Origin of the sequence: Mitsuokella multacida DSM 20544, from assembly GCF_000155955.1 — a bacterium.
GTDB lineage: Bacteria > Bacillota > Negativicutes > Selenomonadales > Selenomonadaceae > Mitsuokella > Mitsuokella multacida.
Genome location: NZ_GG697144.2, coordinates 570 through 58,240, shown reverse-complemented (window position 1 = coordinate 58,240; position 57,671 = coordinate 570). Strand labels below are relative to the sequence as shown.

Genomic DNA, 57,671 nt, shown 5'->3' with positions numbered 1-57,671 from the left:
GCGCCGCAGTTGGCGCCGTCGAGGATGACGAGCTTATGATGGAGTGCTGCGCCGAGGATGATGCCGGCGATACAGCCGAACTCAAAGCCTCCGACCTTGGCGAGGATGTCGATGGCGTCTTCGGTATCGGGCTGGTTGACCTGCAGCGCGCGGCGCACGACGCCTACTTTCTTCTTGAGGCGTTCGTCGGAGATGTTCGTGCCGCGGCCCGTGACTTCCTCGGGCGATTTGTGGCAGGCGACCGCGGCAATCGCGGCGCTTGCCGTCGTGTTGGCGATGCCCATCTCGCCGGGCAGGAACCAGTCGAAGCCTTGTGCGACGAGGGAATCGGCGATGAGCAGGCCGACTTTGATGGAGTTCTCAGCCTGTTCGCGCGTCATGGCAGGGCCCTCGGCCATGTTCTTCGTGCCATTGGCGATGCGCGTCTGGAAGAGGTCCGGCACATCGCTCGTGTCGGCGGCGATGCCCATATCGTCGACGAGCAGGCGCGCTCCGGCGCAGGCCGCGAACGCATTGGCGGCAGCCCCCTGGCGTATCGTGTAGTTGCGCACCATCTCGAGCGTCGTCTCCTGCGGATAGGCGCTGACGCCCTCGGCGGCGACGCCGTGGTCGGCGCAGCAGATGACGACGGCCTTGCGCGGCGCTCTGGGGTCCAGCTCATTGCAGATGTCGAGCCAGTGGAAGAGCATCGGGGCGAGCCCCCCTAGGCTCTTCTCCATGCCGCTCAGGTACGATGCCATGCGCAGGCGCGCCTGCATGGATACGGCGGTGCCGGGCGCTGTTATCCGCGGCAGGATCTCCTCGAGGGAGAGGGCTGCGAGCCGGTCTTGAAATACATTCATACGCTCGCCTCCTCTGGTACCCGCTTGAGAGAGAGGCCGATGCGGCCACGCTTCTCGTCGACGCTGATGACCATGACGCGCAGGACCTGGCCGATGGAGACGACTTCGAGCGGGTGCTTGACGCGCCGCTTCGCGAGCTCGGAGATGTGGATGAGGCCGTCCTCGTGCAGGCCGATGTCGACGAAGGCGCCGAAGTCCGTGATGTTGCGGACCGTGCCGCGCAGGATGGTGCCGGGCTTGAGCTCTGAGAGCTTGACGATGGCCTGGCGCGTCAGCGGTGCCGGCAGGTCGGCGCGCGGGTCGCGTCCCGGGCTCACGAGGGCGTCGAGGATGTCGTGGACCGTCGGCGTGCCGGCCTGCAGCGCTGCGGCGAGTTCGCGCTCTTTGCGCTCGTCTAAGAGGCGGCGCTTGAGCTTCATGCGCTCGAGCTGCTCGGGGGCGCGGAGGTCCTGCAGCGTGAAGCCGAGCTTCTGCAGGATCTTCTCGGCGAGCGCGTACGACTCAGGGTGGACGGGCGTATTGTCGAGCGGCGACTTGGCGCCGTGGATGCGCAGGAAGCCCGCGCACTGCGTGAAGGCCGCCGGGCCGAGGCGCGGGACCTTCAGGAGCTCGCGCCGGCTCGTGAAGACGCCGTGTTCGTTGCGGTAGGCGATGATGTTCTTGGCCGTCGTCGCGTTGATGCCGGCGATGTGGCGCAGCAGGGCGGCAGAGGCTGTGTTGAGGTCGACGCCGACGTGGTTGACGGCGGACTCGATTGTCGCATCGAGGGTGCTCGCGAGCTCTTTCTGGTTGACATCGTGCTGGTACTGGCCGACGCCGATGGCCTGCGGGTCAATCTTGACGAGCTCGGCCAGCGGGTCCTGCACGCGGCGCGCGATCGAGACGGCGCCGCGGATGACGACGTCGTACTCCGGCAGTTCTTCCTTGGCGAGCTTGGAGGCCGAGTAGACGGAGGCGCCGGCCTCGTTCGTGATGAGATAGTGGACATCCTTGAGATGATTGTCCTGGATCAGCGCTGCGGCGAACTGCTCCGTCTCGTAGGAGGCCGTGCCGTTGCCGATGGAGAGCAAGGTCACGCCGTTCTTGCGGATGGAGGTGAGCACGCGCGCAGCGGCCGCCTCTCGCGCGCGGTCGCTCTGCGTGATCTGCAGCACGCCGTAGTCGAGCACGCGGCCCGTCGGGTCGACGACGGCCATCTTGCAGCCGTTGCGGTAGCCGGGGTCGAGCCCCATGACCGTGTGGCCCGCGAGCGGCGCCTGCAGCAGGAGCTGGCGCAGGTTGACGCCGAAGAGGTGGATGGCGTGCTTCTCGGCTTTTTCCGTCAGCGCGGTGCGGATCTCGCGCGTCAGGGACGGCAGCAGCAGGCGCTTGTAGCCGTCCTCGATGGCGAGCTGCAGGTACTTCGTCCAGATGGACGGCGCGCGGTGCAGCTGGCGCTCGATGCGCCGGCAGTTGTCCTCGTGGTCCGTCGCGAGCGTGACCTTGAGGCAGCCGAGCTTCTCGCCGCGGTTGATGGCGAGGATGCGGTGCGGCGGCAGGCGGTGGACGGGTTCCTCGTAGGCCTCGTACATGCGGAAGACCTGCTGGCTTTCCTCGGGTGCGTCCTTGGCGAGCTCCGTCTGCAGGCTGCCCGTCTTCGCGATGTGCTCGCGCATGGACTGGCGGATCTTGGCCTCCTCCATGACGGTCTCGGCTACGATGTCCATCGCGCCCTGCAGCGCGTCCTCGGTAGCCTCGACGCCTTTGTCTTCCTGGCAGAAGGCCGCCGCAATCGCTTCCGGGCTGCCCTTCTGGTCGCTCGCGAGCAGCATGCGGTTTGCGAGCGGCTCGAGGCCGCGCTCGCGGGCAATCTGCGCGCGCGTGCGCTTCTTCTGCTTGTAGGGCAGGTAGAGGTCTTCGAGTTCCTGCAGCTTGCGCGTCTTCTCGATGGCCCGGCGCAGGTCATCCGTCAGCTTGCCCTGCTCCTCGATCTTGGCGAGGATTTCCTCCTGCCGCTTGACGAGACCACGCAGGTACGCGAGGCGCTCTTCGAGCTCGCGCAGCTGCTCGTCCTCGAGTGACCCCGTCGCCTCCTTGCGGTAGCGCGCGATGAACGGCACGGTATTGCCTTCGTCGAGCAGCTTGGCAGCTGCCTCGACCTGATGCGGTTGCACCTTGAGCTCCACCGCAATCTGCGGATATATGTCTTTTCCCAGCATAGAAATACCTCTTTCTCAAAAATCCAGTACTAAGTATCCCTTAGTATATCATACCTTGGCCGTATCTGTGCGCCGGGTCCGCGTCTCGACTGCCTTTTCTCCGCTGTGGCGCTGAAATCGTGCAGGAAATAGTGTATAATGAAAGATGGCCTGCTGGTGAGTGATTGCAGGCCGTTTACAGGATTTTGAGCTAAGATAGGGGAAGAGACATGCAGGTATCGGTACTCGCTAGCGGCAGCAAGGGCAATGCGGTCTATGTGGAAATGGACGGCGTGCGGCTCCTGCTCGACGCGGGCATCAGCGCGACGCGCATCAAGAAGGGGCTGGCCGCCGAGGGCATTGACGCAGCCTCACTTGACGGCGTGCTCATCACGCACGAGCACCGCGATCACATCGCGGGCCTCGTGACGCTCTCGAAGTGGTATGAGCTGCCGATTTTCACGCGGCGCGCGACGATCGAGCACATGAGCTGCCGCAGTTCCATCCCCGCCGAGCGCTTCCACGCAATCGAGGGGGCATTTTGCATCGGTGACCTGACGATCGATCCGTTCAGCATCCCGCACGATGCGGCGGACCCCGTGGGCTACCGCATCACGGGCTCCTCGCGTTGCACGCTCGCGACCGATCTCGGCTTCGTGACGGCGAGCGTCCAGGAGGCCATCGACGGAGCTGACGTGCTCGTCCTCGAGGCCAATCACGACCCTGAGGTGCTCAAGCACGGCGACTACCCGTGGGCACTCAAGCGGCGCATTCTGTCGAACCGCGGCCATCTGGCCAATGCCGATGCCGCCTGGGCGCTCGTGCGCATGAAGAAGCGGCCCGCGCATGTCTTTCTCGCACACCTCTCAGAGAAGAACAATACGCCGGAACTCGCCGAGAACACGGTGGAGGAGATCCTGCACCGCCAGGGGCTCGATATCCCCATCTGCATGACGGCACAGGACCGGGCGGTCCACCTTCACTGAGCAGTCAATTGTTGTCTTTGCTTGTCTTTGATGGTACGGAGGAATCTCAAAATGAAGAACATTGTTTCGAATTTCAGCCATAAGAACCATAAACGCCTCGCCGTGCTCGTCGCGGCTGCCTTTGTCGTCTCGGCCGTCTCGTACGCCGGCTGCTCGGCCGCTTCGTCGAGCGCTGCGGCAGAGGCCGCGACGGATAGCATCTCGAGTGCGCGCAACACGCCGGCCGTGTACGCGGCTAAGACTGTCGGCCCGGCTGTCGTCGGCATCACCAATAAGGCCATCGCGCGCGACTGGTTCGACAACCCCGTTGAGACGGAGGGCGTCGGCTCGGGCGTCATCTTCAAGAGCGACGGCTACATCGTCACGAACAATCACGTCATCAACGGCGCTAAGGAGCTCATCGTCTCGCTGTCCGACGGCCGCAGCCTCAAGGGCAAGGTCATCGGCGCGGATGAGGTCACGGACCTCGCCGTCGTCAAGATTGACGCCAAAGACCTGCCGACGGCAACGTTTGCGGACTCTGACCAGATTGTCGTCGGCGAGCCGGCCATCGCCATCGGCAACCCGATGGGCCTCGAGTTCCGAGGCAGCGTGACGAGCGGCGTGGTCAGCGCGCTCAACCGCACGCTCGACAACAGCGACAGCCGCGTCAAGCTCTTGCAGACGGATGCCGCCATCAACCCGGGCAACTCGGGCGGTGCGCTCGTCAATGCCGACGGTGAAGTCATCGGCATCAACAGCGTCAAGCTCGCGGCCAATGGCGTCGAGGGCATGGGTTTCGCCATCCCGAGCAATACCGTCCAGTCGGTCATCAAGGAGCTCATGGACAAGGGCTACGTCGCGCGCCCATACCTCGGCGTCTCGGTCTTTGACCCGGAGACGGCAGCCCGCTACGGCTACTCGCTCGCCATCGACAAGGGCGTCTACGTCTTCAAGCTCGTGCTCGGTGGCCCGAGCGACAAGGCCGGCCTGCAGCGCGGCGACATCATCCTCAAGGCCGACGGCGATGAGGTCAACAGCATCGGAGACCTGCGCGCGAAGGTCAGCGCCCACAAGGTCGGCGACACGATCACGCTGACGATCGACCGCAACAACCATGAGCGCACGGTCGATGTCACGCTCGAAGAGATGCCGCAGGATAAGAAATAAGAAGAGACCAACATGAAGATAACGATTGTTTGCGCCGGCAAGATCAAGGAGAAGTATTTGAGTGCCGGCATCGCAGAATTCCTCAAGCGGCTCAAGCCCTATGCACAGGTCGAGATCCGCGAGATTCACGAGGAGAAGATGCCAGAGGACCCGTCGCCTGCTGAGAAGGAGCAGACGCTTGCAAGAGAGGGCGAGAAGCTCCTGAAGCTCGTGCCGGATGGCAGTTATCTCTATGTGCTCGACGTCTACGGGAAACTCAAGTCCTCCGAACAGCTCGCCAAGGAGATTGCAGACCTCGGGCTGCGGGGCAGGAGCAGCATCACCTTCCTGATCGGCGGGGCCTTCGGTCTCTCGGAGGAGGTGCGCGCCCGTGCGGATGAGCGCATCAGCTTCTCGCCGATGACCTTCACGCACCAGATGGTGCGCCTGCTGCTCGTCGAGCAGATTTACCGCGCGTTCAAGATCAACCGCGGCGAGAAATACCACTGGTGAAAGGCGGTGACAGTATGAAAGGCTTTTTGTGGACCCTCAGCGCGTTCTTTTTCCTGATGGGCTGTGGCAGCATCGACTACTTGCTCAAGAATCCCGACTACATCGCCTTGCCGGCCGGTATGACAGCAATCTGTGCAGTCCTCTGCATCTACTTCGGCTATCAGGCGAAGACCTATGACGGCCGGCCCATCGACCGCCACCACAAGCTCGAGCTCAAGGATTATTCGGCGGATGAGGCAGAGCTCATCGAGACGAGCTGGCAGAAGGCCATCGTCGACTACACGCGCGTCGAAACGGCGCGCAAGACGATACGCGACGGCGAGCTGCGTGAACAGCTCGCCGTGATGCAGCAGGTCGCCTCGAATCTCCTCGACTACCTCGAGAAGCACCCGAAGGCCATCCCTGCGGCGCGCCGCTTCATCGACACGTATCAGGACCGCGCGGCGAACCTCGCGGAGGAATACCGCGAGCTCGAGAAGACGGGCCTCGACACGGAGCAGGTCGCCGACACGCGTGCGAACATCAAGGAGACGCTGTACTCGTTCGACGAGGCGTACGAGAAGGAATTCGAGCGCGTCCTCGGCGACAAGCTGCTCGACATGGACGCGGAGCTCGCCGTCCTGCAGAAGACGATGGCCGCCGACGGCATCGAGAATCTGCCCGAGCACGAGGCGAAGAAGCCATCTGCAATGGTGCAGCAGAATGACGAAGAGAAGACGACGGTCCTCAAGGATGTGCGGCGGCTCTTTGACAAGAAGGAGCCAGTCGTGCATGGCACGGGCCTGCAGAACCGCGGCGGCCGCAAGCACCCGCGCCGCCGCGCCTTCCGCGCGGCCGAGACCTTCCGCATCGCGATGCCGGAGGAGCTGCGCGGCAGCGTGCTCAAGGAGAAACTCATCATGAGTGCACTGGCCATCTTCGGCGGCTGCATCGGCGCCCACAAATTCTATCAGGGCAAGACAAAGTGGGGCATCCTCTACCTGCTCTTCTGGTGGACGGCCATCCCCGGCATCGTCGGCTTCTTCGAGGGTATGCGCTACCTCTTCATGTCGATGGACGATTTCTATGATATGTACTACCAAGGCAACAGGCGGTGATTTTTATGGCAAAGGATATCGATCTTTCAGACCTCCTGACGCATCATCAGGAACAGCAAGGCACCGAGGCGAAGGCCATCGTGCCGGAGAAGGTCGAGCGCGAGGTCGAAACGGCTGTCGACACACTGACGCCGGAGGAACTGACGAAAGTCGAACAGATCAAGGACAGCATCGACATGACGGACTCCGAGGCGCTCCTGACGTACGGCGCACCCGCGCAGAAGAAGATTGCGGCGTTCTCCGACAGTGTCCTCGCGCAGGTGCGCGCGAAGGACAGCGGCGAGGTCGGCCAACTCCTAAACAGCCTCGTGACGGAGGTCAAGGAGTACGACGAGAAGAGCCAGGGCGGCTTCCTGCGCAAAGTGCCGCTTATCGGCAGTCTCGTCAACAAGGCGGACAATGTCAAGCAGGGCTACGAGAAGCTCTCGGTGCAGGTCGAGCGCATCGCCGGTGCGCTCGAGCAGTCGCGGCTCAAGATGATGAAGGACGTCGTGCTCTTCGACCGGCTCTACGACGAGAATCTCACCTACTTCAAGGAGCTGCAGCTCTACATCCGGGCCGGCGAGGAAAAGCTCGAGGAGATGCGCACAAAGACGTTGCCGAAGCTCCACGCGCAGGCTGCGGCGGCTAACGACCCGATGGCCGTACAGGTCGTCGCGGACTTCGAGGCGGGCGTCAACCGCTTTGAGAAGAAGCTCCACGACCTCAAGATCAGCAAGACGATCGCCATCCAGACGGCGCCGCAGATCCGCCTGATCCAGAACAACGACAAGGCGCTCATCGACCGCGTGCAGACGGCCATCTACTCGACGATACCGCTCTGGAAGAACCAGCTTGTCATCGCGCTCGGCCTCTCGGCTCAGCAGAAGGTCCTGCGCATGCAGCAGGCCGTCAATAACACGACGAACGAGCTCCTCAAGCGCAATGCAGAGCTCCTGCAGCAGAACTCGGTCGAGACGGCGCGCGAGAACGAGCGCAGTATCGTCGATGTCGAGACGGTGCGCGAGGTCAACGAGAAGCTCATCCAGACGATCGAGGATACGGTGCGCATCCAGCAGGAGGGCCGCGCGAAGCGCCAGGCCGCCGAGAAGGAGCTCGCCACGATCGAGGACCGCCTGCGCGAGACCCTGCTGCGCCACAGCGGCAGGAGCGAGGCGGGGACGAAGCAGTGAGACATGGGATGAACATGGGGATTTGGGATTTACTTGGAGTGAATGAATGAGATGAAGACGGATAGACGGGTTTGGCTGCAGAAACACATCCTGGCGATGGTGTACGTGATTGGGGCGCTCTTCGGCGTCATGGTGATTCGCTACGCCTGGCTGCAGCTCGTAGAGGGTGATGCGCTGTCGGAGCGCATGCGCAATCAGGTCGGGTACGACTTCGCCATCCAGTCCCCGCGCGGCACGATCACGGACCGCAACGGCCGCGAGATGGCCGTGAGCCTCATGACAAAGTCGCTGTACATCGACCCAAACCATGTCAAGGACCCGGAGACATTAGCTTCTGACCTCGCGCCGCTCATCAACATGTCGGAGCAGGAGCTCCTCGACGACATCTCAGCGGGCGGCGGCTTCGTCTGGGTCAAGCGCCGCATGGAGCACGATGAGTACGAGACCGTGCGCAAGATGATCCGCGAGAAGTCGTATACGGACTGCGTCGGTTTCCGCGATGAGGCCAAGCGCTACTATCCGAACGACATCCTCGGCGCCAACGTCCTCGGCTTCGTCGGCACGGACGACAAGGGCCTCGATGGCATCGAACAGGGCCTCGACGGCCTCTTGAAGGGTGAGGTCAAGGAGAAGTACCTGACGACGGACCGCCAGAACCGGCCGATACTCGACTCAATCTTCTCGAGCCAGCGCCAGTACAAGGGTGAGTACTGCAAGAACGTCGAGCTCACGCTCGACGGCGGCATCCAGTTCATCGTCGAGCAGGAGCTCGACCGCGCGATGGCAGAGAACAACCCGCAGGCCATCACCTGCGTCGTCATGAACCCGAAGACGGGCGAGGTCCTCGCGATGGCCTCGCGGCCCTCCTACAACCCGAACAGCTTCGCCGACTACTCGCCGGAGGTCTGGAAGAACCGCGCCGTCTCCTTCATCTACGAGCCGGGCTCGACGTTCAAGTCGGTTGTCGCGGCCGCTGCCCTGCAGGAGAAGGTCGTCTCGCCGAACCAGGTATTCGTCGACCCGGGCTACGTCATGGTCTCGGGCCGCCGCATCCAGAACTGGAGCGGCACGAGCTTCGGCACGGTGACGTTCACCGACGTCGTCAAGCAGTCGCTCAACACGGGGTTTGCGCAGGTCGGCCTGCGGCTCGGCGCGCAGAAGCTCACGGACTACGCGAAGCTCTTCGGCTTCGGCACGCCGACGGGCATCGAGCTGCCGGGCGAGGAGGGCGGCCTGCTCTTCAACCCGGACGACATGCGCGACTCGGACGTCGCGACGATGGCCATCGGCCAGAGCATCGCGGTGACGCCGCTGCAGCTCGTCACGGCCATGTCGGCCATCGCCAATGACGGCGTGCTGCTGAAGCCCCACATCGTCAAGAGTATCACGAATGCAGACGGCTCCGTCTACGAGGAGAAGGGCACGACAGAGGTGCGCCGCACGATCGAGTCGGCGACCGACAAGACGCTCGTCGGCCTGCTCGAGCAGGTCGTCGCGAGCGGCGGCGGCAAGAAGGCCGCTGTCAAGGGCTACCGCATCGCCGGCAAGACCGGCACGGCCCAGAAGATCCGCCCCGATGGCTCGGGCTACATGGAGGGCCATTACATCGCCTCGTTCTGCGGCTTCGCACCGGTCGAGGACCCGCAGATCACCGTGCTCGTCATGATTGACGACCCCGGCACGGGCAACTACTACGGCGGCCAGATCGCCGCACCGGTGGCCAGCCGCATCTTCACGCAGCTCTTCCGCTACCTGCACATCGAGCCGTCGAGCGATCCGTTCGCCGGCATGGAGTCGAAGGCAAAGCCCTCGGCCAAGACGCAGAAGTCGTACTCCGGCAACGTGCCCGACGGCAAGGTCGTCGTGCCCGACTTCGCCGGCAAGAGCATGCGCGAGGCCGCCCAGCTTGCCTCCGACCGCGGCCTGAACTGCGACCCCGACGGCTCCGGCTACGCCGTGAGCCAGAGCATCCCCGCGAACACGCTAGTCGACAAGGGTACAACAGTCACCGTGCAGTTCCAGTCACAGTGATGTCATCAAAAAAACAGGCTATCAAGAGCGAATCTTGATAGCCTGTTTTGTTGCATAGAGGTAGTCAGTGGTAGAGCAGCCCGAGCAGGGCTTTGGTCACGGTGCCGGGCTTGATGGCGTTCATGCAGGCATTGGTCTTGTGACGGCACTTCGTCTTGCAGCAGGCGGTGCACTTGTTGGGCGAGAGGATGAAGTGGTGGCCTTTCGTCAGCGGGCCGTAGATACCGGGGTGGGTCGGGCCCCAGAGGGAGAGGGTCGGCAAGCCGACGGCCTCGGCGATGTAGAGGGGCCCTGTGTCGCCGGTCAGCAGCAGGTCGGACTCGCGGAAGATGGCGGCAAGCTCCAGGAGGCTCGTCTGCCCCGCAATCGAGAGCGAGGCGCGGCCCTCCATCTCCTGCTGGGCGCGTTCGATGTATACCTGGTCGGACGGCGCGCCGGTGAAGACGATCTGGATGTTTTCGGGCAGGTTGGCGAGCGCGCGGCCGAAAAACTCAGGCGGCCAGTTCTTGTCGGGCCAGGTCGTGCGCGTGTTGACGAGCAGCAGCGGGCGCTGTGGGTCGTGCAGCGTGACTGCCTTGTCTGCGAAGAACTTCTCGGCGAATCCCTCATAGGCGTCGGGCAGCTTGAGCACGAGGCCGGGCTCGAAGTCCTCCGGCCCGATGCCGAGCGGCGCAAGTGCCGTCATGTAGCGGCGTATCTTGTGGCGCTCGGGGATGTCGGGCGCCATCTCGGTCATGAAGAGGAAGTTGCCCTCGTGGCGCTCGTGGATGCCGATGCGGCGCGGTGCGCGGCTCATGCGCGTCAGGATGCCCGAGAAGAAGAGCCCCTGGATGTCGAGCGCGATGTCGAATTCGTACTGGTGCAGCAGCGCTGCGGCCTCCTTGAGCGTCTGGCGGACGGTGCGCAGGTCGAGATGCTGAGCTGCCTTATCGAAGGTCCGGCGGTCCCAGACAAGCAGGCAGTCGATGTCGGGATTGTTCTCGAGCAGGATGCTCGCGGGCGGGCTCACGAGCCAGGTCACATGGCAGTCCGGCACGAGACGCTTGAGGTTGTGGACGACGGCTGTCGAGTGCAGCACGTCGCCGATGGCACTGAGGCGCACGACGAGGATGCGCGCGCCGTGCGGAAGTTTCTGTTCGTTCATGATGCTCTCTTTTCTGTTCGCAGTGAGTGAAATATGCTAAGATAAAAGAAATGAATTCTACTTTATCTTAGCATAGTTATCAGGCAGAGGAAAGGCGGGAATACCGTGATTGATGAGGAGCAGATCCGGGCCGTGGCGACGGATGCCGCGTACAAGCGCGGTGTCCGGTACTTCCGGCGCGGTGCGGTGGCGCAGTTGGAGCGTCAGGCAGATGGCAGGAGCTACGCGGCTGTCGTCGCGGGGACGGAGGCGTATCACGTCCGCATCGGCCTGACCGAGGCGGGCGATGAGGTCGAGTCCTTCCACTGCGACTGCCCGGCCGCGGCGCAGTACCTCGGCGCCTGCAAGCACGTCGTCGCCGTGCTCAAGGCCGTCCAGCAGCAGGTGGCAGACGACAGCGGGGCAGCCGGCACGGATGCGGGCGGACGCCGCCTGCTGAAGAGCTTCCGAAACGCAGAGCAGCTGACGCCTGCTCCCTTGCAGGAGCCTGTCTACCTCGTCCCGCGCCTCTTCGTTGAGAGCGCGCCCGGCAGGGTCGAGAGCTGGCTCGAGTTCCGCATCGGCATGAGCCGTCTCTACGTCGTGCGCAATGTCATGGAACTCTTGCAGAGCCTGATGGCGGGGGAGGATTACCCTCTCGGCCGCAGCAGCGTGATCCACATGGCCTCGCTGCGCTGGGCCGACCGCGTCTCGAAAGAGCTCTGGGCCTTTATGAAGCAGGCGTACCTCGACGAGAAGAGCCTGCTGCGCCATCAGCCGGCGCTCTCCTACATGCATGCATTGCAGAAGAGCACGGTCTTCGAGCACAAGGTGATGCACCTGACGCCGAGCCTGCTCGCAGCGTTTCTCGCCATCATGGGCGAGCAGTCCATCGAGCTGCACATCGACGGCAGTGAGGCCATCGATGTGCACCTGCGCGAGGGGAAGCCACAGCTTCATCTCGACGTCAGCCGCGTCGGCGGCCAGAACGGCTGCATCCGCCTCGATGACGGGGACCTCACGCCCCTGTCGGAGGACTGCTGCCTGCTCTACCAGTCGGAGGGCATCTACCGGGTGGATGAAGCGTTCGGGCGCGCCTTGCAGCCGCTCTGGCAGACGTTTGCCCGCACGACGAGCGTGCAGCTTTCGCACGCCGACATGACGCCGTTCTTCAGCAATATCCTGCCGGCCGTCGAGAAGATTGCGGACGTCGATGTCGATGCGGCCTTCGAGGAGGAGTTCCTGCTCGTGCCGCTCGCCGCCGAGCTCTACCTCGACTACGAGGGCGCGGGCATCGCGGTGAAGCCTGTCTTCGTCTACGGGCACATCCGCTTCAACCCCGTCGTGCAGGCGGCGCCGGAGGCAGACGCCCATCATCTGCTCGTGCGCGACAGCGAGGCGGAGCAGGAGCTCCTCGCCGTCTTTGCGCGCTACGGCTTCACGAAAAAGCGCGACCAGTTCGTCCAGATCGACGAGGAGAAGAGCTACGACTTCCTCACGCAGGGCCTCGAGGAGCTGCCGGAATCCGTCGAGATCTTCTACGAGGAGAGCTTCGAGCGGCGGCCCGTGCGGCCCATGCCGAAGGTCACGGCAGGCGTCAGCGTCAACGACATGGACCTCCTCGAAGTCACCTTCAACATGAAGGACGTCGACTTCGCGGAGCTCCTCGACATCCTCGACTCCTACCGCCAGAAGAAGCGCTACCACCGCATGAAGGACAGAAGCTTCGTGACGCTCGGCGACCAGCAGCTGCGCGCGATTGCTGAGCTCGTGGAGAATGCGGGGCGCAAGAAGAAAGACCTCGCGAGCGGCAAGCTCGAGCTGCCGCTCTCTGAGGCCATGTACCTCGACGCGCTGGCCCGTGAGGACCAGGGCCTGCAGCTCTCGCGCAGCCGCCGCTTCCGCGAGGTCGTGCGCGGCATCCGCCAGCCGCAGGAGGCCGACTACGAGGTGCCCGTCTCGCTGCAGCCTGTGCTGCGCGACTATCAGGTCACGGGCTTCAACTGGCTCTCGAGCCTCGCTGACCATCACCTCGGCGGCATCCTCGCCGACGACATGGGCCTCGGCAAGACATTGCAGGTCATCGCTTTCCTGCTCGCGCGCAAACAGGCGGGGGCGAAGCCGTCCCTCGTCATCACGCCGACCTCGCTGCTCTACAACTGGCTCGAGGAGATCGGCCGCTTTGCGCCATCTCTTAAGGCCTTGGCCGTCGCTGGCACGAAGGCGGAGCGGGCGGCACAGCTGCAGGCGCTCGCGGGCATCGACGTCGTCGTGACGACATACGACACGCTCAAGCGCGACATGGACCTCTACCAGCAGCAGGAGTTCCGCTACGTCTTCCTCGACGAGGCCCAGCACATCAAGAACCCCGCGACGCAGAGCGCGCGCGCCGTCAAGCGCCTTCCGTCTGAGAGCTGCTTTGCGCTGACGGGCACGCCAATCGAGAACACGCTGACGGAGCTCTGGTCCATCTTCGACTTCCTGATGCCTGGGTACCTCGGCAGCCAGGCGAAGTTCAAGCAGCGCTTCGAGATCCCCATCGTGCGCGCCGAGGACAAGAAGGCTGCCGCGCAGCTGCGGCAGCGCGTCATGCCCTTCATCCTGCGCCGCATGAAGAAGGACGTCTTAAAGGAACTTCCCGACAAGGTCGAGCGCAAGCTCATCGGCGAGATGACACCGCAGCAGACGAAGGTCTACCGGGCTTACTTCATGAAGAGCCAGCGCGACTTCATGCGCGAGGTCAGCCTCGCGAGCCCCGGCGAGCGGCGCATCAAGATTCTCGCCATCCTCACGCGCCTGCGCCAGATCGCCTGCGATCCCGCCTTGTTCCTCGAGAGCTATCACGGTGGCTCAGGCAAGCTCGACATGCTCGAAGAGCTCATCGAGGAGGCCATCGAGGGCGGCCACCGCCTCTTGATCTTCTCGCAGTTCACGACGATGCTCGCGCACATCGCTGAGCGGCTGCGCCGCAAGGGACTCGCGTACTTCAGCCTCGACGGCGCGACGCCTGCGCTGACGCGCATGAAGCTCGTGCGCGAGTTCAACCGCGGCGCCGTACCGATTTTCCTGATTTCCCTGAAGGCGGGCGGCACGGGGCTCAACCTCACGGGCGCCGACATGGTCGTCCACTTCGACCCGTGGTGGAACCCCGCCGTCGAGGACCAGGCGACCGACCGCGCCTACAGGCTCGGCCAGCGAAACAATGTCCAGGTCTTCAAGCTTATCATGAAGGGGACCGTCGAGGAAAAGATCTATGAGCTGCAGGAAAAGAAGAAATCCCTGATCGACCAGATGATACAGCCCGGCGAGAATTTCCTCGCCAAGCTCACCGACGAAGAAATCCGCGCGCTTTTTCAGGGCTGATAGCGCCTTGCATGTGTTTTTTTTGCCGCGCAGGTGTGATAGAATAAGAAAGAGTATGGAAGAAAGGTGGAGAAACCATGAACATTACGATTGGCAGTGACCACGGCGCGGTAGCGCTCAAGGACGAGGTCAAGATGGTCCTGAAGGAATACGAGGATATCAAGGTAACGGATGTCGGCACGTTCGGCACGCAGTCCGTCGATTACCCTGACATCGCCGAAAAAGTCTGCGCAGACGTGACGAGCGGCAAGGCCGACTTCGGCATCGTGCTCTGCGGTACGGGCATCGGCATCTCGATCGCGGCCAACAAGGTCAAGGGCATCCGCTGCGCACTCTGCAACGATGTCTACTCGGCCAAGAAAGCGCGCGAGCACAACAACGCCAACGTCCTCGCGATGGGCGGCCGCGTGCTCGGCTTCGGCCCAGCTGGCGAGATCGTCCGCGCTTTCGTCGAGAGCTCGTTCGAGGGCGGCCGCCACGAGCGCCGCGTCAACAAGATCATGGCAATCGAGCAGAAGTAAGCTCCTGCCATCCGTTAGCCAAGCAATATGCATAGGGAAGCTGCCGAGACCCAGCGGCAGAGAAGGAGGAACCCAATGAGCCTGATGGACACACTGAAACAGTCGGATCCGGAAATCGCGAAAGAACTCGACCTCGAGCTCAATCGCCAGCGCACGAAACTCGAGCTCATCGCCTCGGAGAACATCGTCTCCAAGGCCGTGATGGAAGCGCAGGGCAGCGTGCTGACGAATAAGTACGCAGAAGGCTACCCGGGCAAGCGCTACTACGGCGGCTGCGAGTACGTCGATGTCGTCGAGCAGCTCGCCATCGACCGCGCCAAGAAGCTCTTCGGCGCGGAATACGCCAACGTCCAGCCGCATTCCGGCGCACAGGCCAACATGGCCGTCTTCTTCGCGCTCTTGACGCCGGGTGACACGGTCATGGGCATGAACCTCACGGACGGCGGTCACCTGACGCACGGCAGCCCGGTCAACATGAGCGGCAAGTACTTCAAGATCGTGCCATACGGTGTTGACAAGGAGACGGAGCGCATCGACTACGACGCGCTCGAGAAGCAGGCTGAGGAATGCAAGCCGAAGATGATCGTCGCCGGCGCATCCGCCTACGCGCGCATCATCGACTTCCCGCGCCTCGCAGAGATCGCCCACAAGGTCGGTGCCTACCTCATGGTCGACATCGCGCACATCGCCGGCCTCGTCGCCGCTGGCCTCCATCCGAGCCCGGTCCCGTACGCCGACGTCGTCACGACGACGACGCACAAGACGCTGCGCGGCCCGCGCGGCGGCATGATCCTCTGCAAGGACGCAGAGTTCGGCAAGCAGTTCAACAAGGCTGTCTTCCCTGGCATCCAGGGCGGCCCGCTCATGCACGTCATCGCAGCGAAGGCCGTCGCGCTCGGCGAGGCACTGCGCCCTGAGTTCAAGGAGTACGCAGCGCAGACCATCAAGAACGCCAAGGCGCTCGCTGAGACGCTGCAGCAGGATGGCTTCCGCATCGTCTCGGGCGGCACGGACAACCACCTGATGCTCGTCGACCTCACGAGCAAGGACATCACGGGCAAAGAGGCTCAGAACGTCCTCGACGAGGTCAACATCACCTCGAACCGCAACACCATCCCGTTCGAACCGCGTTCCCCGTTCGTCACGAGCGGCATCCGTCTCGGCAGCCCTGCCCTGACGACGCGCGGCTTCAAGGAAGACGACATGCGCGAAGTCGGCAACATCATCGCGCTCGTCTTGAATGACCCGACGAACGAAGAGAAGAAAGAGGAGGCACGCCGCCGCGTCGCCGCCCTCTGCAAGAAATATCCGCTTTATGAATGACAGGTAGACACCTGCGGAATAAATGACACGGCCCCGCTCTGCGGGGCTCTGTATTGTGTAGAAAGGGGTATCTTACATGGCTGAACCAATGAACGTCCACGTCATCGACCATCCGCTGATCCAGCACAAGCTCACGATCATGCGCATGAAAGAGACGGGCACGAAGGACTTCCGCGAACTGCTCGAGGAGATCTCGATGCTCATGGCTTATGAGATCACGCGCGACTTCCCGCTCAAGGAAGTCGAGATCGAGACGCCGATCTGCAGGTGCAAGGAGAAGATGCTCGCCGGCAAGAAAGTCGGCGTCGTGCCGATCCTGCGCGCCGGCCTCGGCATGCTCAATGGCGTCGTCAACATGATCCCGGCGGCCCGCGTCGGCCACGTCGGCATGTATCGCGACCCGAAGACGCTGAAGCCGGTCGAGTACTACTGCAAGCTGCCGGGCGACGTCGCCGAGCGCACGCTGATCGTCGTCGACCCGATGCTCGCCACGGGCGGCAGCTCGTCGGCCGCGCTCTCGCTGCTCAAGGAGAAGGGCGCCAAGCACATCATCCTCATGTGCCTCGTCGCCGCGCCTGAGGGCGTCCGCGTCATCAACCACGACCATCCAGATGTGCCGCTCTACGTCGCAGCCATCGACGAGAAGCTCAACGACAAGGGCTACATCGTCCCGGGCCTCGGCGATGCCGGCGACCGCATCTTTGGCACACTGTAATCAAATGTAAGGGAGAAATCAGATTTGAGTAACTTAGAAGTTGGTATTGTCGGCCTGCCGAACGTCGGCAAGAGCACGCTTTTCAATGCCATCACGAAAGCCGGCGCAGAGGCCGCGAACTTCCCGTTCTGCACGATCGAGCCGAATGTCGGCGTCGTCGCCGTACCAGACCCGCGCCTCAAGGTCCTGCATGAACTCTACAACTCGAAGAAGACGACGCCGGCCTCCGTGCGCTTCGTCGACATCGCCGGCCTCGTCAAGGGCGCGTCCAAGGGCGAGGGCCTCGGCAATAAATTCCTCGAGCACATCCGCCAGGTCGATGCCGTCGCACATGTCGTGCGCTGCTTTGTCGACCCGAACATCACGCATGTCGAGGGCGGCATCGACCCGCTGCGCGACATCGACATCATCCAGACGGAGCTCTGCCTCGCTGACCTCGAGATCGTCGAGAAGCGCATCATGAAGCTCGCGAAGATCGCGAAGTCCGGCAACAAAGAGGCGAAGGTCGAGGATGAGATTCTGCGCCGCATCAAGGCTGCGCTCGATGAGGGCACGCCGGCACGCCAGGTCGACCTCTCTGAGGATGACCTCGAGCTCATCAAGGAGATGAACCTCCTGACGCTCAAGCCGACGCTTTACGTCACGAACGTCGCCGAGGACGAAGTCGCTACGGCTTACGACGAGAACCCGTACGTCCAGCAGGTCAAGGAATACGCGGCCAAAGAGGGCGCGGAAGTCGTCGCTATCTCGGCAAAAGTCGAGTCGGAGATCGCCGAGCTTGACGAAGAAGAGGCCAAGGCCTTCCTCGAAGACCTCGGTGAGACGGAGAGCGGCCTCGACCGCCTGATTAAGGCAGCGTTTGACCTCCTGGGCCTGCAGACCTTCCTGACGGCCGGCCCGGATGAGTGCCGCGCCTGGACCATCGTCAAGGGCACGACGGCACCGAAAGCTGCCGGTAAGATCCACACGGACTTCGAGCGCGGCTTCATCCGCGCCGAGATCGTCAACTACAACGACCTCATCGCCGCTGGCAGCGTCGCCGCCGCACGCGAAAAAGGCCAGGTCCGCGTCGAGGGCAAGGACTACGTCATGCAGGATGGCGACGTCGTCAACTTCCGCTTCAACGTGTAATAGTGTGATAATGAGAAAAAGACTGCCGCGCTTTGCGACAGTCTTTTTGATAACAGTGTTTCAGTAGAGCTCGGGGCGGCGGTCGGCGAAGACGTTGATGGTCTCGCGGATGTGGCGGCGCAGGCCGGGGCGCAGGCGGGCGGTCAGGATGGCCTCGCTTTCACCTGCTTCGACGATGGCCTCGCCCCAGGGGTCGAGGATGGCGGAGTGGCCGGCGAGGTGGTTGCCCTGCTCGTCGGTGCCGGCCTCGTTGGCCGCGATGACGTAGAACTGATTCTCGATGGCGCGGGCGCGCGTGAGGATCTGCCAGTGGCTCAGGCGGCTGGCGGGCCAGGCGGCGGGCAGGAAGAGCACGGCGATGTCCTCGAGCGCGAGTTTGCGGATGAACTCGGGGAAGCGCACGTCATAGCAGACGGCGACGCCGCAGCGCACGCCGTCGAGGCGGAAGGTCACCATCTCTCTGCCTGCCGCGAAGTCCTTGCTCTCGCCGCTCGGGGAGAACAGGTGCGTCTTGTCGTACGAGGCGACTTCTGTGCCCGTGCGATCGAAGACGTAGCAGGTGTTGTAGACCTTGCCCTCGCGCCGGTTGGCGACCGTGCCGCCGACGATGTTCACGCCGTTCGTGCGCGCGAGCTCGGCGAGCACCGTGCGCGACTGCTGGCCGTCGAGATCCGCGTGCACGGCAATCGGCTGCGGGTAGAAGCCGAGCCGCCAGAGCTCGGGCAGCACGAGCACATCGGGCTCTGCGCGCATGGCCTCTGCGACCATGCGGCGCAGCGTCTTGATATTATCATCGGGCCGGGCGAAAGCGACCGGCATCTGCAGAATCGAGATTTTCATTAGGAGGCCTCCAAGATATGATGGAAAAACAACAATATGCCGTCGGCGACATCGTGCGCATGAAAAAAGCACATCCGTGCGGCTCGAGTGAATGGGAGATCCTGCGCACCGGCATGGACTTCCGGCTCAAGTGTCTGGGATGCGGGCATCTCGTCATGATGCCGCGCACGAAATTCGAGAAGATGGTTCGCGCCGTCCGTCACCAAGAGGGGTGACGCTGCCTTCATTTTACCACATCATCTGCCGTCGTGCAGTCACATGTGGCAATCGATGGGTTGACAATGTGACACATGCACCCTGCATTACATGAGTGGAACGTTAGAATTTGCCCTGCAGGTTTACAAATGCGTTTTGACGTGTTACAATGACAACGTTCAATGAGGAACCAAAGAGCGTCAGGAATCCTGAGGAAACGTGGACACTCATGCGGTTCTTTTTCTTTGGTCCCGTTTGAACGAGAATTGTAATCGTTTTATACCAAAGGAGGAGTTCTTCATGAAAAAGACTCTCGTATCCGCACTGACGACGGCTCTCGTTGTCGGCGCTGTCAGCACGACGTTTGCTGCTGCTAACCCGTTCTCCGATGTACCGGCTGACCACTGGGCTTACGACGCTGTATCCCAGCTCGCAGCTGATGGCGTCATCGAAGGTTATGGCGACACGACGTTCCGTGGCAACCAGAACATCACGCGTTATGAGATGGCACAGATGATCGCCAAGGCTATGGCTAAGAGCGATGTCTCCGCTGCTGATAAGGCCTTGATCGACAAACTCGCTGCTGAGTTCTCCGATGAGCTCAACAATCTCGGCGTCCGCGTAAGCAACCTCGAGCGCAATGCTGACAAAGTAAAGTGGACGGGCGAGGCTCGTTACACCTACACGAGCGCACGTCATGAGGACGAGAAGAACGACAACACGGACAAGCTGCAGTTCCGTCTCTACCCGACGGCTGAGGTCAACAACAACTGGCATGTCAATGCTCGTCTGACGGCTAATACGGATCTTTCCAGCGACAAGGGCGACGATGGCAATGTCAAGCTGACGTATGTTTATGCAGACGGCCAGTATGGCAACTTCAACGTCAAGCTCGGCAAGATGCCGCTGTACTCCGTTGCTGATGATGGTCTCGTACTGGATGACTTCTTCTCCGGTGCTCAGGTCAACTTCGGTAAAGACCTGAAGGCTACGCTCGAAGCTGGTCGTTGGAATCTGGCAAACGATGCTAATGGCCACATTGCTGATGCTGCAACGAATGACGATGCTGCAAACTATCAGGGTGCAGAACTGAACTACGGCCCGAATAAGCTCCGCCTCGGTGCTGCTTACCGTCACTTCAATAGCGCTGCCTTCACGAACATTGCTAACTACAGCAACGATTCCAAGACGGACGATGCCAACATCTGGTCCGTCGGCGCTGGCTACAAGTTCGACCATAACTGGAATCTCTTCGGTGCTTTCGCTCAGAACACGGAAGCCGACAACTACGATACGGCTCACAACATCCAGCTGTCCTACAAGGGCTCGGATACGGCCAACAAGGGTACGTGGGGCGCTTATGCCGCTTACCGTTACCTCGGCCAGAACGTTTCGCTTATGCCGACGTATGATACGGCCCATTATAATCACCTCAACGAGAAGGGCTGGGAAGTCGGTGCAAGCTACGTTCCGTTCACGAACGTCTACACGGCTGTTGAGTACTTCGATGGCAAAGACCTCGCTACGGACCGCGATGCCAAGACGCTGTTTGGCCGCGTAAGCTTCTTCTTCTGATTCCATCAGCAGAAGTCATATTCCGCAATCAAAAGACCGTTCCTTCGGGAGCGGTCTTTTTTGCGCGCATAAGATGCAGAAAATTAATAGGATAGATTTGATTGCTAAGATAGAAACATATCCGGGATAATTTGTAATTTGAACAGGATTGTGTTACACTAATAACTAATTGGATGAGGTCATAAAGAAAAGAACTGAGGAAACATGGACACTCATGAACACCTTCTTCGTGAAATCAGCCAAGAATGACCAAATGTTTTATGAAGGAGGAGTTCTTTATGAAGAAGACTCTTGTATCTGCATTGACGACGGCTCTCGTTGTCGGCGCTGCCAGCACGACGTTTGCTGCTGCTAACCCGTTCTCCGATGTACCGGCTGACCACTGGGCTTACGACGCTGTATCCCAGCTCGCAGCTGATGGCGTCATCGAAGGCTATGGCGACACGACCTTCCGCGGCAACCAGAACATCACGCGTTATGAGATGGCTCAGATGATCGCCAAGGCTATGGCCAAGAGCGATGTCTCCGCTGCCGACAAGGCCCTGATCGACAAGCTCGCTGCTGAGTTCTCCGATGAACTCAACAACCTCGGCGTCCGCGTCAGCAACCTCGAGCGCAATGCTGACAACGTCAAGTGGAACGGCCAGGCTCGTTACCGTTACTGGAGCCAGCGTTATGAGAACGAGAAGGGCTCGAAAGACAAGAAAAACACGGATCAGCTCAACTTCCGCCTCGAGCCGAGCGCTGAGGTCAACAAGAACTGGCATGTCAAGGCTCGTATCGATGCATTCATGAATCCGAGCAAAGACGAGACGTCGGATCTGACGGTAAAGCGCGTTTGGGCACAGGGCGACTACAAGAACTTCCAGGTCAAGCTCGGCAAGATGCCGTTCTTCTCTACGGAGACGGCTGGCATGCTCTTCGATGATCAGTTCTCCGGTGCACAGGTCACGTTCGGCAACCAGCTCAAGCTCACGGCTGAGGCTGGCCGTTGGAACCTCAACAGCGCCAACAAGCAGTCGAACCTCAACGATGCAGCTGGAAAGACGGATGACGATGCTGCCAACTATCAGGGTATCGCTCTGAACGGCACGGCTGGCAAGCTCTATGGCGGTGCTGCTTACCGTCATTTCAACAGCAACGTCTTCACGCAGACGAAGGGGTTCGAGAAGAACACGGATGAGGCCAACATCTGGTCTGTTGGTGCTGGCTACAAGTTCGACAAGAACTGGAACCTCTACGGCGCTTATGCCAAGAACGAAAAGGCTGAAGCAGATGCTACGGCACATAACATCCAGCTCAACTACAAGGGCGCTCAGAAAGCCAACAAGGGATCTTGGGGGGCTTACACGGCTTACCGCTACATGGGCCAGAATGTCGCCTTTGCTCCGACGTACGAGACGTTCCTCAACGCTGGCGTCAACAATGTCAAGGGGTGGGAAGTCAGCACGGAGTACGTTCCGTTCACGAACGTCACGGCTGCCGCTTACTACTTCAACGGCAAGAAGCTTGATACGGACAGAGATGCAGAGCTGCTCTTCGGCCGCGTGAACTTCTGGTTCTGATAACATAGCCTCGGTTGTTTCCAGGTCTATAGCAAAAAGCCTTCCGCTGGCATCAGCGGAAGGCTTTTTTTGCCTGCAGATTCTCAATGATAGCGATAGTTGATTAAGCAAACTATTCTAAGCAAAGTGTAATGGACTTCTAACGGCTGTGTAATTGTAATTGACTGAGTCAAGTAATATAATGATGGTGTCAAAAGGAAAGGGGCAGGGAACTCAGAGGAAACATGGATACTCGCGATTCTCCCGCTCTCATTCCTGACAGTGGCCGCGAAGGCGGCGCGGGGCACTTGCCTCGACTGACTTGATGCCTTCTATATCGGCGAAGAGCCATAGAAGGAAGATGGGAGGAATTCATCATGAAAAAGACTCTTGTATCTGCATTGACGACGGCGCTCGTAGTTGGCGCTGCATCCACGACGTTTGCCGCTGCAAATCCGTTCTCCGATGTGCCGGCCGATCACTGGGCTTACGACGCTGTATCCCAGCTCGCAGCTGACGGCGTCATCGAAGGCTACGGCGACACGACGTTCCGCGGCAACCAGAACATCACGCGCTATGAGATGGCGCAGATGATCGCCAAGGCCATGGCCAAGACGGATGTATCCGCTGCCGACAAGGCCCTCATTGACAAGCTCGCCGCTGAGTTCTCCGATGAGCTCAATACGCTCGGCGTCCGCGTCAGCAACCTCGAGCGCAACGCTGACAAGGTAAAATGGAACGGCGAGGCCCGCTACACCTACACGAGCACGCGCGACAAGTCGAAAGAGGACAGCAAGAGCAACGATGATGAGTTGCTGCTGCGCCTCGAGCCGTCGGCTGAGGTCAACCGCAACTGGCACGTCAACGCCCGCCTCGATGTCTCCACGGACCTTGCCAAGGACAGCACCGACCCGAATGGCAGTCATGGCGATGAGCAGGACACGGATGTGACGCTGCAGCGCCTCTGGGCAGATGGCCAGTACGGCACGACCAACATCAAGGTCGGCAAGCTGCCGATGCAGCTCGACAGCAACCTGCTCTTCGATGATGAAATCTCCGGCGCCGCCATCACGACGGGCAAGGACCTCAAGGTCACGCTGCAGGCAGGCCGCTTCGATCTCAATGGCGATACGAACAACAGCGCTGTCAACAAAGCTGCTTCGGAGAAAGACGACACGGCCAATATGCAGAGCGTCGGCCTGCAGTACGGCAAGGGCAAGCTCAGCCTCGGCGCCGGCTACCATCATCTGAACAGTGATGCTTTCACGGCGATGGGCACGAGCTACAAGTCCACGCAGGATGAGGACAATGCCGACATCTGGAGCGCCAACTTCCACTATGCGTTCGACAAGAACGTCGCCCTCGGCGGCGCTTATGCCGAGAACACGAAGGCCGACGACTACAAGAAGGCCGGCACGGTCGAGCTCGACTACAAGGGCGCGGAGCCTGCCAACAAGGGCACCTGGGGCGCTTATGCCGCTTACCGCTACCTTGGCCAGAACGTAGCCTTTGACCCGTCCTACGATGGCGCTTGGGCCGGCACGAAGGGCTGGGAAGTCGGCACGAACTACACGCTCTTCAAGAACACGGTAGCAAGCGTCAAGTACTTCAACGGCGAGAACATCGACAACGGCAAAGATGCCGAGAAACTCTTCGGCCGCGTCGAATTCCACTTCTGATAAAACGAATCCCACTTCTCTCAAACATCATCATAGAACCAGAACCGAGAACAGCGGTCCCTTTTGGGGCTGCTGTTCTTTTGTTTATGGGGCTGATACAAGGTAGACACCCACGATTGTTATTTTTTCCTTGCTTTTCTATACGATATTGTTAATTTTTTGAACATTCACCCGTAATTCTGCTGCAGAAGGACGTGGGATATAGTCAGAAAGTTTCCTTTAATACAAATAAACGCAAGAATACATAGATTTTCGTGAGGTTTCCGCAAAATACAAGAGGAATTGATATGGAACAATCTGCTACAATAAGAACCAGATAAGTCATAACAGCGCGCTTGACCTTCTGTCATAGGAAAGAATCACAAGAATCATATTAGGGGGATTTGCAGATGAAGAATCAAAAGAAAGCAATCGTCTTGGGCATTACGGCTACAATGCTGATGCCAGTATGCTTTAATGGCGGCACAGCAGAAGCAGCTGCTGCAGATACCGACGTAGCAGCTATGCAGGCAGAGATCAATGATTTGACGGCACGCTTGACCGATTTGGAGAACAGCTTGGCTGCTGCGAAGGAAAAGCAGGAGGCAGCTAAGAGCGAGAAGAAGGCCAAGAAAGAGGCACCGACGATCAAGTGGTCGGGTTCTACAAAGTCTGGTTACATGTATGACGAGAAAAAGACCGGTAAGATCAAGGCGGAAGCGAAGATTTTAGCAACGACAGTAGTAGATAAGACGTACGATGTCGGTCTTGGCCTCAAATTCAAGTCGACATCATCTGAGCCGAATGGTAAAAAGTACTCTTCGGAAAAGAACAAGATCAAATTAGAGCAGGCATATGTCGGTCGCTCCTTCGGCCCTGTCTATGTGAAGGCTGGTGTTCAGACGGTATCCCTTGGTGAAGGTCTTTGGCTCTCTAAATCGAGCGTGAATCAGTTCACGGCCAACTATAAAATGACGCCACATGATGCGCTGTATCTCGGCTATGGTCGCGATTCACAGGATTACCTGGTCAATGATACGAGTGATGACAATCCACCCGCTCGCACGCGCCTGCTGAAATTTGCACAGTATCAGCATGATTTCTCGAAGGATGCATATGCTGGCCTGTATTTCGGTACACAGCAGCCTGAGCGCTACTTCGGTGTTTATGGCTCAACGCCGGTTGTGGGCAAGTTTGGCGTCTCCGCTGAATATGTACGGAATACCAATAAAACCAAACCTGGCTTTGGTAAGGTAGATAACGGTTATGGTTATGAGTACTTTGGCGCCAATAAGAATACGCAAGGTTATGTCATCAGCCTGAATTACGGTAAGGCTAAGAAGAAGGGAACCTGGGATATCATTGGACAGTATCTCAATGTCGACCAGAACCTCTTTATGAATGATAACTACACGGATTGGGATGATTACATCACAGCCGATGGTTTCAAAGGATTTGGCTTGATCATGGATTATGCGACGAGCGATCATTCCAAACTCTCGTTGCTCCGTTATTGGGCACATACGAACCCGGATGGTGCCAATGTGGATAAAGATGGCAACTCGTTGGAGAAATCCCCGCATTATTCCACGTATCTGAAGTTTACGACGAAATTCTAAGCAACGACCCCGCTAAAATCCATGAAGGAGGAAAATGTCAGCATGAATTATTCAGGAATCAGCAAAAGAATTGCAGCTCTTACTGTTGCGGCGATGTTGTCGACGGCTGCGGCATTTGCCGCAGAGCCAGTACCGGGCGTGCAGATTCTCAAATACGATCGCCCCGCGGCTGTCTCAGAGATGCCCGCCAATTTTCGCACGGCTCAGAGCCAATATAAGACGGCAAAGGATGGAATCTATCCCTCGCGTGAAGGCCTGGATAAACTGCGTCAGTCCGGTAGCAGCTTCTTCTCCAAGAATGAATTCAAGGAACTCCTGAAGCATGTACCAGCCAAGGATCTTGTCGTCATCGATTTGCGCAATGAATCGCATGGCTACATCAATGATGATGGCATCAGCTGGTATTCGCGCTACAAAACCTTCAACAAAGGTCAATCGGCCAAGGAAATCGATCGCCGCGAGAAGAGCATGCTCGAAACGGCCAAGATGAACCAGGATGTTGATATCGCTACGCTGGACAAGCACAAGGATATTGCTTCGCAGAAGGTCGAACATGTCAATTCGGTACAGACCGAAGAACAGTTCGTCAAATCGATGGGCGTCAAGTACTATCGTGTGCCGGTCATGGACTACTCTGCACCGACCCCGGCAAATGTCGATGAATTCTTGGCCATCTACAAGAAATTGCCGAAAAATGCTTGGATTCATGTTCACTGCGAGGCCGGTGTAGGCCGCACGACGATTTTCCTCTCGCTCATGGATATGATTAAGAACGCCGACAAGCTTTCCTACGACGATATCATGACGCGCGAAGTGTTGCTTGGTGGTCAAGATGTCCGCAAGTCGGCAGAGACAACGAAGGATGCCTATAAGAAAGGGAACTATCCGAAGCGCGCTTTGTTCACGCGTCATTTCTACGAATACGTCAAGGCTAATCCACAGCTCAAGAAAACGTACACGCAGTGGACAAAAGAAAATGGATTTGAATTCTGATCAAAGGTACGGTAAAATTTGATTCGCTACGTATATAAAGCATATGTTTGCTTTAGAAGAGGAGTGAAAATCTTATGATAAGTTTCAAGAAAAAGACATTGCTCTCTGTTGCCGTTGCTGTTATGCTCGGCAGTGCACAGCTGCCGGGGACCTCGTGGGCTGCACAGGCACCAGCTGCAGTCGTACAGGAAGTCTCGGCTGAAGCTCAGGCTCCTGCGGTCGTCAAGAATCCGCCGAAACTTGCTTTGAAGATTGACCGCGCTGACGTCAATCAGCTGCCACGCAACTTCCGCACGGGTAATGACAAGTATGTTGGTGTGACGAAAACCGGTATTATGCCGACTCGTAAAGGCATGGATACGATGAATGTCTCGGCTTCCAGCTGCTTCTCTGAGAAGGAATTGGAAGCAATCCTCAAAAAGGTGCCGGTAAAACCGTCGCAGTTCTATGATGTGGATCTGCGCGGCGAATCGCATGGCTATCTCAATGGTACGGCAGTTAGCTGGTTTGCCAACCATGACTGGGGCAATGATGGTCGCACCGAAGACATCATCATCCCGCTGGAGAAAGAGCAGCTCGCTTCACTCAAGGATAGCACCGTTAAATCGATTTATCGTTTTGATGATAAAAAGAATGTGCTCCTTTCCCCGGTCTATGTCAACTATAACAAAGTTCGCACCGAGGAAGAGATGGTCAAACAGCACGGCGCTAACTACTTCCGCCTGACGCTGCAGGATCACTTCCGCCCGGATGATCCCGATGTCGACAAGTTCCTGGAGTTCTATAAATCCCTACCGAAGGATGCATGGCTGCATTACCACTGCTATGCCGGCATGGGCCGCACGACCATCTTCATGGTCATGCACGATATTCTCAAGAATGCGAAGGATGTCAGCTTCGACGACATCATCCAGCGTCAGAAGCTCATCGGCATTGTCGACCTCAGCGAGATTCCAGATAAGAAGAAGAACTACGGCCGCAAGGCGTATATCGAACGCTATCAGTTTGTCCAGCATTTCTATGATTATGTAAAAGAGAATCCTGACCTCAAGACGCCGTACAGTGTCTGGGCCAAGAAGAACAAGGTCAATTCGTGGGAGCCGGATTACAGCGGTTACATCTGGCGCATGGACACGAAAGACCGCAATCAGCTGCCACGCAACTTCCGCACGATGAATTCGGCCTTCAAGACGGATGTCAATCTCAAGAAGACAGGCAAGGGCTTCAACCCGACGCCGACGCGCAAGGGACTTGATACGCTCTACATGTCGGGCAGTGCGGAATTCTCCAATGGTGAGCTCCAGGCAATGTTGCCAGTCCTCAAACAGCAGGCGAAAGGTCCTATCTACATCATGGACCTCCGTCAGGAGACGCACGGTGTCTTCAACGGCAATGCAGTCAGCTGGTACGGTCTGCGCGATTGGGGTAATCTCGGCAAGAACAAGGCAGAGGTACTCAAGGACGAGAACAGCCGCCTGAACGCAGCAAGAGGCAAGAGCCTTATCGTAGCAGCGCTTGATAAGAATAAGATGCCAATCGATCCGAAACCAGTCAAGATTGATTCCGTCATGACGGAACAGCAGTTGGTCGAGAAGAATGGCCTCCATTACTATCGCATTGCGGCAACGGATCACATCTGGCCGTCGGCCGCCAATATCGATGAGTTCATCAACTTCACGCGCACGATGCCGGCAAATGCTTGGCTGCATTTCCACTGCCAGGCTGGTGTAGGCCGCACGACGGCTTACATGGCCATGTACGATATGATGAAGAATCCGGATGTCTCGCTGGGCGATATCCTCTCGCGTCAGTACCTGCTCGGCGGCAACTACGTTGCTTATGAAATCGCAAAACCGAAGCCGGATCAGTGGAAGGCTGACTATTATCACCAGAAGGCTCACATGGTAGAGAAGTTCTATCAGTACGTCCAGGAGAATCATGCGGACGGATTCAAGACGAGCTGGAGTCAGTGGCTCGCCGCACATCAGGATATCTGATGCTGATGAAGCGTATTCTCAACAAACAACTTTGATTCAGCGGACAGGCCTTTTAGGCCTGTTTGCTGTGTATCGCACAATGGAAGGAGGTTTATTATGGCAATCTGGGACAAATCAATCGATCGCAGGGATTTCCTGAAAACGGCTGCAGGCGCTGCTGCTGCATTTGCAGCAGCTTCTATCCTACCCAAGCAGGGATTTGCCGCACCGCGCAACATCGAGACGACGGCCATTAAATTCTCGGAGATGGAGAAATTGTCACCGACTGAGATGGCTAAGCGCTCGCCATTGCGCGAGTATGGCTATAACTGGCTCATGGACAAGGCGAATGGCCTTCAGGATGAGACGGTCAAGAAGGTTGTTTTAGAGGGCTTGAAATCTCCAAAGCCGCTGATCTTGAAGAAATACCCGGATAAGGCGAGCAAGGAAGCCTGCCGCAAGGCACTGCTGGCCGCTGGATATATCAAAGAAGAGAACACGATCGACCAGATTTTCCCCGAAGTCAAGAATAAATTGAATTTCTGGGATGCTGCCGGTGCAGGCTGGGGCGGTCATCACGCGTATCCATGCGGCCTGATCACGCATGTGGCAACGGATCTCCAGACAGGACTGAGCCTGATCGAGAATTACGAGCAATTCTTCGGCTATTCCATGAATCGTGAATTGTTGACGGAAGCGGTGCTGCTGCACGACCTGACTAAACCATGGATCCTGCAGTGGACTCCGGATCACAAGTGCCTGCCGGAAATCAAGATTGCCGGCACGGGCTGCCATCACATCCAGCAGGTCGCAGACTGCATGTACCGCGGCTTGCGTCCGGATGTTGTAGTTGCTGTGGCGGTATCCCATGATCATGCGGGCTGGCCGAGTGAAGAAAAGAAACCAGTCGGCTATATCAAGGCGGCTGCCATCATCGCTGGCAAAGATCCAATCAAGGAAGGTTATCTGGCACCGGATGGCGAGACGCTGCCCCTGCCGAGACGCCCGGAATCCTTCCTGGTACACCTCGGCGACCATGATTTTGTCCTGACTTCGGGTATTTCGTCCTGGACACAGGAATACCTGAAAAAGGTTGCTTTGTCTGACTACGGCCTGACGAAAGCAGACCTTGATAGCAGTAAGTTCTACAACCTGCGCAACTACGTCTATTCGCAAGCATCGGATATGCATCTCTATCAGATCCTCGTGGATCAGGGATATGACGCATTCCGCCAGACTGTTCTGGATATCGTTATCCCCGGTTAATTGAGAAGATATCTCCTCCTAAAGGCCTATAAAGTATGTTTCCCCCCTCCTGAACGGAAAGTTCCCCCTCCCTGTTCAGGAGGTTTTTTATTATTATAGTTTTCAGCGGCATCTAAATTTGACTACTGAAGGTAACTCTGCTATAATTAACACAGCCTAAGGGAAATCGAAGGAAGAGACTGAGGAAACATGGACACTCATGAGGAATCCTCCGATGGAACTTGGACAAAATGTTCATTTCTATTTTTTGAAGGAGGAGTTCTTTATGAAAAAGACTCTCGTATCCGCTCTGACGACGGCTCTCGTTGTCGGCGCTGCTAGCACGACGTTTGCTGCTGCAAACCCGTTCTCTGATGTACCGGCTGACCATTGGGCTTACGACGCTGTATCCCAGCTCGCAGCTGATGGCGTCATCGAAGGTTATGGCGACACGACGTTCCGTGGCAACCAGAACATCACGCGTTATGAGATGGCTCAGATGATCGCAAAGGCTATGGCTAAGAGCGATGTCTCCGCTGCTGATAAGGCCCTGATCGACAAGCTCGCTGCTGAGTTCTCCGATGAGCTCAACAACCTCGGCGTCCGCGTCAGCAACCTCGAGCGCAATGCTGACATGGTTAAGTGGAACGGCAAGGCTGAGTACACGTACTACAGCCATCGCAACAAGGATGCAAACACGAAGACGAACGACGATCAGCTCCTGTTCCGCCTCGAGCCGAGCGCTGAAGTCAACAGCCATTGGCATGTCAATGCACGTCTCGATGCTTCCACGGACCTCGCAAAGGACAGCGCTGATGTCAACCGTGAGCATGGCAAGGACAGCAAACAGGACACGGATGTTACGCTCAAGCGCGTATGGGCTCAGGGCAACTACGACAACTTCCAGGTCAAACTCGGTAAGTTCGCTCAGATTGATAGCGACAGCATCTTTGATACCTCGTTCTCCGGCGCTGAAGTCCAGTTCGGCAACAAGGTAACGTTCACGGCTGGTGCTGGCCGCCAGAACATGGACAGCGACAGTGACTTCACGCAGAAGTTCACAGTTGGCAACGAGAAGACGGCTAACTACCAGTACGCTGGCCTCGGCTATGCAGATGGCAAGTTCGTCGGCGGTGTTGACTACCATCATCTGAATGCTGACAGCTTCCAGTATGTAAAGAAAGATGGCACGGAACAAGGCGCAAAGCAGGCCAACGAAGATAATGCCAACATCTGGCTCGCAAAGGCTGCTTATCGCTTCGATAAGACGAATGCCCTGAACGGCTTCTATGCCAACAACACGTCGGCTGACGAACTCGACAAGGCTTGGAGCGCTCAGTACAGCTACAAGGGCGCTGAAGCTCAGAACAAGGGCACTTGGGGTGCTTGGGCAGCTTATCGCTACCTCGGCCAGAACACGGATCTGTTCTCCACGTTCGATGTAATCCTCGCTGGTCAGAAGGGCTGGGAAGTCGGCACGAACTACGCTCCGTTCAAGAACGTTGTTGCAACGCTGCGCTATGGTAACGGCAAGGATCTCCTTACGGACAATAAGGTTGAGAACCTCTTCGGCCGTATCGAGATGTTCTTCTAATTCTTCGATTAGCAGATCCACAAGCAATACAAAAGACCTCCGCTTTGGCGGAGGCCTTTTTTTGCGCGAATCTCTGGTTTCGATTATTTTAATTGATAGTGATTTGCAATTCCGTTGTTGCTGTGTTACAATGAATGCGTTGAAGGGCTGATGGAGAAGCGCATAGGAAACATGGATACTCTTGCCGGATTGCTCCGTGAGCGCTTCAAGATGATTCACTCTATTCTAGAAGGAGGAGTTCTTGATGAAGAAGACTCTCGTATCTGCACTGACGACGGCTCTCGTCGTCGGCGCTGCCAGCACGACGTTTGCTGCTGCCAACCCGTTCTCCGATGTACCGGCTGACCACTGGGCTTACGATGCTGTATCCCAGCTCGCTGCTGATGGCGTCATCGAAGGCTATGGCGACACGACGTTCCGTGGCAACCAGAACATCACGCGTTATGAGATGGCTCAGATGATCGCAAAGGCTATGGCCAAGAGCGATGTCTCCGCTGCCGACAAGGCCCTGATCGACAAACTCGCCGCTGAGTTCTCCGATGAGCTCAACAACCTCGGCGTCCGCGTCAGCAACCTCGAGCGCAACGCCGACAAGGTAAAGTGGAACGGCGAGGCCCTCTACCAGTACTGGAGCCAGCGCGATAAGGATGCCGGTACGAAGAGCAACGACGATGAGCTGCTGCTGCGCCTCGAGCCGAGCGCTGAGGTCAACCGCAACTGGCATGTCAATGCCCGTATCGATGCCTACACGGATCTGGCAAAAGACAGCAGCGACACGAAAGACCCGCTCCATGGCGATTCGCAGGACACGAACCTTGACCTCGTCCGCATCTACGCGCAGGGCGACTACAAGAACTTCCAGGTCAAGCTCGGCAAGTTCAACCCGATTGATGATGACAGCATCTTCGATACGGAGTTCTCGGGCGGCCAGGTCACGTTCGGCAACAAGGTGACGTTCACGGCGGGCGCAGGCCGCCTCGACATGGATGATGTCAGCGCCTCCAACAACTTCCGCAATGAAGAGACGGCAAAGATCGTCAACAGCGATGATACGGCCAACTACCAGTTCGCTGGCCTCGGCTACGCAGCCGGCAAGTTCAACGGCGGCATCGATTACCATCATCTCAATGCGGACTCGTTCAACTACGTCAAAGACAATCTGACGAGCCAGTCCAGTGAGGACAATGCCAACATCTGGCTTGCCAAGGCTGGCTACAACTTCGACGGCACGAGCGCACTCAACGGCTTCTACGCCAACAACACGTCGGCTGATGACCTCAACAAGGCTTGGAGCGCGGAGTACGACTACAAGGGCGCTGATGCTGAGAACAAGGGCACTTGGGGTGCGTGGGCCGCATATCGTTACCTCGGTGACAACACGGCTCTGTTCTCCACGTTCGATGCTGTCCTGCAGGGCCAGAAGGCTTGGGAAGTCGGCGCGAACTACACGCCGTTCCGCAATGTCGTCACGACGCTGCGCTATGCAAACGGCAAGAACATCGCGACGGATAACAAGATCGAGAACCTCTACGGCGAGCTTGAATTCTTCTTCTGATTGCAGTCAGTCCATCTTAAAAACGACCTCCGCTTTAGCGGGGGTCGTTTTTTGATGCGCCATCGATGCTTGACTTTTCTAGGCCGTGTAGTAAACTGAAAAGAGAATTTGACTAGGTATGAGAAAAGGGGATTTGTATGCCAAATCGTGCGGCCTGGGCGGAGATCGATCTTGCGGCTCTTAGGCATAATTACGAGGAGATCAAGAAGAATATTCGCGGCGGGGCGAAGCTCTGCGCTGTCGTCAAGGCGGATGCCTACGGCCACGGTGCTCTTGCTGTCGCGCGCGTCGCGGTGGAGGCGGGGGCCTCTTATCTTGCGGTCGCGACGCTCGGCGAGGCCATCGAGCTGCGCGAGGCAGGCTTCACGGTGCCAATCCTGCTCTTAGGTCTCGTACTGCCGGATGAGGCGCGCGACATCGTCGACTACGATGTCACGCAGGTCGTCTGCGAGCTGCCGCTCGCGGAGGCCATCTCGCGCGAGGCGGTGCGCCAGCACAAGACGGCGAAGGTCCATCTCAAGGTCGAGACAGGCATGGGCCGCATCGGCATCCGCCCCGAGGAGATCGGCGCGCTGGCCGCGGCGGTCAAGCAGCTGCCGAACATCGAGATTGAGGGCATGTTCTCCCACTTCGCGATGGCAGACAGCAAGGACAAGACGTACACGAAGGGTCAGCTCGCAAAGTTTGAGCAGGCTTTGAGAGCCGTTGAGGAAGCAGGCGTCAAACTCAAGATCCGCCACATCGCGGAGTCGGCGGCCATCCTCGAGATTCCGGAGGCGCACTACGACATGGTGCGCGCCGGCGTCATCCAGTACGGCATGTGGCCGTCGGATGAGGTCACGCATCCGATTGACCTCAAGCCGGTCATGAAGGTCTGCGCCAAGGTCGTCTTCATGAAGACACTGCATCCGGGCGAGAGCATCGGTTACGGCCGCCAGTTCATCGCGGAGCGCGAGAGCCGCATCGCGACGCTGCCGATCGGCTATGCCGACGGCTACATCCGCGCATATGGCAACGGCGGTTACGTCTCGTTCGGCGGCCGCAAGGCGCCGATTGCGGGCCGCGTCTGCATGGACCAGGTCATGGTCGATGTCACGGACCTGCCGGATGTCAAGGAAGGCGACACGGCTGTGCTCTTCGGCGACGAGACGGTCACGGCCGACACGGCAGCCAAGTGGCTCAACACGATCAACTACGAGGTCACCTGCCTGATCTCCCCGCGCGTGCCGCGCGTCTATAAAAGCTGATGATAGTATGCGAAAAGGAGCATCCCATTGCGAGGATGCTCCTTTTTTATGCGCTCAATGCAGCCGTTGGTTTATTCGACCTGGCCTTTCCAGTAGGCGAGGTCGGCATCGTTGAGCGGCAGGTCGACCGTCTGGCCATCCTTGTAGGAATAGCGGAAGCGGATGGTCTTGGCGGCCTTGATGTCGTCGAGCGTGGCGGCCGGCAGGAAGACGGAGATCTCGTTCTCCTTCTGGAAGGCGCCCGCGTTCTTCTGCTTGACAGAGGCGATCAGCGGCCACTCCTTGTCATCCGTCACGAGCGTGACTTTGGAGTCGGCCTTGGCGCCGTCATAGCGCGTATCCCAGACGGTGAAGTGGGCGCTCGTCGCGGAGCCGTCCGAGCCGCGCAGGCCCGTGAACTCGATGCGCGCGTAGGCGGAGAGGCTGTCGGCCGTGCGCGTGTCGTGGGCGCGGAAGTAGAGCAGCGTGCCGAGGAAAGCTGCGACGATGATGAGAAGGATGGCAATTGCTTTTTTCATAATAGATACGTCTCCTATAAAATTTCTCTAAGTCAAATTAATCGTATCATCCTGTTTTTTCGTTGTCAATGCGCCTTTTAAAGAAGAAAAAAGAGAAATTTTTCACAAAATTGGCGTAAGTTATCGTAAATGACATGAAATTTTGCAAATTATTGCTGTGCCTGCCAGAGACGCTCATATTTCTGGCTTTTTCGCCCGTTCCACCCATTGTAAAAGCGCGCGAAGTATTATATAGTATATCAATGAGAAAAGATGGCATAGAATGGGCGGCATCTGTTTTCCCGCTGCTTTTCATCTGATTCTGCCATAATCTTTTCCAGAAGGTATGATATCATTCTTTTATCGGTTGGAAGGGGATTTCAATAAAATGTTTGGTATGTCAATGGATATCGGCATCGACCTTGGCACAGCCAACGTGCTGGTCTATGTAAAGGGGAAGGGCATCGTGCTGCGCGAGCCGTCTGTCGTCGCGGTGGACAAGGACACGAACCGCGTTCTCGCCATCGGCGAGGAGGCGCGCCGCATGATCGGCCGCACGCCGGGCAACATCGTCGCCATCCGTCCGCTGCGCGAGGGCGTCATCGCGGACTACGACATCACGGAGAGCATGCTGCGTCACTTCATCGAGAAGGTCGTCGGCCGCAGCTTTGTCTTCCGTCCGCGCATCATGATCTGCATCCCGTCGGGCTGCACGATGGTCGAGCAGCGCGCCGTACAGGAAGCTGCTGAGCAGGCTGGCGCGCGCCACACGCAGCTCATCGAGGAGCCGCTCGCGGCAGCGCTCGGCGCTGGCCTCGACATCGTGGAGCCGTGCGGCTCGATGATCGTCGACATCGGCGGCGGCACGACGGACATCGCGGTCATCAGCCTCGGCGGCATCGTCAACAGCGAGTCGCTGCGCATTGCCGGCGACAAGTTCGACTCGGACATCATCGCTTACGTCAAACGCGCGTTCAATCTCATGATCGGCGAGCGCACGGCCGAGGACATCAAATTCAAGGTCGGCGCAGCTTACCCTGAGGCGCGCGATGAGACGCTCGACATCCGCGGCCGCGACCTCCTGACGGGCCTGCCGAAGACGGTCCAGATCACGACGAAGCAGGTGGCTGAGGCCATCGGCGCTTCGGTCTCGCGCATCGTCGAGTGCGTCAAGAAGGTCCTCGAGGAAACGCCGCCGGAGCTCTCGGCGGACATCATGGACCGCGGCATCATCCTGACGGGCGGCGGCGCGCTGCTCTTCGGCCTCGATGAGCTCATTCGCCGCGAGACGGACATCCCGACGGCACTCGCCGACGATCCGCTCTCCTGCGTCGCGCTCGGCTGCGGCAAGGCGCTCGACACGTTCTCGAAGTTCGACGGCAAGGCCATGAACCTCAAGATCGGGAAATAAAAGCTGATGCTTTCCTTCCCCGCATGTGCGCATCTGCACCATGCCGGGAAGGTTTTTTATTGGAAGGGAGATCAATATGAATAAGATCCTTCGCCGCGCAGCGGTGTTTGCCGCTGCGGCATTATTCCTCGGACAGAGCTTCGCGATGGCGGCGGGGCTGACTTCGATGCGCTTCCACAGCGGCAGCGAGCACGACCGCGTAGTCTACGAGTTCACGGACATGCCTGTCTACACGACAGCGATCTCCGGGGACGGCCGCACGCTGACGCTCGACCTCGCCGATACGTCGTACAAAGGTTTCTCGGCTGTGCCGGCCAAGGGCAGCCGCATCGAGTCGATTGCCTACAATAAAAAGGGCAAGCATCTCATCGTGACGATGAAGCTCAAGGCGGGGCTCTCGTATCAGGTCCGCACGCTCAAGAACCCGACGCGCCTCTTTATCGATGTGCTGCCGGATACGAGTGCGGCAACAAGCATTGCGGGCACGGCGGCCAGCAAGCCGGCGGTCACGGCCACGAAGGGCAGCAGTACGGGCATGCCGGGCACCATCGATGGCGACTATGTGCAGGAGATCGAGCCGGGCCTGACGGAACACACGTATGTCTATTGGGATGACTACGGCAAGGTATCGGCCTGGCTCTTAGAGGCAGACCCCGCGCGCTACCGTCTCGTGCCGACTCTCGCAAAAGGGAAAATCCCGGGACGTGAGGCCGTCAGCGGCATCGTTGCCAGAGCCGGCGGCGTGGCCGGCATCAATGCCTCGTACTTCGCGCCGGCGGGCGACATCCTCGGCGTGACGCAGATCAACGGCCAGACGGTCGGCACGACGTACTACACGCGTTCGGCGTTTGGCCTGCGCAAGGATGGCACGCCGGTCTTCGGCAAGATCTCGTATGACGGCACGGTCACGATGGGCGGCGTCAGCGTCAGTGTGGCCGGCGTCGACTGCGAGCGTGGCGCGGACAGCCTCGTCATCTACAACCGCGCTTACGGCAGCTCGACGGGCACGAATGAATACGGCCGTGAGTACATCGTGCGCGGCGGCCGCGTCACGGATATCCGCCAGAACGATTCGCCAATCCCTGCAGATGGCGTCGTCATCTCGGTGCACGGCATGGCGGCCGATGAGCTCGGCGGTGTGCAGGTCGGCGACCCTGTGATGATCGAGGAGAACCTTGGCGACGGCTGGCAGAACATGGACTTCATCATCGGCTGCGGCCCGCGCCTCGTGGAGAATGGCCGCGTCCATGTGACGGTCGACGAGGAGGATTTCCCTGCGGATATCCGCATCGGCCGCGCGCCGCGCAGTGCCGTCGGCATCACGAAGGACGGCCGCTATCTCTTGGCCGTCGTCGACGGCCGCCAGTCGCACAGCGTCGGCCTGACGCTGACGGACTGGGCGAAGCTGCTCGTGAAGTTCGGTGCGCAGGATGCGCTGAACCTCGACGGCGGTGGCTCGTCGGATCTCGTCGTGAACGGTGACGTGCAGAACTCCCCGTCGGACGGGCAGGAGCGCCTCGTCGGCGACGGCCTGGTCCTCGTCAAGAAATAAAAGAGGCATGCACAGGGCTGGACGAGTATGTTATAATGAAAACTAGTAGTATTTTTCGAGTTTGATTCTGGCGTTTACGAGGTGAGTACGTTTGCATAAATTCATGAGGAAGGTCATCGCGACTGGTATTGCTGCGATGTTCTTCGCGACGGCGGCTGTGCCGGCACACGCGATGGACCCCATTCTGCCGTTCCAGGATGTCAAAGGTGGCATGACGGGCACGGCCTATACCGTAGTGGACAGCTCGGGCGAGATCCGCAGCTTCGATGTGGATATCGTGGGCAATATGGACAATGGCAAAGGATCGTCCCGCATGATCATGGCACGCGCGCGCGGCCCCGTGATTGAGCAGACGGGCGGCATCCTACAGGGCATGAGCGGCAGCCCCGTCTACGTCAATGGCCGCCTCGTCGGCGCCGTGGCGGCGGGCATCAAGGAGATGACGCCGTACACCTTCTTCATCACGCCGATCGAGGACATGATGAAGCTCTGGACGATGCCGGATACGAAGAACAAGACGCGCCTCAAGACAATCAACATCCACAAGGTCGTGGAGGAACGCAAGAAGGAAGAGGCCAAGGCCAAGGAAGAGGACAACAAGAAGGCGGAGACGAATGGCAACGCCATCCTCAACCGCGTCATGGACGTCATCCACGAGGCGGAGGATACGGCGGCCGAGACGAAGGCCAAGCAGGAAAAAGCGGAGCAGGAGAAGGCTGAGGCAAAGAAGGCCAAAGCTGCAGCTGCCGAGAACACGGATGCCAAGTCTGCTGAGAATGCCGATGCTAAGGACGCCGATGGCAAGGATGTTGACGCCAAGGCTGAGAATGCTGAGGCTCCAGAGAAGCAGGCCGAGGCGGTAGCGGCAGAAGCTGCTGCCACCGAAACTGCTCCAGCGAAGGATGCTTCTGCCGAGAAACCGGCTGCATCCGACAAGAAAGAGCTGACGAAGCAGCCCAAGGCCGTCATGTACCTTTCGGGCTTCAATGAGCCGAGCATTGACTTCTTGCAGAAGAACGTGCCGATGGGCCATGACGTCACCTTCATGCCGATGGGTGTGCGCACGGAAGGCGAGGGCAATACGCTCTACAACGCGAACCTGCAGCCGGGCAGTGCGGTCGGCGTCGCCATCGTCTATGGTGACTTCGCCGTCGGCGCGACGGGCACGGTCACGGCTGTGGATGGCAAGAAGATTCTCGGCTTCGGCCATCCGTTCCTGCATCGCGGCAACGTCAACTACTTCATGACGGATGCGACGGTCGTCGGCACGATCAGCGGCCAGAGCAACGGCATGAAGATCGCGAATATCGGCAACATCATCGGCCGCATCAGCCAGGACCGCGAGACGGGCATCGCCGGCACGATCGGCGATTTCCCGACAGTCGTGCCGGTCAAGGTCCGCATCCAGGACACGACGCTCGGCCGCACGGATGACTACGGTGCGCGCATCGCCTACGATGAGGCATTCCTGCCGGAGCTCTCTGGCGGCATCGCCTATGCGGCGATGACGAAGACGTCGGACACGCTGGCGGGCGCAACGGCTAACGTGCACTTCACCATCCGCACGAATGCGGCGGACGGCGGCAAGTTCGAGCGCAGTAACATGTTCTACAACACGGCCGACGTCGGCCAGATCGCGGTCGGCGAGCTCATGCAGGCGATGAACGTCATCTGCTCGAACACGGACCAGGAGTCGGACATCGTCGATGTCCAGATCGACGTCCAGATGGAGAACGGCCGCAAGACGGCGACGCTCCTCTCGGCTGTGCCGGATAAGACGACAGTCAAGCCGGGCGATCTCGTCAAGTTCACGACGACGATCAAGCCGTACCGTCGTGACAAGGAGACCCTGCTGATCCCGTACCGCGTGCCGGTGACGGCACCGGAGGGCCCGCTGACGCTCGACATCCGCGGCGGCGGTGTCGCGCCGATTGCCCAGCTCAAGCTCCTGCAGCAGACGGGCGTCGACCTCATCGCGCAGGAGGACAAGACGACTACGACGAAGGACAAGCTCCAGAGCCTCAAGCGCACGGGCCGCAACAACGAGATCATCATCGCACCGGGCGCTTCAGCAGTGCCGATGACGCCTTCGCAGCAGCGCAAGGCCGCGCGCGAGGCTGCCAAGGCGGCCCGCGAGGCAGCGCAGCAGCGCAAGTTCTCGTTCTCGCTGAACGCGCCGAAGAACGAGACGCCGGGCGAGACGAAATTCACGACGAATTATATCATCGACAATGTCATCCATACGACCCTGCAGGTCGAGAGAAAGTGACCGCCCCCTATTGTCAGCAGGTGAATATGATGATACACTGAAAAATGATGCTTTAAGCACAGCGGTCGAAGTGGCTGTGCTGCTATAGGAGGAAAAAGGACTTAAATGGAAAAGTTGGTTATACATGGCGGACGCCGGCTGGAGGGCCGCGTCAAGATCAGCGGGGCGAAGAATGCGGTACTGCCGATTATCGCGGCAACTCTTCTCGGACAGGATTCGCCGAGTCTTCTCGACGAGGTCCCGGCTCTCGAGGATGTGCATACGATCACGGAAGTCCTGCAGAAACTCGGTGTCAAGGCTGAGTTCCGCAAGGAGACGCATCAGCTGTTTGTCGACAGCACGGTCATCGGCAGCTGTGAAGCGCCATACGATCTCGTGCGCAAGATGCGCGCGTCCTTCCTGATCATGGGACCGCTGCTCGCTCGCTGCGGACAGGCCAAGATTTCCCTGCCGGGCGGCTGTGCCATCGGCACGCGTCCCATCGACCTCCATCTCAAGGGCTTTGAGGCTCTCGGCGCACAGATCCGCGTCGGCCACGGCTTCATCGAGGCGGCTGCTCCGGAGGGGCTCAAGGGTGCGAAGATTTATCTCGACTTCCCGAGCGTCGGCGCGACGGAGAACATCATCATGGCGGCTTCTATGGCAGAAGGCCAGACCGTCCTTGAGAACCCCGCACAGGAGCCGGAGATCGTAGACCTCGCGAACTACCTCAACGTCATGGGCGCGAAGATCCGCGGTGCCGGCACGAATGTCATCAAGATCGACGGTGTGCCGAAGCTCACGGGCCGCGACTACACGATCATCCCCGACCGCATCGAGGCGGGCACCTACATGGTGGCAGCGGCGATGACGCGCGGCGACGTCTACATCGAGAACGCGATCAGCGAGCACCTCAAGCCGGTCATCGCCAAGCTCAAGGAAGCTGGCGTGACGATTGAGGAGGATGTCAATGGTATCCGTGTGACCTGCGATCGCCGCACGAAGTCGGTCGACATCAAGACGATGCCGTATCCGGGCTTCCCGACGGACATGCAGGCGCAGTTCATGGCGATGATGGCCATCTCGGAAGGCACGGGCATCGTGACGGAGACGGTCTTCGAGAACCGCTTCATGCACGTCGATGAGCTCAAGCGCATGGGCGCGAAGATCAAGATCGATGGCCGCACCTCGATCGTCGAGGGCGTAGAGAAGCTCTACGGCTGCCAGGTCAAGGCAACGGACCTGCGCGCCGGTGCGGCGATGGTCCTCGCAGGACTCGTCGCAGAGGGGGAGACCCAGGTCGGGTACATCCACCACATCGACCGCGGCTACGACAATCTCGTCGAGAAGCTCGTCGGCCTTGGCGCGGATATCTGCCGCGTCGACCAGTAATCAAACAAGCAAGAGGCTGTTGACAAACGACAGCCCTTTTCTTTTATCTTTTATCCGTTATTGCTACCTGTTATCATCTGTCGTTTTATCTTGGATTCATAGGAGAGTTATCATGAGCATCATCGAAACGCCGCTGCAGCTGCAGCATCTTGCCCTGAAGAACCGCGTCATCCGTTCGGCCGTGCACAGCTTCCTCGCAGGGGAAGACGGCTACATGACGGCGGCAGAGTACGCGATGTACGAGACGCTGGCCGAGAACAACCTCGGCACGATCATCTCGGGCCACTGCTGCGTGGACCCGCTGGGCCGCGCCAACCCCGAGCAGGTCAACATCTACGCAGACTCGTTCACGGACCAGTTCCGCAAGGCCGTCGCGATTGCCCATGCGCACGATGCGCGCTTCATCGCGCAGATCAACCATGCCGGCCCGCGTGCCATCGACAATGAGGACCTCGCCGACGTCGTCGCGCGCCCGCTCAAGAAGGGACGCCATGCGCGCGCGCTGACGGTGGAGGAGATCCATCACATCGAGCAGTGCTTCATCGAGGCGGCGAAGCGCCTGCAGTCGGCCGGCTGCGATGGCGTCCAACTCCATGCCGCCCACTCGTACCTGCTCTCGCGCTTCATCGACCCGACGTTCAACCAGCGCGAGGATGAATACGGCGGCACCATCGAGAACCGCTTCCGCATGGTGGAGGAGATCATCTGCGGCATCCACGGGGCCTGTGGCAAAGACTTCCCCGTGCTCATCAAAGTCAACGTCGACACGAAGGCGGAGGATGCCGAGGGCTACCACCGCGACATGGTCTGGCTGCTGCGGCGCGCGAAGGCGCTCGGCGTGGAGCTCGTCGAGTTCTCGGGCGTCGACTTCATCAACCTGCCGAAGACGGCGACGCTCTACTACCTGCCGCAGGTCAAGCGCCTGAGCGCCGAGGTGCCGGATATGCCGCTGAGCCTCGTCGGCGGCGTGCGCTCGCTCGCGGATATGGAGGCGGTCATCAAAGCTGGCATCGAGTGCGTCTCGCTCGGCCGCTCATTGATCGCGGAGCCGGACTTCGTCACGAAGGAGCTCGCGGGCGGCGAGAAGTCCATCTGTGTCTCGTGCAGCCGCTGCTTCGTGCTGCCGCACATGCACCCGGGCATCCGCTGCGTCTGGGCCTGGAAAAAAGAGCGCGCGCGCCAGAAACAGGCCGCTGCGCAGGCTACCACGCAAAAATGAAAACACTCTGAAAATTATTTCTTTACTTTACAAGTTGACAATTATATAACTGAGTGCTAAGATACAAATTATCCATTAAGTGTCTATCGCAACGGAGCGAATGACCTTTCTCATTGGCATGTATCTTGCTCAGAGACAAAGAGGTCCCGTTCGCGAACGTTGCGAGCGGGATTTATTTTTATTGTTTCATTTGGGTAGAAAGAAGGATTCATATGACAGGATTAATGCTTGTCGGTATCGCACTCGTCTGGTTTGCCTGTGCGTACCTGTTCTATGGACGCTGGCTCGCAAAGACCTGGGGCATCGATCCGAAGGCACCGACACCGGCTGTCCGCAAGAATGATGGCCAGGATTATTCGCCGGCCTCCCGCTTCACGGTATTTGCGCATCAGTTCTCGTCCATCACGGGCGCAGGCCCTGTGACCGGCCCAATCATCGCCGCGATGTTCGGCTGGCTGCCGGCCTTCCTCTGGATCTTGATTGGCGGCGCGTTCTTCGGCGCGGTCCAGGATTTCACGGCGCTCTACGCATCGGTCAAGAATGAAGGCAAGTCGATGGGCCTGCTCATCGAGCAGTACGTCGGCCGCACGGGCCGCCGCCTGTTCCTGCTGTTCAGCTGGCTCTTCACGCTGCTCGTCATCGCAGCGTTTGCCGATATCATCGCGAAGACGTTCAACGGCTTCGGCGCCAACGGCACGCTCAACACGCCGGGCGCACAGGCCGCTACGATTTCCATGCTCTACATCGTCGTCGCCATGGGCTTCGGCATCTTCATCAGCAAGGTCAAGCCGTCCGGCGTCCTGAAGTTCATCGTCGCCGTCGTGCTCGTCGTCGCGATGTTCGCGGTCGGCATGCAGTTCCCGCTCTACTTCGATGTGCCGACTTGGCGCTACATCGTCTTCGGCTACTGCTTCATCGCAGCTGTCCTGCCGATGTGGCTGCTCATGGAGCCGCGCGATTACCTGAGCTCCTTCCTGCTGCTCGGCATGGTCGCCGGCGGCGTCATCGGCGTCCTCGCCGCAAACCCATCCGTCAATATGCCGGCCTTCGTCGGTTTTGAAGTCAATGGCAAGCCGCTGTTCCCGATCCTCTTCATCACGATCGCCTGCGGCGCTGTCTCCGGTTTCCACAGCCTCGTTTCCTCTGGTACGTCCTCGAAGGCCATCGCCAACGAGACGGATATGCTGCCAGTAGGCTACGGCGCGATGCTCTGCGAGTGCATGCTCGGCGTCGTCGCCCTCGCCATTGCCTGCGCCGCTGCATCGAACGGTGTCATGGCACAGGGCACGCCGTTCCAGATCTTTGCTGCCGGCATCAGCACGTTCTTCACGAACATCTTCGGCCTGCCGGCTGGCTTCTCGGCTTGCTTCATCACGATGTGCGTATCGGCACTCGGCATGACGACGATCGACTCCGTCGCCCGCATCGGCCGCATGTCCATGCAGGAGATGGTCAAGCCGAGCGATGGCGTTGAGGCGAGCAGCACGCAGAAGTTCTTCATGGACAAATACGTCTCCACGATCCTCACGCTCGTCTTCGCCTACGGCCTCTGCCTCGCCGGCTACATGAATATCTGGCCGCTGTTCGGCGCAGCCAACCAGCTGCTCTCCGCACTCGTCCTGATCTCCCTCGCCGTCTTCCTCAAGATGACGAACCGCAAGGGCTGGATGCTCTACGTGCCGATGGTATTCATGTTCATCGTCACGATGACGGCGCTCGTCATGAGCGTTTACGGCGGCATCATGAAGCTCATGGCCGGCAAGTTCCTCATCGGCGTCGACGGCCTGCAGCTCGTGCTCGCCATCGCCCTGATGACGCTTGCCTGCCTCGTCGTCAAGCACTGCGGCAAGGAGCTCCTCGACAAAGGACAGGCTGCCCTCGGCAAATGATGCCAAGAATCTCGATGCGCAAAGCACATCGATTTGATAACCCTTAAGTCATAAAGAATCCCCGGTCCCGGATGATGTAATCTGACATCATCTGAGACCGGGGATTTTTGTGTGCTTTTTTATCTGGTTATCAGGCGTTGGCGAGCTTGTAGATGGCGAGGACATCCTTGCGCGTGAGCGGGTGGAAGGTACCGAGCTTCTTCGTGTCGCCGGCGGTGGCGAGGTCAGCGAGGCTGTGGAGCTCGCTGTCGTTGAGCTTCGTCTGCAGGAGCTCTGGCAGGCTCACGGGCATGCCGAGGCTCTTGAAGTAGGCGACCATCTTCTCGATGCCGAGCTGGGCGCGCTCTTCTTCCGTGCCGCTGCTGGCATCTACGCCGAAGATGCGCTCGGCGAACTGCGCAAAGCGGGCGGTGTCATCGCGGTAGACGTACTTGGCCCAGGAGCCCCAGAGCGCCGTCAGTGAGGCGCCGTGCGTCGCGTCGAAGCGGGCGCTGAGCTCGTGGCCGAGCTTGTGGACGGAGAAGTCCTTGCCGCGGCCGAGCTCTGTGAAGTTGGAGTGGGAGACGCTGCCGCACCACATGATCTCGCTCATAGCATCGTAGTCCTCGTGGTTCTTGACGGCAACTCTAGAGGCATCCATGACAGTCTTGATGAGGTCCTCGGCCACGCGGTCGGTGAAGACATTGGCTTCCTTGACCTTGGTGAAGTAGCGCTCGAGCGTGTGCATGATGATGTCGGCGACGCCGCAGACGAGCTGCTTCTCGGGGACGGTGAAGGTCAGCTCCGGATTCATGAAGGCGAGGACCGGGCGGTTGAGCGGCGTGTTGAGGCCGACCTTGCGCATCGTGTCCTCATTCGTCAACACGGCGGAGTCGCTCGTCTCGCTGCCCGCAGCGGCGAGTGTCAGTACGGAACCGACGGGCATGGTCTTTTCGAGTTTGGCACGGCCGCTCCAGAAATCCCAGACGTCCGTGCCGGGGTTGGCCACGCCGTGCGCGATGGCCTTGGCCGAGTCGATGACGCTGCCGCCACCGACGGCGAGGATGAAGTTGGCTTTGAAGGCGAGTGCCTCGCGGACGCCCTCGCGCACGAGTGCGACGCGCGGGTTCGGCTGGACGCCGCCGAGCACCTGGAAGGCGAGGCCGGCGGACGTCAGCTGGCACTCGATGCGCGAGAGCAGACCGCTCCTGACGACGCTGCCGCCGCCGTAGACGATGTAGACGCGGCTCGCGCCGTACGCGCGCAGCTTCTCGGCCACGCGGTCCTCCGCATGGCGGCCGAAGATAATCTCTGTCGGCATCTTGAACTCAAAACTCTGCATAAGAAAACCTCCTAGATATGTGAATCGCAGTTTGTTGTCCCGGCTGTACCTTCTATTATTGGCGGCGGGGCGGGGAAAATCCTGCCGGCGCTCAAAAAGAAGGGGAACTGTCTTCGGATGGCGAACTATTCCATACGAGAATCCATGAAATCGCGGTACGATATTCGTAACGGTTCCACACACATTTACTTTGTATACATTCATGAATTTACAATAAAGCTGGATTTTTAGGCAAATATCTGCTATGATGTAAAAGTATATGGCGAAAGAAGCATAGTTCCTATGCATATTTTCACATAAAAGCTGTGATATCTTCAGGAGGGAATACCATGAAGTCAGAGATCACCATCAAGACGGTGCGCTGCAAGGGCTGCGGCATCTGCGCGGCGTTCTGCCCCAAGTCTGTGCTGGCCGTCAGCGAGCTCGGCAAGATACAGGTCGTCAACGGGGATGCGTGCATCGGCTGCGGTCAGTGCGAGCTGCGCTGCCCCGATTATGCGATTTTTGTGGATAGAGTCAAGGAGGAGGCCGCACAATGAGCAAAGCGAGATTGATGCAGGGCAATGAAGCCTGCGCAGAAGGTGCAATCGCGGCTGGCGTCAACTTCTTCGCCGGCTACCCGATCACGCCGTCCACGGAGATCGCGGAGACGATGGCACGCCTGCTGCCGAAACACGGCGGCAAGTTCGTCCAGATGGAAGATGAGATCGCGAGCATGGGCGCCATCCTCGGCGCGTCGCTGGCGGGCAGCAAGGTCATGGATGCGACGAGCGGTCCTGGCTTTTCCCTCAAGCAGGAGCTCATCGGCTACGCAGCCTGCGCGGAAATCCCGTGCGTGCTCGTCGATGTGCAGCGCGTCGGCCCGTCGACGGGCCAGCCGACTTCGCCGTCGCAGGGCGATGTCATGCAGGCGCGCTGGGGCACGCACGGCGACCATCCGATCATCGCGCTCGCGCCCTGGAGCGTGCGCGAGACGTACGATGCGACGGTCATGGCCGTCAACTATGCGGAGCGCTTCCGCACGCCGGTCATCCTGCTCATGGACGAGGTCATCGGCCATCTGCGCGAGAAGGTCGAGCTTCCGGATCACGTCGATGTCTACCCGCGCCGCAAGCCGAAGAAAACGCGCGCGGAGGGCTACGAGCCGTTTGCACCGGATGAGGACCTCGTGCCGAATGTTGCAGACTTCGGCCAGGGCTACCGCATCCACGTGACGGGCCTCATCCACGATGATACGGGCTTCCCGTCCGGCAGCCCGGAGGTCACGGAATCGTCGATCCGCCGCCTGCATGAGAAGATTGCGCGCGCCGGCGAGGAGATCATCCACACGGAATCGTACTTCATGGATGACGCCGAGTATGCCGTCGTCTCGTTCGGCGGCTCGGCGCGCACGGCATATGAGGCCGTGCGCATGGAGCGCGAGAAGGGCCGCAAAGTCGGCATGCTGCGCCTCATGACCATCTGGCCATTTGCCGACAAGGCCATCGAGGCGCTCTCGGCGAAGGTCAAGGGCATCCTTGTCGCGGAGCTCAACTACGGGCAGATCGTCAACGAGGTGCGCCGCGCCGCGCACAGCGACTGCAAGGTCTCGCTCTGCGGCAAATACGATATGAAATCATTTGAACCGGAGGACATCACCTCCGCTATCGAGAACATGATTGCAGGAGGTAATGCGTGATGGAACGGAGCTTCGAACAATATTTCCGCCAGGATCATCTGCCGCATCTCTGGTGTCCGGGCTGCGGCAACGGCATCGCGATGAAGGCCATCGTCCAGGCGGTCGAGAAGAAGGGCCTCTCGCAGGACAACACCGTCATCGTCTCGGGCATCGGCTGCTCGTCGCGCGCCTCGGGCTACATGGATTTTGATACCCTGCACACGGCGCACGGCCGCGCCATCCCGTTTGCGACGGGCATCAAGCTCGCCAACCCGGACCTCCACGTCATCGTCATCACGGGTGACGGCGATTGCACGGCCATCGGCGGCAATCACTTCATCCACGGCTGCCGCCGCAATGTGGACCTCACGGTCATCATGTTCAACAACAACATCTATGGCATGACGGGCGGCCAGGCCTCGCCGACGACGCCAATCGGCGCCAAGGCGACGACGGCACCGTACGGCTCCGTCGACCGCACCTTCGATGCCTGCAAGCTCGCAGAGGCAGCCGGTGCGACGTACGTCGCGCGCTCGACGGCCTTCCATGTCCAGCACATGGCCAACATGATCGCCGAGGGCATCGATAACGATGGCTTCTCGTTCATCGAGGCAATGGTCCAGTGCCCGACTGCGTTCGGCCGCAAGAACCGCATGGGCAGCCCCGCGGACATGCTCAAGTGGATGCGCGACCACGCCGTCATGAAGGCGGCCTGGGACAAGCTGCCGGAGGAGAAGCGCGAGGACAAGTTCCCGATTGGCTGCCTCTATAAGGCGCAGGCCATCGACTACGATGCCGCATACGACCAGGTCATCGAACGTGCAGGGGGTGCTCATAAATGAGGAAACAGCTTAGATTATCGGGTTCGGGCGGCCAGGGCGTCATCACGGCGGCCATCATCCTCGCGGCTGCGGCCGTAGATGAGGGCAAGGAGGCCGTCCAGTCGCAGTCGTACGGTCCGGAGGCGCGCGGCGGCGCCTCGAAATCCGAGGTCATCATCGACGATGCGCCCATCTACCATCCGCACGTCATCGTGCCGGACCTCGTGCTGGCCATGACGCAGAAGGCAGCCGACAAGTACTATAAGGACCTCAATCCCGATGGCCTTCTCGTTCTCGATGAGCAGCTCGTGCCGAATGTCCCCGACTTCCCGCACGTCGTGCGCATCCCCATCACGAAGATCGCCGTCGAGAAAGTCGGCAAGCCGCTCTTTGCAAACATCGTCGCCCTCGGCGCCCTCGTGCGCCTCACGGGCATCGTCTCCTTCGACGCCATCAAGAAAGCCGTCGCCAACCGCGTGCCGCCGCACACCGTCGACGCCAACATGAAAGCCCTAGAGCTCGGCTGGGAAGCAGCCGCTGCTAAGGTATGACACAGCAATTGCGTTCTATATAAAAAGGCCAGGTCCCTCTTTGAGGGCCTGGCCTTTTGGCTGGCAGTAGTTCAAGCGTTTCAGATAAACATGTGGCGCATGCAGAGCACGAGGAAGCAGACGAGCGCGAGGCCGAAGCTGAAGATCTCGACGCAGCGCACGGGGTAGACGCAGTGGAGCGGGATATCGACGACGCGCGGGATGTTGCTGGCGAGCAGGGAGATAGCGATGGAGACGTAGAGCAGGATGTTCGTCAGCGGTGCGGTGTGCACCTCGGAGAAGGCGCGCAGCAGCAGGTAGAGGGCAAAGGCGATGAAGAAGTAAGCGATTTTATCTGCAATGTGTATGTTCATAGGGCCACATCCTTTGGGTGCCGGGGTAGAGCGGTTTAAACACCTTGTTAGTTCTGCATGAGGGCGGCAAAATCCTGCCACTGCTCTGCAAACAGATCGCCTTGGCCGATTGGTTCAGCAGCCGCGCTGGCCGCGGTAGTGGCGCCAGATGGCGGAGCTCAGGCAGAGCAGCAGGACGCCGGAGAAGGCGAAGACCCAGTGGATGCCGAGGAATGTCGCGATGAGGCCGCCGAGCAGGGGGCCTGCCATCGAGCCGACCTGCTGCGCGGCGAACAGCATGCCGAAAATGCGCCCCTTATAAGACGGCGGCGTGTTGTTGGCGAGCACGGCGTTGATGGCGGGGTGGATGCCGCAGAAGAAGAGGCCGCCGACGAACTGCATGATGGCAAACGGCAGGAGCGTGTCGGGGATGCCCTGGATGATCATAGAGAGGCCGGCACCGGCCATGCCGAGGCACATGGCGCGGAAGAAACCGCGCCGCTGGCCAAACGTCCCCCAGAACGGCGCGGCGATGGCGCCCGCGATGCCGCCGAGCGAGAAGACGAAGCCGGCGACGAAGACGATGTTCGGCAGCGGGCCGGCGAGCTTGGTGATGTACGTCGTGAGGACTGGCTGCAGGATCAGGATGACCATCTGCACGAGCGTGCCGCAGAGCAGCATGTTGCGCAAAAGAGGCATATGCCAGGGAGAGACATTGTCCTCGGGCACTTCCTCCGTTGCAGCGGCCTTCTTGGCGATGGGCGGTTCCTTGATGATGAAGGCAAAGATCAGGAAGTTCGTGAAGAGCGCGGCAGCGGCGAGGAAGAAGGAGTAGCGCATGCCGACGGCTTCGGCGAGGATGCCGCCGAGCAGGGGGCCAACGACGCCGCCGGCTGTCAGGGTGCCCTGCATGACGCCGAGGCAGAAGCCGATCTTCTTGGGTGGTGCATAGAGCGTCATGATGGCGAGGTCCATCGGCCAGAGGCCGGAGGCAAAGCCCTGGAACAAGCGCATGAGCGTGAGCTGGCCCGGCGTCTCGACGATGCCGCCGAGGAAGTAGCTGATGGCGAGCAGGAAACTCGCGCGCATGGCCATGAGCCGCTTGCCCTTCGTGTCGGCCATGCGGCCCCAGATTGGCGCCATGACGGCCGAAACGAGGAAGGTGGCGGAGAAGACAATGCCGGACCAGAGGTTGACATCAGCGTCAGATACGCCGAGTTCCATCGTCAGGTACATCGGCAGGAACGGGATGAGCATCGTGTAGCTCGAGGACATGAAGAGGATGTTGCACGTGAGGATTGTGAGGACGAGCTTCCAATTCAAGAAAAGACCTTCTTTCTTCTATCAGGGAAATACCATCTTTCTATTCTATCATGGGGATAGAAATAAGCAAAGCCTATCCTTGCGGCTCGTATTGCGGCTTGCATTTTTGGCCCGATGTGGAGATAATAAGATTAGGTTACTTCCATTATGAAGGAGGCATGCATATGTCCGTAAAACTCTTTGTGACGGATCTGGATGGGACGCTGCTGCCGAGCGGCAAGGATGTCCCGCGTGAAAATATAGAAGCCGTGCAGCAGGCGGTGCGCGCTGGCGTCATCGTGACGATTGCGACGGGTCGCATGTACCGGGCGGCCCTGCCTGTGGCGGAGGCGCTCGGCGTCGATGTGCCAATCATCACCTACAACGGCGCGCTGATCAAGTCGACGCAGGGCAAGGTCTACCACACGAGCTATCTGAAGCCTGAGGTCATCAGGCAGGTCGTAGACTTCTGCCAAGAGCAGGGCTGGTACCTGCAGTCGTACAGCCGCGATGAGCTCTGGGTGCCCGTGCATGATGAACACGCGCAACACTATGAGCAGGAGCAGAAGGTCACGGGCCATGTCGTCGGCTGGGACGGCCTGTGCGAGCAGACGCAAGAGGTCTGCAAGCTCTTGACCGTCTCGGAGGACGGTGAGGAGACGAACCGCCGCCTCGCCATCCTCAATGAGCGCTTTGGCAAGGAAATCGTCGCCATGCAGTCGAACGCCCGCTACGGCGAAATCGTCAACCCGGGCGTCTCGAAGGCCGAGGGGATTCGCCGCTTGGCCGATAAGCTCGGCATCGCCATCGAGGACACGATGGCCATCGGCGATTCGTACAACGACCTGCCAATGCTCAAGGCCGCAGGCCACAGCGTGGCGATGGGCAATGCCGTACCGGAGGTCAAGGCAGTCTGCGACTACGAGACAGGTCGCTGCGAGGACTTTGGCTTCGCGCAGGCCATCCGTGAGCTGGTACTTGGAGGTGGGTCAGATGAGTGAAATGGTAAAATCGGAACAGGCAAAGGAAGATTCTTTTCGCCTCGTCATCGTGACGGGCATGTCAGGCGGCGGCAAGACGCAGGCGAGCCGCTATCTTGAGGACCTCGGGTACTTCTGCGTGGACAACCTGCCACCTGTCTTCATCCCGAAGTTCGTTGAGCTCTGCAAGCATTCCGGCGGCCATGTCCGCAAGGTCGTGCTCGTCGTCGACACGCGCAGCCGCGAGTTCTTCGACACGTTTGTCCACACGCTCAACGACATGGACAAGGATGATGTGCCGTATGAGATGCTCTTCATGGATGCATCAGACCCGGCCATCATCCGCCGCTACAAGGAGACACGCCGCCGCCATCCAATGGCGCCGTCCTCGCGCATCTCGGAGGGCATCGCCAAGGAGCGCGAGCGCTTGGCACCCGTGCGTGCGAAGGCGACGTACATCATCGACACGTCGGAACTGCGCAAGGTCGACCTGCGCGACAAGATCCACCGGCTGTTCGGCACATCGGGCGGCGAGCAGATGAGCATCAACGTGCTGTCGTTCGGCTTCAAGTTCGGCATGCCGCTCGATGCAGACATGGTCTTTGATGTGCGCTTCCTGCCGAACCCGTTCTACATCGAATCGATGCGCCACAAGAGCGGCGCCGTGCCGGAGGTGGCCGAGTACATCGCGAAGTGGCCGGTGACGAAGGAGTTCACGCGTCTGCTCGACGAGATGCTCGACTTCCTCGTGCCGCAGTACATCAAAGAGGGCAAGAGCCAGTTCGTCATCGCGGTCGGCTGCACGGGCGGCATGCACCGCAGTGTCTACATTGCCAAGCACATCTTCGACCGCCTGACGGCGCAGGGCTACTCGACGCGGCTCGAGCACCGCGACCTCATGAAGAACGATGTGCGCGAACATGTACGTGAGGAGTGTTGAGCATGCATCTTCTGAAATGGCTCTACCCGGGCATGAAATTCAAGCGATGGCTGCTGCTCTTCTCGGTCGGCGTCATGCTCGTCAGCCTCGGGCTCGCACTCGTCTTCAACTACAAGTACCTCGATGTCATCGAGGAGGCGATCTTCCGCGCGGTCTACCTCTGGAAGGGCAGCTACAATTACATGTTCACGACGCTGGCAGGCATCGCGGTCGTCATCGTGGGCGTCGGGCTTATGCTGATCGCGACGCGCTTCGTCATTCGCTCGGTCATCACGGTGCTCTTGCCGGATAATTCGGAGCGCCTCGTCGACATCATCTACGAGAAGCGCCGCCTCGGCAAGGGGCCGAACATCGCCGTCATTGGCGGCGGCCACGGCCTCTCCGTGCTCCTGCGCGGCATCAAGGCTGCGACCTCGAACGTTTCGGCTGTCGTGACGGTTGCCGATGATGGCGGCTCTTCCGGCAGGCTGCGCGAGGACCTCGGCATCATCCCGCCGGGCGACCTGCGCAACTGTCTCGTCGCGTTGGCCGATACCGAGCCTTTGATGGAGAAGCTCTTCCAGTATCGCTTCAAAGGCAAGAGCGAGCTTGCCGGCCACTCCTTCGGCAACCTCTTCATCGCAGCGATGACGGAGGTCACGGGCGATGTCGAGACGGCCCTGCGCGAGTCGTCGAAGGTCCTGGCCGTCAAGGGTGAGGTCCTGCCGGCTTCGAAGGAGCACGTGCGCCTCGACGCTATCATGGACGACGGCACCGTCGTCGAGGGCGAATCGCACATCCCGGAGGTGCACAAGCACATCCGCCGCGTCAAGCTCTTCCCACCGCATGTCCAGCCGGTGCAGGCTGCGCTCGATGCGCTGACGAATGCCGATGCCATCATCCTCGGCCCGGGCAGCCTCTACACGAGCATCATGCCGAACCTGCTCGTCGATGGCGTGGCTGACACGCTGCGCAAGAGCAAGGCCATCAAGATCTACATCTGCAACGTCATGACGCAGCCCGGCGAGACGGACGGCTACACGGCTTCGATGCACGCCAAGGCCATCCTCGACCACGGCGGGCAGGGCGTCATCGACTACATGCTCGTCAACAACGCGCCCATCTCCAAGGAGATGCAGGCCTACTATGCCAAAGAAGGCGCCTATCCGGTCGAGGTCGATGAGGACGCGATCAATGCGCTCGGCATTGGCTTCATCAAGGCGGACATCATCAATGAGTCCGACGTCATCCGTCACGACCCGCAGAAGCTCTGCCGCAATGTCATGAAGATGGTCGACGGCATGCGTCCCGGCAATGGCAGCGATCACTACATGCGCGGAAAACATAGCTAGTAGATATTTCAATTAGTAAGATTGATAAACGAGATAAATGGATAGGAGGCATGATCTTGCCGTCATTTGCAACGGAAGTCAAGAATGAGCTGGCCAGACTGACGTATGAGGATTCCTGCTGCCGGACGGCGGAGCTCGCAGCGCTCCTGCGCATGGGTGCGACCATCACCTTCGGCATGCACCACACCTTTGGCCTCAACTTCACGACGGAAAATGCGGCCGTGGCGCGCAAGGTGCTGCAGCTCCTCAAGAGCGAGGGCGGCAGCATCCGCACGGAGATCACGGTGAGCCGCAGCCGCAGGCTCAAGAAGAACAACAGCTACAGCGTCCGCGTCATGCCGGCACCGCCTGTCGCCACGCTGCTCGAACACCTCGGCTTCCTCCACGACGAGAGCCTCAACATGGACTCGGACATGGGCATCTTGCGGAAATCCTGTTGCCGCGCCGCGTATCTTCGCGGCGCTTTTCTAGGCGGCGGCAGCGTCAATCGCCCGGAGGCCAGCTACCATCTCGAGCTCGTCACCGGCAGCTACGGCCTCGGCAACCTGCTCTACACGCTGATGAAGCGCATGGAATTCCCTGTCGGCTTCACGGACCGCAAGGATTCGTACATCGTCTACCTCAAGGAATGCGATGCGATCATTGACTTCCTGGCCATGCTGCAGGCAGACAAGGCAGTAGAGGCCTTTGAGATCGCGCGCAACATCAAGGAAGTGCGCTCGCAGGTCAACCGCCTCGTCAACTGCGAGACGGCGAACCTGCAGAAAGCCGTGGATGCGGCACTCTGCCAGCTCCACGATATTGAAGTGCTGCGCCGGCAGAAAGGGGGCCTTGCGGCCCTGCCGGACCGCCTGCGCGAGACGGCGGAGGCGCGCCTTGAAGAGCCCGGCGCGAGCATCGTGGAGCTCGGCGACATGCTCGGCGTCAGCAAGTCTGGCGTCAATCACCGCTTGCGCAAGCTTCATGCGTTGGCTGCCGCAATCGAGAAAGAAGAAGGAAAAGAGAAGGAAAAGGAAGGGGATCATACGGTTTGAGTCGCTTGAAGAAATGGTTATTGGGTCTTTGTTTCCTGCTCCTGGCCGTTGCCCTCTGGGTTGTGTTCTCACCGACGCCACAGGGGATACCGGTCCTCGAGTACCATGAAGTCGCAGAATCTGTCGATGAAGACGCCTACGTCTACAATGTGCCGCCGGAGGAGTTCCGCCAGCAGCTGGACTACCTCCAGCAGCAGGGCTACACGACCATCTCGATGCTCGACTTCATGAAGGCCAAGCGCGGCAAGATGGAACTGCCGGCGAAGCCGATCATCCTGACATTTGACGATGGCTATGAGGACAACTACACGGACCTGTTGCCCATCCTCGAGGAATACGGTATGAAGGCGACGGTCTACGTCATTACGAATGAGATCGGCCAGCCGGGCTATCTGAACTGGGAACAACTCCGTGATATGCAGGATCGCGGCATCGAGATCGGCAGCCATACGGCCAATCACGACCCGCTGACCGGGATGGATGCAGCGAGACAGCTCGATGAAGTGCATCTGTCGAAGCTACTGCTGGAGTGGAACGGCATCCACACGGTCTACACATTCTCGTATCCGAATGGCGCCTACGACGCGGCGCTGCCGGCGCTTCTCGCGCAGAACGAGTACCTGACCGCCGTGACAGGGGACGCCGGGCTCAACACGTTTGAGACGGACCCGTACCTGATGCAGCGCGTCAACATCCCGCATCCGCGCTTCGGGCTGCTGGAGTTCAAGCTGCGCCTGCTCAAGGCCGAGGTCTTTACGAAGCTCCGCATCCATCAGCATTTGGAGAACCCATCATGAGACAGTTTTATGCAAGACGTTCGAAAAGGAAGATTGCACACATGAAACGAAGGAAGAAGATTGCAGCTGGCCTGCTGGCCTGCCTGGTATCCGGCGTATTCTTCTCACAGAATGCGCTGGCCCGCCATAAGGAGGCCGCGCCGGCTCCTGCTGCCGTGCAGCAGACGGCTCAGACGGCGGTGGATGCTGCTAAGACCGATAAAGCCGATGCAGGTAAAAAGGAAAACAAGCGCAAGAAGGCAGAGCCCGCCAAGCAGCAGAACGCGGCCGTCGGCATCCAGCAGAAGGTGGCGGAGATCCTGCGGGAGCACGTCGCGCAGAATGCGCGCAAGAATGTGCTGAAGTCGCATGTTATGAAGATGTGGCCCGTGGAGTCGAAGGATGAGGGTGGAACGCTGCTCTTCTCGGACAGCCCCGAGTCCGTCACAGATGACGGTATCCTCTACCAGGATACCGTGAAGGGGGAGGCCCGCATCCTCTACTACCACCTGAACAGCAGCGATTCCGACAAGAAGGTGGCCGTCGTCCTGCAGAGTGCGGACGGCCAGCCGGCCATCGTCCGCGTGACGCGCGGCGGCGCATGCTATCCGAGCCCCGATTACCTCCATGTCGGCAAGATGACGCAGATGGCGTACTTCGAGGGCGAGGCACACGGTGATATCTACATCGGCCGCGGCCGCCATCGCCTGCTGCAGGAGAACATGGATACGACCATCCTGCATCCGGGCGACCTCGTCTACGGCGTCTATGACTTCGCATCCAACCGTCCCATCAAGGTCTCGGTCATCATGTACCCTGCCGATGCCAATCCGTTTGAATTCCTCGAGCAGGCCCATGTCCTGCCGAAGGATGAGCAGCGTCTGCGCGGCACGTTCCACGGCATGAACCGCATCGTGACATCGTCGCAGGTGTACGACCCGGCGGTGGACGGCACGGTCTACTTCCCGCTGGCCGACGATATCCACGACCACTACCGTACGGGCATCGACGCGACAGACGGCAGCGCTGTCACGAACTACGGCAATTACGGTGTGCTCTACAAGCTGCAGATCCCCGTCGCGAAGGACGGAGCGGTCCAGTACTACCTGAGCCCGCTCGGCGGTGTCTATGCCGGGGCCATGACGGTGGAACGGGAGACGACAAGGCGCCGTATGATCGAGACGCCGTACGGGCGGCCGTACTTCGGCGATGCGACGCCGCCGGAGTCGGATGCCACGCAGAAGGCACGCGAAGAGGGGCTGGCCATCCTGACGGATACAACAGAGCTCACGGACCTCGGCGCCTACGATGGAGACAGACCGGTCACGTTCGAGTTCTCGCCGCCGGGCGCCTCGAACCTTCCCATCAATATCATCATGATGCCGGCAGAATGAGCCGGCTCAGCAGGGCCATCTCTTGGTGTCCCTGCCTTTTTTATCTTTTTTCAAAATAAGTGTTGACAACTCGTTTTGTATACTGTATCATAATACAAGTCGCTGAGAGATACGGCAACGGCAAAAGCCCATAAGCCTTGATCGGCAAGGGATTTGCAGGAAGCTCAAAAGAACTTGAAAAAAGAAAGAAAAAACTTCTTGACAAGCTCCGCTCGATGCGATAAGATATAAAAGTCGCTTGAAGCAAACGGCTTTCAAATGAAAGTTCGAAAGCAGGCTTCGAAAGACAAAGTTGTTCTTTGAAAACTAAACAATGCAACATGAATCATTTGTGATTCAAGCCAGATGTTTCTAAAAACATCGATTGATTATGAACATAAGCAATCGGCAATTTCTTTACTGAGCTTTGATTTATCAAGGTTCAGGCCAAAAAGATTATTAGAGCCAATCAAGGTTCTTCATAAATTTTATGGAGAGTTTGATCCTGGCTCAGGACGAACGCTGGCGGCGTGCTTAACACATGCAAGTCGAACGAGACGATTGAAAGCTTGCTTTTGAAAGTCGAGTGGCAAACGGGTGAGTAACGCGTAGACAACCTGCCGTAAAGATGGGGACAACAGTCCGAAAGGACTGCTAATACCGAATGTTGTGGAACTTCCGCATGGGAGCTCTACTAAAGATGGCCTCTACTTGTAAGCTATCGCTTTACGATGGGTCTGCGTCTGATTAGCTAGTTGGTGGGGTAATGGCTTACCAAGGCGACGATCAGTAGCCGGTCTGAGAGGATGAACGGCCACATTGGAACTGAGACACGGTCCAGACTCCTACGGGAGGCAGCAGTGGGGAATCTTCCGCAATGGG

General features: G+C 59.2%; 47 protein-coding genes and 1 other annotated feature (2 of these 48 cut by a window edge). Of the genes, 38 read left to right on the top strand and 9 right to left on the bottom strand.

Annotation, left to right across the window (positions count from 1 at the left end):
- Both cobT and MITSMUL_RS11865 read right to left on the bottom strand, forming a co-directional pair.
- Positions 1-842, bottom strand: the beginning of a protein-coding gene (gene cobT, locus MITSMUL_RS13080; protein WP_005843073.1) for a nicotinate-nucleotide--dimethylbenzimidazole phosphoribosyltransferase. It extends 1,192 nt beyond the left edge of the window; only the first 842 of its 2,034 coding nucleotides appear in the window; it begins with the start codon at positions 840-842; the stop codon falls past the left edge of the window.
- Entirely contained in the window at positions 839-3,040 is a 2,202-nt protein-coding gene (locus tag MITSMUL_RS11865; protein ID WP_005843071.1) for a Tex family protein, read from the bottom strand. The genes cobT and MITSMUL_RS11865 overlap by 4 nt, the downstream gene beginning before the upstream one ends.
- Before the next feature lie 209 nt (positions 3,041-3,249).
- Here MITSMUL_RS11865 and MITSMUL_RS11860 point away from each other — a divergent pair, with 209 nt between their 5' ends.
- The 6 genes from MITSMUL_RS11860 (at position 3,250) to MITSMUL_RS11830 (ending at position 9,946) form a co-directional block, all read left to right on the top strand.
- The gene (locus tag MITSMUL_RS11860; RefSeq protein WP_005843069.1) at positions 3,250-4,005 is read left to right on the top strand and encodes an MBL fold metallo-hydrolase; all 756 of its coding nucleotides are present in this window, start codon (positions 3,250-3,252) and stop codon (positions 4,003-4,005) included.
- Between the two features lie 51 nt (positions 4,006-4,056).
- On the top strand, positions 4,057-5,154 hold the full coding sequence (locus tag MITSMUL_RS11855) for a S1C family serine protease (RefSeq protein ID WP_050751713.1): 1,098 nt from the start codon (positions 4,057-4,059) through the stop codon (positions 5,152-5,154).
- Positions 5,155-5,166: 12 nt separating this feature from the next.
- Positions 5,167-5,646: a 23S rRNA (pseudouridine(1915)-N(3))-methyltransferase RlmH gene (gene rlmH / locus MITSMUL_RS11850; protein WP_005843065.1), complete on the top strand. Its 480-nt coding sequence runs from the start codon at positions 5,167-5,169 to the stop codon at positions 5,644-5,646.
- Positions 5,647-5,660: 14 nt separating this feature from the next.
- On the top strand, positions 5,661-6,743 hold the full coding sequence (locus tag MITSMUL_RS12590; RefSeq protein WP_005843063.1) for a 5-bromo-4-chloroindolyl phosphate hydrolysis family protein: 1,083 nt from the start codon (positions 5,661-5,663) through the stop codon (positions 6,741-6,743).
- Between the two features lie 5 nt (positions 6,744-6,748).
- The gene (locus MITSMUL_RS11835; protein WP_040636478.1) at positions 6,749-7,915 is read left to right on the top strand and encodes a toxic anion resistance protein; all 1,167 of its coding nucleotides are present in this window, start codon (positions 6,749-6,751) and stop codon (positions 7,913-7,915) included.
- Between the two features lie 96 nt (positions 7,916-8,011).
- The gene (locus tag MITSMUL_RS11830) at positions 8,012-9,946 is read left to right on the top strand and encodes a penicillin-binding protein (protein WP_419537972.1); all 1,935 of its coding nucleotides are present in this window, start codon (positions 8,012-8,014) and stop codon (positions 9,944-9,946) included.
- Between the two features lie 64 nt (positions 9,947-10,010).
- Here MITSMUL_RS11830 and MITSMUL_RS11825 read toward each other — a convergent pair whose 3' ends face one another.
- The gene (locus tag MITSMUL_RS11825) at positions 10,011-11,090 is read right to left on the bottom strand and encodes a glycosyltransferase family 9 protein (RefSeq protein ID WP_005843057.1); all 1,080 of its coding nucleotides are present in this window, start codon (positions 11,088-11,090) and stop codon (positions 10,011-10,013) included.
- A 105-nt stretch (positions 11,091-11,195) separates the two neighbouring features.
- On the opposite strand from MITSMUL_RS11825, the gene MITSMUL_RS11820 reads away from it, so the two are divergent.
- From MITSMUL_RS11820 to ychF, 5 genes are all read left to right on the top strand, one after another.
- Positions 11,196-14,432, top strand: a complete 3,237-nt coding sequence (locus MITSMUL_RS11820) for a DEAD/DEAH box helicase (RefSeq protein ID WP_005843055.1) — start codon at positions 11,196-11,198, stop codon at positions 14,430-14,432.
- A gap of 77 nt (positions 14,433-14,509) precedes the next feature.
- Positions 14,510-14,953 carry a ribose 5-phosphate isomerase B gene (gene rpiB / locus MITSMUL_RS11815; protein WP_005843053.1) on the top strand — a complete coding sequence of 148 codons (444 nt, stop codon included), beginning with the start codon at positions 14,510-14,512 and terminating at the stop codon, positions 14,951-14,953.
- Positions 14,954-15,028: 75 nt separating this feature from the next.
- Positions 15,029-16,276, top strand: coding sequence for a serine hydroxymethyltransferase (glyA, locus tag MITSMUL_RS11810; RefSeq protein ID WP_040636477.1), 1,248 nt, complete (start codon positions 15,029-15,031; stop codon positions 16,274-16,276).
- A gap of 88 nt (positions 16,277-16,364) precedes the next feature.
- Positions 16,365-16,991: a uracil phosphoribosyltransferase gene (gene upp, locus MITSMUL_RS11805; protein ID WP_147652948.1), complete on the top strand. Its 627-nt coding sequence runs from the start codon at positions 16,365-16,367 to the stop codon at positions 16,989-16,991.
- A 24-nt stretch (positions 16,992-17,015) separates the two neighbouring features.
- Positions 17,016-18,122 carry a redox-regulated ATPase YchF gene (ychF, locus tag MITSMUL_RS11800; RefSeq protein ID WP_005843047.1) on the top strand — a complete coding sequence of 369 codons (1,107 nt, stop codon included), beginning with the start codon at positions 17,016-17,018 and terminating at the stop codon, positions 18,120-18,122.
- A gap of 60 nt (positions 18,123-18,182) precedes the next feature.
- Here the strand turns inward: ychF and MITSMUL_RS11795 are convergent, their stop codons facing one another.
- Positions 18,183-18,962, bottom strand: a complete 780-nt coding sequence (locus MITSMUL_RS11795; RefSeq protein WP_005843045.1) for a carbon-nitrogen family hydrolase — start codon at positions 18,960-18,962, stop codon at positions 18,183-18,185.
- A gap of 17 nt (positions 18,963-18,979) precedes the next feature.
- Between MITSMUL_RS11795 and MITSMUL_RS11790 the strand changes: the two genes are divergently transcribed.
- The 11 genes from MITSMUL_RS11790 (at position 18,980) to alr (ending at position 34,163) form a co-directional block, all read left to right on the top strand.
- Positions 18,980-19,177: a DUF951 domain-containing protein gene (locus MITSMUL_RS11790; protein WP_005843043.1), complete on the top strand. Its 198-nt coding sequence runs from the start codon at positions 18,980-18,982 to the stop codon at positions 19,175-19,177.
- 280 nt (positions 19,178-19,457) lie between these two features.
- Positions 19,458-20,732 (top strand): porin, encoded by a 1,275-nt coding sequence (locus MITSMUL_RS11785; protein ID WP_005843042.1) that lies wholly within the window; start codon positions 19,458-19,460, stop codon positions 20,730-20,732.
- A gap of 278 nt (positions 20,733-21,010) precedes the next feature.
- Entirely contained in the window at positions 21,011-22,297 is a 1,287-nt protein-coding gene (locus MITSMUL_RS11780; protein ID WP_040636476.1) for an S-layer homology domain-containing protein, read from the top strand.
- 356 nt (positions 22,298-22,653) lie between these two features.
- Entirely contained in the window at positions 22,654-23,955 is a 1,302-nt protein-coding gene (locus MITSMUL_RS11775) for a putative porin (protein WP_005843038.1), read from the top strand.
- Positions 23,956-24,344: 389 nt separating this feature from the next.
- Positions 24,345-25,553, top strand: coding sequence for a hypothetical protein (locus tag MITSMUL_RS11770; protein ID WP_005843034.1), 1,209 nt, complete (start codon positions 24,345-24,347; stop codon positions 25,551-25,553).
- Between the two features lie 21 nt (positions 25,554-25,574).
- Positions 25,575-26,546, top strand: coding sequence for a phosphatase domain-containing putative toxin (locus tag MITSMUL_RS11765; protein ID WP_005843032.1), 972 nt, complete (start codon positions 25,575-25,577; stop codon positions 26,544-26,546).
- Between the two features lie 74 nt (positions 26,547-26,620).
- The gene (locus MITSMUL_RS12995) at positions 26,621-28,543 is read left to right on the top strand and encodes a phosphatase domain-containing putative toxin (protein ID WP_005843030.1); all 1,923 of its coding nucleotides are present in this window, start codon (positions 26,621-26,623) and stop codon (positions 28,541-28,543) included.
- Between the two features lie 96 nt (positions 28,544-28,639).
- On the top strand, positions 28,640-29,788 hold the full coding sequence (locus MITSMUL_RS11755) for a twin-arginine translocation signal domain-containing protein (protein ID WP_005843029.1): 1,149 nt from the start codon (positions 28,640-28,642) through the stop codon (positions 29,786-29,788).
- Between the two features lie 265 nt (positions 29,789-30,053).
- Entirely contained in the window at positions 30,054-31,361 is a 1,308-nt protein-coding gene (locus tag MITSMUL_RS11750) for an S-layer homology domain-containing protein (RefSeq protein ID WP_040636475.1), read from the top strand.
- Between the two features lie 244 nt (positions 31,362-31,605).
- Positions 31,606-32,916: an S-layer homology domain-containing protein gene (locus MITSMUL_RS11745; RefSeq protein ID WP_005843018.1), complete on the top strand. Its 1,311-nt coding sequence runs from the start codon at positions 31,606-31,608 to the stop codon at positions 32,914-32,916.
- 137 nt (positions 32,917-33,053) lie between these two features.
- A complete protein-coding gene (gene alr / locus MITSMUL_RS11740) occupies positions 33,054-34,163 on the top strand; it encodes an alanine racemase (RefSeq protein WP_005843016.1) in 1,110 nt (369 codons plus the stop codon).
- Positions 34,164-34,234: 71 nt separating this feature from the next.
- Here the strand turns inward: alr and MITSMUL_RS11735 are convergent, their stop codons facing one another.
- Together MITSMUL_RS11735 and MITSMUL_RS12815 are read right to left on the bottom strand one after the other, a co-directional pair.
- Positions 34,235-34,681: a hypothetical protein gene (locus tag MITSMUL_RS11735; RefSeq protein WP_005843014.1), complete on the bottom strand. Its 447-nt coding sequence runs from the start codon at positions 34,679-34,681 to the stop codon at positions 34,235-34,237.
- A 46-nt stretch (positions 34,682-34,727) separates the two neighbouring features.
- A complete protein-coding gene (locus MITSMUL_RS12815) occupies positions 34,728-34,976 on the bottom strand; it encodes a hypothetical protein (RefSeq protein ID WP_005843012.1) in 249 nt (82 codons plus the stop codon).
- Between the two features lie 72 nt (positions 34,977-35,048).
- Here MITSMUL_RS12815 and mreB point away from each other — a divergent pair, with 72 nt between their 5' ends.
- From mreB to MITSMUL_RS11705, 6 genes are all read left to right on the top strand, one after another.
- Positions 35,049-36,071 carry a rod shape-determining protein gene (gene mreB, locus MITSMUL_RS11730; RefSeq protein WP_036378469.1) on the top strand — a complete coding sequence of 341 codons (1,023 nt, stop codon included), beginning with the start codon at positions 35,049-35,051 and terminating at the stop codon, positions 36,069-36,071.
- A 76-nt stretch (positions 36,072-36,147) separates the two neighbouring features.
- On the top strand, positions 36,148-37,623 hold the full coding sequence (locus MITSMUL_RS11725) for a phosphodiester glycosidase family protein (RefSeq protein ID WP_040636474.1): 1,476 nt from the start codon (positions 36,148-36,150) through the stop codon (positions 37,621-37,623).
- Between the two features lie 103 nt (positions 37,624-37,726).
- Positions 37,727-39,892 (top strand): SpoIVB peptidase S55 domain-containing protein, encoded by a 2,166-nt coding sequence (locus MITSMUL_RS11720; protein WP_005843006.1) that lies wholly within the window; start codon positions 37,727-37,729, stop codon positions 39,890-39,892.
- A gap of 105 nt (positions 39,893-39,997) precedes the next feature.
- Positions 39,998-41,263, top strand: a complete 1,266-nt coding sequence (gene murA, locus MITSMUL_RS11715; protein WP_005843005.1) for a UDP-N-acetylglucosamine 1-carboxyvinyltransferase — start codon at positions 39,998-40,000, stop codon at positions 41,261-41,263.
- Between the two features lie 112 nt (positions 41,264-41,375).
- A complete protein-coding gene (locus MITSMUL_RS11710) occupies positions 41,376-42,482 on the top strand; it encodes an NADH:flavin oxidoreductase (protein ID WP_005843002.1) in 1,107 nt (368 codons plus the stop codon).
- A gap of 212 nt (positions 42,483-42,694) precedes the next feature.
- Positions 42,695-44,371 (top strand): carbon starvation CstA family protein, encoded by a 1,677-nt coding sequence (locus tag MITSMUL_RS11705; protein ID WP_040636473.1) that lies wholly within the window; start codon positions 42,695-42,697, stop codon positions 44,369-44,371.
- Positions 44,372-44,501: 130 nt separating this feature from the next.
- Here the strand turns inward: MITSMUL_RS11705 and MITSMUL_RS11700 are convergent, their stop codons facing one another.
- A complete protein-coding gene (locus tag MITSMUL_RS11700) occupies positions 44,502-45,692 on the bottom strand; it encodes an iron-containing alcohol dehydrogenase (RefSeq protein WP_005842998.1) in 1,191 nt (396 codons plus the stop codon).
- A gap of 329 nt (positions 45,693-46,021) precedes the next feature.
- Between MITSMUL_RS11700 and MITSMUL_RS11695 the strand changes: the two genes are divergently transcribed.
- Genes MITSMUL_RS11695 through MITSMUL_RS11680 form a run of 4 tightly spaced genes read left to right on the top strand, consistent with a single transcriptional unit; the run spans position 46,022 to position 48,721 of the window.
- Positions 46,022-46,231 carry a 4Fe-4S dicluster domain-containing protein gene (locus tag MITSMUL_RS11695; RefSeq protein ID WP_005842996.1) on the top strand — a complete coding sequence of 70 codons (210 nt, stop codon included), beginning with the start codon at positions 46,022-46,024 and terminating at the stop codon, positions 46,229-46,231.
- Positions 46,228-47,370 carry a 2-oxoacid:acceptor oxidoreductase subunit alpha gene (locus MITSMUL_RS11690; RefSeq protein ID WP_005842994.1) on the top strand — a complete coding sequence of 381 codons (1,143 nt, stop codon included), beginning with the start codon at positions 46,228-46,230 and terminating at the stop codon, positions 47,368-47,370. Before MITSMUL_RS11695 ends, MITSMUL_RS11690 begins: the two co-directional genes overlap by 4 nt.
- Positions 47,370-48,191 carry a 2-oxoacid:ferredoxin oxidoreductase subunit beta gene (locus tag MITSMUL_RS11685; RefSeq protein ID WP_005842992.1) on the top strand — a complete coding sequence of 274 codons (822 nt, stop codon included), beginning with the start codon at positions 47,370-47,372 and terminating at the stop codon, positions 48,189-48,191. The genes MITSMUL_RS11690 and MITSMUL_RS11685 overlap by 1 nt, the downstream gene beginning before the upstream one ends.
- Entirely contained in the window at positions 48,188-48,721 is a 534-nt protein-coding gene (locus tag MITSMUL_RS11680) for a 2-oxoacid:acceptor oxidoreductase family protein (RefSeq protein ID WP_005842990.1), read from the top strand. Before MITSMUL_RS11685 ends, MITSMUL_RS11680 begins: the two co-directional genes overlap by 4 nt.
- Positions 48,722-48,801: 80 nt before the next feature.
- Here MITSMUL_RS11680 and MITSMUL_RS11675 read toward each other — a convergent pair whose 3' ends face one another.
- The gene (locus tag MITSMUL_RS11675; RefSeq protein ID WP_005842988.1) at positions 48,802-49,074 is read right to left on the bottom strand and encodes a hypothetical protein; all 273 of its coding nucleotides are present in this window, start codon (positions 49,072-49,074) and stop codon (positions 48,802-48,804) included.
- Between the two features lie 114 nt (positions 49,075-49,188).
- Positions 49,189-50,376 carry an MFS transporter gene (locus tag MITSMUL_RS11670; protein WP_005842986.1) on the bottom strand — a complete coding sequence of 396 codons (1,188 nt, stop codon included), beginning with the start codon at positions 50,374-50,376 and terminating at the stop codon, positions 49,189-49,191.
- A 164-nt stretch (positions 50,377-50,540) separates the two neighbouring features.
- Here MITSMUL_RS11670 and MITSMUL_RS11665 point away from each other — a divergent pair, with 164 nt between their 5' ends.
- Genes MITSMUL_RS11665 through MITSMUL_RS11640 form a run of 6 tightly spaced genes read left to right on the top strand, consistent with a single transcriptional unit; the run spans position 50,541 to position 56,810 of the window.
- The gene (locus tag MITSMUL_RS11665; protein WP_040636472.1) at positions 50,541-51,356 is read left to right on the top strand and encodes a Cof-type HAD-IIB family hydrolase; all 816 of its coding nucleotides are present in this window, start codon (positions 50,541-50,543) and stop codon (positions 51,354-51,356) included.
- Positions 51,349-52,275, top strand: coding sequence for an RNase adapter RapZ (gene rapZ / locus MITSMUL_RS11660; protein WP_005842982.1), 927 nt, complete (start codon positions 51,349-51,351; stop codon positions 52,273-52,275). Before MITSMUL_RS11665 ends, rapZ begins: the two co-directional genes overlap by 8 nt.
- 2 nt (positions 52,276-52,277) lie before the next feature.
- The gene (locus tag MITSMUL_RS11655) at positions 52,278-53,606 is read left to right on the top strand and encodes a gluconeogenesis factor YvcK family protein (RefSeq protein ID WP_005842981.1); all 1,329 of its coding nucleotides are present in this window, start codon (positions 52,278-52,280) and stop codon (positions 53,604-53,606) included.
- Between the two features lie 50 nt (positions 53,607-53,656).
- Positions 53,657-54,640, top strand: a complete 984-nt coding sequence (whiA, locus tag MITSMUL_RS11650) for a DNA-binding protein WhiA (protein WP_005842979.1) — start codon at positions 53,657-53,659, stop codon at positions 54,638-54,640.
- A 5-nt stretch (positions 54,641-54,645) separates the two neighbouring features.
- Entirely contained in the window at positions 54,646-55,437 is a 792-nt protein-coding gene (locus MITSMUL_RS11645; protein WP_248614853.1) for a polysaccharide deacetylase family protein, read from the top strand.
- 41 nt (positions 55,438-55,478) lie between these two features.
- Positions 55,479-56,810: a hypothetical protein gene (locus MITSMUL_RS11640; protein WP_040636470.1), complete on the top strand. Its 1,332-nt coding sequence runs from the start codon at positions 55,479-55,481 to the stop codon at positions 56,808-56,810.
- Positions 56,811-57,284: 474 nt separating this feature from the next.
- Positions 57,285-57,671: a sequence feature (most likely nonfunctional fraction of RNA operon), on the bottom strand (it continues 569 nt past the right edge of the window).

Excerpts from the sequence above, each read along its gene's own strand:
- MITSMUL_RS11755 (WP_005843029.1), top strand. The coding sequence starts at position 28,640 with ATGGCAATCTGGGACAAATCAATCGATCGCAGGGATTTCCTGAAAACG.
- MITSMUL_RS11710 (WP_005843002.1), top strand. The coding sequence starts at position 41,376 with ATGAGCATCATCGAAACGCCGCTGCAGCTGCAGCATCTTGCCCTGAAG.
- MITSMUL_RS11750 (WP_040636475.1), top strand. The coding sequence starts at position 30,054 with ATGAAAAAGACTCTCGTATCCGCTCTGACGACGGCTCTCGTTGTCGGC.
- upp (WP_147652948.1), top strand. The coding sequence starts at position 16,365 with ATGAACGTCCACGTCATCGACCATCCGCTGATCCAGCACAAGCTCACG.
- MITSMUL_RS11830 (WP_419537972.1), top strand. The coding sequence starts at position 8,012 with ATGGTGTACGTGATTGGGGCGCTCTTCGGCGTCATGGTGATTCGCTAC.
- MITSMUL_RS11765 (WP_005843032.1), top strand. The coding sequence starts at position 25,575 with ATGAAGGAGGAAAATGTCAGCATGAATTATTCAGGAATCAGCAAAAGA.
- MITSMUL_RS11705 (WP_040636473.1), top strand. The coding sequence starts at position 42,695 with ATGACAGGATTAATGCTTGTCGGTATCGCACTCGTCTGGTTTGCCTGT.
- MITSMUL_RS11725 (WP_040636474.1), top strand. The coding sequence starts at position 36,148 with ATGAATAAGATCCTTCGCCGCGCAGCGGTGTTTGCCGCTGCGGCATTA.
- MITSMUL_RS12995 (WP_005843030.1), top strand. The coding sequence starts at position 26,621 with ATGATAAGTTTCAAGAAAAAGACATTGCTCTCTGTTGCCGTTGCTGTT.
- MITSMUL_RS11795 (WP_005843045.1), bottom strand. The coding sequence starts at position 18,962 with ATGAAAATCTCGATTCTGCAGATGCCGGTCGCTTTCGCCCGGCCCGAT.
- MITSMUL_RS11735 (WP_005843014.1), bottom strand. The coding sequence starts at position 34,681 with ATGAAAAAAGCAATTGCCATCCTTCTCATCATCGTCGCAGCTTTCCTC.
- whiA (WP_005842979.1), top strand. The coding sequence starts at position 53,657 with ATGATCTTGCCGTCATTTGCAACGGAAGTCAAGAATGAGCTGGCCAGA.
- MITSMUL_RS11655 (WP_005842981.1), top strand. The coding sequence starts at position 52,278 with ATGCATCTTCTGAAATGGCTCTACCCGGGCATGAAATTCAAGCGATGG.
- MITSMUL_RS11790 (WP_005843043.1), top strand. The coding sequence starts at position 18,980 with ATGATGGAAAAACAACAATATGCCGTCGGCGACATCGTGCGCATGAAA.
- alr (WP_005843016.1), top strand. The coding sequence starts at position 33,054 with ATGCCAAATCGTGCGGCCTGGGCGGAGATCGATCTTGCGGCTCTTAGG.
- rlmH (WP_005843065.1), top strand. The coding sequence starts at position 5,167 with ATGAAGATAACGATTGTTTGCGCCGGCAAGATCAAGGAGAAGTATTTG.
- MITSMUL_RS12815 (WP_005843012.1), bottom strand. The coding sequence starts at position 34,976 with ATGAAAAGCAGCGGGAAAACAGATGCCGCCCATTCTATGCCATCTTTT.
- mreB (WP_036378469.1), top strand. The coding sequence starts at position 35,049 with ATGTTTGGTATGTCAATGGATATCGGCATCGACCTTGGCACAGCCAAC.
- MITSMUL_RS11770 (WP_005843034.1), top strand. The coding sequence starts at position 24,345 with ATGAAGAATCAAAAGAAAGCAATCGTCTTGGGCATTACGGCTACAATG.
- MITSMUL_RS11695 (WP_005842996.1), top strand. The coding sequence starts at position 46,022 with ATGAAGTCAGAGATCACCATCAAGACGGTGCGCTGCAAGGGCTGCGGC.
- rpiB (WP_005843053.1), top strand. The coding sequence starts at position 14,510 with ATGAACATTACGATTGGCAGTGACCACGGCGCGGTAGCGCTCAAGGAC.
- MITSMUL_RS11685 (WP_005842992.1), top strand. The coding sequence starts at position 47,370 with ATGGAACGGAGCTTCGAACAATATTTCCGCCAGGATCATCTGCCGCAT.
- murA (WP_005843005.1), top strand. The coding sequence starts at position 39,998 with ATGGAAAAGTTGGTTATACATGGCGGACGCCGGCTGGAGGGCCGCGTC.
- MITSMUL_RS11640 (WP_040636470.1), top strand. The coding sequence starts at position 55,479 with ATGAAACGAAGGAAGAAGATTGCAGCTGGCCTGCTGGCCTGCCTGGTA.
- MITSMUL_RS11665 (WP_040636472.1), top strand. The coding sequence starts at position 50,541 with ATGTCCGTAAAACTCTTTGTGACGGATCTGGATGGGACGCTGCTGCCG.
- MITSMUL_RS12590 (WP_005843063.1), top strand. The coding sequence starts at position 5,661 with ATGAAAGGCTTTTTGTGGACCCTCAGCGCGTTCTTTTTCCTGATGGGC.
- MITSMUL_RS11780 (WP_040636476.1), top strand. The coding sequence starts at position 21,011 with ATGAAGAAGACTCTTGTATCTGCATTGACGACGGCTCTCGTTGTCGGC.
- MITSMUL_RS11855 (WP_050751713.1), top strand. The coding sequence starts at position 4,057 with ATGAAGAACATTGTTTCGAATTTCAGCCATAAGAACCATAAACGCCTC.
- MITSMUL_RS11700 (WP_005842998.1), bottom strand. The coding sequence starts at position 45,692 with ATGCAGAGTTTTGAGTTCAAGATGCCGACAGAGATTATCTTCGGCCGC.
- MITSMUL_RS11775 (WP_005843038.1), top strand. The coding sequence starts at position 22,654 with ATGAAAAAGACTCTTGTATCTGCATTGACGACGGCGCTCGTAGTTGGC.
- MITSMUL_RS11835 (WP_040636478.1), top strand. The coding sequence starts at position 6,749 with ATGGCAAAGGATATCGATCTTTCAGACCTCCTGACGCATCATCAGGAA.
- MITSMUL_RS11690 (WP_005842994.1), top strand. The coding sequence starts at position 46,228 with ATGAGCAAAGCGAGATTGATGCAGGGCAATGAAGCCTGCGCAGAAGGT.
- MITSMUL_RS11860 (WP_005843069.1), top strand. The coding sequence starts at position 3,250 with ATGCAGGTATCGGTACTCGCTAGCGGCAGCAAGGGCAATGCGGTCTAT.
- glyA (WP_040636477.1), top strand. The coding sequence starts at position 15,029 with ATGAGCCTGATGGACACACTGAAACAGTCGGATCCGGAAATCGCGAAA.
- rapZ (WP_005842982.1), top strand. The coding sequence starts at position 51,349 with ATGAGTGAAATGGTAAAATCGGAACAGGCAAAGGAAGATTCTTTTCGC.
- MITSMUL_RS11825 (WP_005843057.1), bottom strand. The coding sequence starts at position 11,090 with ATGAACGAACAGAAACTTCCGCACGGCGCGCGCATCCTCGTCGTGCGC.
- MITSMUL_RS11720 (WP_005843006.1), top strand. The coding sequence starts at position 37,727 with ATGAGGAAGGTCATCGCGACTGGTATTGCTGCGATGTTCTTCGCGACG.
- MITSMUL_RS11675 (WP_005842988.1), bottom strand. The coding sequence starts at position 49,074 with ATGAACATACACATTGCAGATAAAATCGCTTACTTCTTCATCGCCTTT.
- MITSMUL_RS11785 (WP_005843042.1), top strand. The coding sequence starts at position 19,458 with ATGAAAAAGACTCTCGTATCCGCACTGACGACGGCTCTCGTTGTCGGC.
- MITSMUL_RS11865 (WP_005843071.1), bottom strand. The coding sequence starts at position 3,040 with ATGCTGGGAAAAGACATATATCCGCAGATTGCGGTGGAGCTCAAGGTG.
- MITSMUL_RS11680 (WP_005842990.1), top strand. The coding sequence starts at position 48,188 with ATGAGGAAACAGCTTAGATTATCGGGTTCGGGCGGCCAGGGCGTCATC.
- MITSMUL_RS11745 (WP_005843018.1), top strand. The coding sequence starts at position 31,606 with ATGAAGAAGACTCTCGTATCTGCACTGACGACGGCTCTCGTCGTCGGC.